The sequence below is a fragment of the Variovorax sp. P4_B11 genome, from assembly GCF_056402355.1.
The window spans coordinates 56228-110996 of sequence record NZ_JBFUHO010000019.1 but is presented as its reverse complement, the minus strand read 5'-3'; the positions used below and the strand labels follow the sequence as shown (position 1 = coordinate 110996).

Below are 54769 nucleotides of genomic sequence, written 5' to 3'. Positions count from 1 at the left end.
CCGGAAGCAGCCAGCCATTGCCGATACCGCGGTCGTCGAAGACGCAGATCTCGACGTCGCGGGCCAGGGCGAGATGCTGCAGGCCGTCGTCGCTCACGATCACCTGGGTCGACGGATGGCGGGCGAGCAGGGCGCGGACCGCCTCGATGCGGCGCCGGGCCACGAACACCGGCACACCGGTCGAGCGGCGGATCAGCGCCGGTTCGTCACCGACCGCCGCCGGATCGCTGTCGTCCAGCACCTCTCGGCAATCCTGCGTGCTGCGGCCATAGCCGCGCGAGACGACGCCGACGCGCTGGCCGCGGGCCGCCAGGTGCCGCACGATCGCCATCACCACCGGCGTCTTGCCGGAGCCGCCGGCGATCACGTTGCCGACGATGACGACCGGCACGCCGGCACCTTCGGTGCGCAGTACGCCCCGGCGATAGAGGGATCTCCGGAGCGCCGCCAGCCCGCCGAACAGCAGCGACAGCGGCCACAAGAAGCGGGCCTGCACGCCGCGTCGCAGCCAGGCGTCCCGCAACTAGCGCCCCGCCTGAGTGGCCGACTGGGTGGCGAAGGTGATCTGCATCAGTCCGGCCCGGCGCGCCGCTTCCATCACCGTGATGACCGATTGATGGGCCGCGCTGGCGTCGGCGCTGATGATCACGACGTTGTCCTTGGCGCCGCCGGCGGCGGCCGTCAGGGCTGCGGTCACGGTCTCGACGTTGCGGTCCGGCAGCACCGTCTTGTTGATCGAATAGCGGCCGTCGGCCGACACGGCGACGATCACTTCTTTCGGATAGTCGCGCTGGGCCTCGACGTCGGCCACCGGCAGCCGCAGTTGCATCTCGGTGAACTTGCTGTAAGTGGTCGACAGCATCAGGAAGATCAGCACGACCAGCAGCACGTCGATGAACGGGATCAGGTTGATCTCGGGCTCCTCGCGCGAGCCGTGGCGGAAGTGCATTCTCATCGGCGCAGCGTGTCCAGGTGGCGGGCGAAGCGCTCGCCGGCCAGTTCGAGGTTGAGCAGATATTCGTCGACCCGGCTGCGGAAGTAGCGCCAGAAGATCAGCGCTGGAATGGCGATGATGAGGCCGAAGGCGGTGTTGTAGAGCGCAATGGAGATGCCGTGCGCAAGTTGCGCCGGATTGCCCGAGCCCACTGCGCCGTTGGCCGGCGATTGCGAGCCGAAGATCTCGATCATCCCGATCACGGTCCCGAGCAGGCCGAGCAGCGGCGCCGCCGACGCGATGGTGGCGAGCGCGGGCAGGTAGCGCTCGAGGCGGTGCGCCACCACGCGGCCGGCCGATTCCATCGACACGCGCAGGTCGTCCTCGGTCGCCATCGGATTGGTGTTGAGGGCGCGGAAGCCGGCGGCCAGCACTTCACCGAGGCCGGAGTTCTGTTCCAGCTTGGTGACCACGTCGGGGCCCGGAATCGACGCCCGCGAGACCGTGATCGCTTCGTCGAGCAGCTTGGGCGGCAGGACCCTGGAGGTCTTGAGACTGGTGAATCGCTCGATGACGAGCGCCATGCCGATCACCGAACAAGCGAGCAATGGCCAGATCGGCCAACCCGCAGCAACTATGATGGAAAACAAGGATTCCTCCGGCCCATGGACTGTCAATGCGCGGCGATTATCCACCCGCGCGGCGCGCTGTTACGAGAAGTATTCGTGTCGGCGCCGTCGCACAGAATATGTGGATAACTTTGTGATTAACACGCAGAGCGACCTGTCCAGAGCCGCGGCGGCTGGGCGTTTCCACAGATCGACTGAAAATTGAGCAGCACTTTTTCCAATGAAATCAATAGCTTGCACGGCAACCTGTGCCTGTGGTAGCGGTACCCCGATTTTTGGGGGGAGCGCAGTCCGCCTTGTGGACGACTCAGGCTTGTGACAGCGGCAAATGATGATTGAACGTGAGCAACCGCCCTCGTCTGGCGTGAGAGTGTGGGCCGTTGGCGCCTTGTGCCGGGCGGTCGCCGATGCGCTGGATGCGCGCTTCAACCCGGTCAGCGTGCGCGGCGAAATCTCGGGCTTCTCGCGGGCCGCCAGTGGCCACTGCTACTTCTCGCTGAAGGACGAATCCGGCCAGCTTCGCTGCGCCATGTTCCGGCGCGCCGCGAGCCTGCTCGATTTCGCGCCGCGCGACGGCGACCAGGTCGAAGTGCGCGGACGGCTCGCGGTCTACGAGCCGCGCGGCGACCTGCAACTGGTGGTCGAGAGCCTGCGCCGTGCCGGGCAGGGCGCCTTGTTCGAGCAGTTCCTGCAGCGCAAGGCCCGGCTCGAGGCCGAAGGGCTGTTCGATCCCGCGCGCAAGCGGGAACTGCCCACCGTGCCGCGGGCCATCGGGCTGGTGACCTCGCTCGGCGCCGCGGCGCTGCACGACGTCGTCACCGCATTGCGGCGCCGGGTGCCGCACATTCCGGTCGTGCTGGCGCCGGCGGCGGTGCAGGGCGCCGGCGCGCCGGCGGAACTGGTGCGCTCGCTGCAGTCCCTCTATGCGCTCGAGCCGAAGGTCGACGTCATCCTGCTGGTGCGCGGCGGCGGCTCGATCGAGGACCTGTGGGCCTTCAATGACGAGACCCTGGCGCGCACCATCGTGCAGAGTCCGGTGCCGGTGGTCAGCGGTGTCGGCCACGAGACCGACTTCACCATTGCGGACTTCTGCGCCGACGTGCGCGCGCCCACCCCGACCGCCGCCGCCGAGCTGGTCGCGGCACCGCGTGAGCTGTGGCTCGGGGCGCTCGGCCTGCTCGAGGATCGGCTGCGCGACGCCATCTCGAGCCGCCTCGACGTCCTGGGCCAGCGCCTCGATGTCGCGACGAGCCGCCTCGGGCGCCCGTCGACGCTGGTGGCGCGCCAGCGCCTGGGCCTCGCCCACCAAGCGCAGCGCCTGCACTACGCGGTGCTCTCCCGGACCGGCCGCTTCGCGCAGGCGCATCAGGCCTTGCAGGCGAGGGCGCCGCTCGGACTGCGCAGTACGCTCGCCCGCCACCACGAACGGCTCGAGCGTGCCGCGCTGCGCCTGCAGTTGCTCGATCCCGCGCTGGTGCTGCAGCGGGGCTATGCCTGGCTGACGGACGCCGATGGCCGAGCGGTCACGCGGGCCGCCGATCTGGCGCCGGGCGACCCGGTCAGGGCGCAACTGGCCGACGGCGCGGTGGACCTGAAAGTGGTGCAATAAGGGCCGCGACAGGGACATCGCGGCGACGTCCGACGTCCGTTGCACGAATCCTTCCTAGAATCTCCGATTCCCTCAACCAACCCGCGAGAAAAAAACATGGAACACGTTCTTCCTCCTCTGCCGTATCCGCTCGACGCCCTGGCGCCCGAGTATTCGAAGGAAACGATGGAATACCACTACGGCAAGCACCACAACGCGTATGTCGTGAACCTGAACAACCTCCAGAAGGGCACCGAGTTCGAGAGCATGACGCTCGAGGACATCGTCAAGAAGTCCAGCGGCGGCATCTACAACAACGCGGCCCAGATCTGGAACCACACCTTCTTCTGGAACTGCATGAAGCCGGCCGGCGGCGGCGAACCCAGCGGCGCCCTGGCCAAGGCGATCGACGCCAAGTGGGGCAGCTACGCGGCCTTCAAGGAAGCCTTCGTGAAGTCGGCGGTCGGCAACTTCGGCTCCGGCTGGACCTGGCTGGTGAAGAAGGCCGACGGCTCGGTGGACATCGTCAATACCGGCGCCGCCGGGACGCCCCTGACCACCGCCGACAAGGCGCTGCTGACGGTCGACGTCTGGGAGCATGCCTACTACATCGACTACCGCAACCTGCGCCCCAAGTATGTCGAGACCTTCCTCGCGAAGCTGGTGAACTGGGACTTCGTCGCCAAGAACTTCGGCTGATTCCCCATTTTCGAGGACCGAAAGGAAGCCGACCCGCGGGTCGGCTTTTTGCTGGCCGGGCGGCCGGCTCAGCGGCGGTTGGCGAACAGCTCGCCGCCGAGCTTGGACCCGGCCTTGATGTTCTTCTTCGCGAACCAGCCCTGGTTCACCTCGAGCACGAAGCGAACCGGTTCCTTGGAGCAGTGCGAATCCTCGGTCATCGGCTGCATGTCGGCCAGGTTCACGATGCGGCCGTCGTCGGCGACGAAGGCGGCGGTCAGCGGCAGCAGGGTGTTCTTCATCCAGAAGCACTGGGTGGCGGACTGTTCGAAGACAAACACCATGCCCTCGGTCGGCGGCATTTCCTGGCGGAACATGAGTCCGATTTCGCGTTGCCGCGGCGTCTGCGCCACCTGGGCGTCGATCTGGTACATGCCGGCTGATATGCGGGTCCGCGGCAATTGGCTTTGCGGTTCCTGGGCATTGGAAATAGCCGTCAATGAAACAGACAGCGCGAGAAGACTGAAAAAACGCATGAACATGGTCGACTTTCGGGGACGGCAACGCAAACAAGAATGCCCGCTGAGGCGGGCATGATCGATTGAGCGCAAAGCTTACCTCCTATTGGCCAGGATTGCCTGACCCAAAAGGACAGGGTCGGTTCGTCCGGGCAAAAAAAAGCGCTCCGTGGAGCGCCTTTTCAATGACCGGACGAATCCGATTACTGCGGCGTGCCGCCTTGCGGGTTCATCTTGCGAACGCTGCCGTCCTTGTTGCGGCGACGGTCGCTGCGGGTCTCGGCGCGTGCCTGGCCGGCCGTTGCTGCACCGCTCGGGGCCAGGCCGCCGCTGCCCTCAGCGGTCTTGGGGGCGTCGCCAGCTTGAGGACGCACTTCCCCTTGCGGCTTCGAGGCGCGGCGCTCGACGGCTCGCTGCTGGGGCTTGGAGTTGGTGATCGGCTGTTGTTCCGACGAGGCGCCGGCCGGATTTTGCGCATAGGCACCAGCTGCGAACAGGCCGGCCATCATGACTGCGAGAACTTTGCTCATTACGGATTCCTCAATGGAAATGGTTTGAAAACGCCTCCCGGCCGGCAGAAGGTCTGCCAACAACGGAGCCGGCACGGCGGTGGTTGGCACATCCTTCGGGCTCCTCCGGTTGCGTCTAAAATTCTAAGGGTATTCAGGCGACTGGAAACCCGCTGTGTTCCGGCCTTCATCTCATCCGGAGTCTTGTCTCATGTCCAACTATCAGCACATCAAAGTCCCGACCGAAGGCCAGAAGATCACGGTCAACGCCGACAATTCGCTCAATGTGCCCGATCAGCCGATCATTCCATTCATCGAAGGCGACGGCACCGGACTGGATATCACGCCGGTGATGCTCAAGGTGGTCGATGCGGCCGTGGCCAAGGCCTACGGCGGCAAGCGGAAGATCCAGTGGATGGAGGTCTACGCCGGCGAGAAATCGACCCGGATCTACGGCCCCGACGTCTGGCTGCCCGAGGAAACCCTGGACGCCGTGCGCGACTACGTGGTGTCGATCAAGGGCCCGCTGACCACCCCGGTGGGCGGGGGCATCCGCTCGCTGAACGTCGCGCTGCGCCAGGAGCTGGACCTGTACGTCTGCCTGCGGCCGATCCAGTATTTCGAAGGCGTTCCGAGCCCGGTCAAGGAGCCCCAGAAAACCAACATGGTGATCTTCCGCGAGAACTCCGAAGACATCTATGCCGGCATCGAATTCGAAGCCGAGAGCGACAAGGCGAAGAAGCTCATCAAGATCCTGCAGGAGGAGTTCGGCGTCAAGAAGATCCGCTTTCCGAATACCTCCGGCATCGGCATCAAGCCGGTGTCGCGCGAGGGCACCGAACGCCTGGTTCGCAAGGCGATCCAGTACGCCATCGACAACGACAAGCCCAGTGTCACGATCGTGCACAAGGGCAACATCATGAAGTTCACCGAAGGCGGTTTCCGCGACTGGGCCTATGGTCTGGCGGCCAAGGAATTCGGTGCGGAACTGGTCGACGGCGGCCCGTGGATGAAGCTCAAGAGCCCGAAAAGCGGCAAAGAAATCACCGTCAAGGATTCGATCGCTGACGCTTTTTTGCAACAGATTCTGCTGCGGCCGGCCGAATACAGCGTGATCGCGACCCTCAACCTGAACGGCGACTACATTTCCGACGCTCTGGCGGCCCAGGTCGGCGGCATCGGCATCGCTCCCGGCGCCAATCTCAGCGACACCGTCGCGATGTTCGAAGCCACCCATGGCACGGCGCCGAAGTACGCGGGCAAGGACTACGTGAATCCGGGTTCCGAGATCCTCTCGGCCGAAATGATGCTGCGCCACATGGGCTGGACCGAAGCCGCCGACCTGGTCATCCGCTCGATGGAGAAGTCGATCGCCAGCAAGAAGGTCACCTACGACTTCGCAAGGCTCATGGAAGGCGCCACCCAGGTCAGCTGCTCGGGCTTCGGGCAGGTGATGATCGACAACATGTAAAAAATGGCCGGAGCGTCCGCTCGGACGCTTCGCTCCCGAGCCCCGGGCCGACAGGCGCCGGGGCTTTTTCATGGCCGTAAAAACCCTCTGGCAGCAGGCCTTTGCGCCGTCGGGGCATGCTGCTTGCATCCGTTGAAACGTGCTCTCCTGGCCGCATTCGCCTTGAATGTCACAAAGCCGCCACCAGTTGTGTCACATCGTCGAGTGCAACCGGCGGCGGCTCTATAAAATGAATTTCATGGCTACCAGAATCCCTTCGACCCCCAAGACGCCGCCGGCCGTGAAGCCGAGGCGGGACGATGGCGATGCGGTCGTGCTCGAGCGGCGACCGCAGAAGACCGCGCCGCCCCAGATGTTCCAGGTCGTGATGCTGAACGACGACTACACGCCGATGGAATTCGTCATCGTCGTGATCCAGGAGTTCTTCAGCAAGGACCGGGAGACCGCGACCCAGATCATGCTCAAGATCCACCTCGATGGCCGGGGTGTCTGCGGGGTGTACTCCCGCGACATGGCGGCCACCAAGGTCAATCAGGTGATGGAAGCGGCGCATCAGGCCGGGCACCCGCTGCAATGCGTCAGCGAACCGGTCGAGTGAACCTGTTGAATTGAGCGCGCTCCAACCCATCTGAGAAATTATTTACAGCAAGGCAAAAGGAAATCACATGATTGCCCAGGAACTGGAAGTCAGCCTGCACATGGCTTTTGTAGAAGCCAGGCAGCAGCGCCACGAGTTCATCACGGTGGAGCACCTGCTGCTCGCTTTGCTGGACAACCCGAGTGCCGCGGAGGTTCTGCGCGCCTGTTCGGCCAATGTCGACGACCTGCGCGCGTCGCTCACCAACTTCATCAAGGACAACACGCCCCAGGTGGCGGGTACCGACGATGTCGACACCCAGCCGACGCTGGGTTTCCAGCGCGTGATCCAGCGCGCCATCATGCATGTGCAGTCCACCGGCAACGGCAAGAAGGAAGTCACCGGCGCCAATGTGCTGGTCGCGATCTTCGGCGAGAAGGATTCGCATGCGGTCTACTACCTGCACCAGCAGGGCGTGACGCGCCTCGACGTGGTGAACTTCATCGCCCACGGCATCAAGAAGAGCGATCCGCCGGAAGCCGCCAAGGGCAGCAGCGACGCTTCGTCGGGTGATGGCGAGGAAGGCGGCGGCGAGAAGAACGAGAAGTCCTCTCCGCTCGAGCAGTTCACGCAGAACCTCAACCAGCTTGCCAAGGAAGGCAAGATCGATCCGCTGATCGGCCGCGAGTACGAGGTCGAGCGCGTGATCCAGATCCTGTGCCGCCGGCGCAAGAACAACCCGCTGCTGGTGGGCGAAGCCGGCGTCGGCAAGACCGCGATCGCCGAAGGCCTGGCCTGGCGCATCACGCAGAACGACGTGCCGGAAATCCTGGCCGAATCGAACGTGTATTCGCTCGACATGGGCGCGCTGCTGGCCGGCACCAAGTACCGCGGCGACTTCGAACAGCGCCTGAAGGGCGTGCTCAAGTCGCTCAAGGACAAGCCGAACGCGATCCTGTTCATCGACGAGATCCACACGCTGATCGGCGCCGGTGCGGCATCGGGCGGCACGCTCGACGCATCCAACCTGCTCAAGCCGGCGCTGTCGAGCGGCCAGCTCAAGTGCATCGGCGCGACGACGTTCACCGAATACCGCGGCATCTTCGAGAAGGATGCGGCCCTGTCGCGTCGCTTCCAGAAGGTCGACGTGGTCGAGCCGACGGTGCAGGAAACCGTCGACATCCTGAAGGGCCTGAAGTCGCGCTTCGAGGAGCACCATGGCGTCAAGTACGGTGTGGCCGCATTGCAGGCTGCCGCCGAACTGAGCGCCAAGTACATCAACGACCGTCACCTGCCCGACAAGGCGATCGACGTGATCGACGAAGCCGGTGCGGCCCAGCGCATACTGCCCGCGAACAAGCGCAAGAAGACCATCAGCAAGACCGAGGTCGAGGAGATCGTCGCCAAGATCGCGCGCATCCCCCCGGCCAACGTCTCGAACGACGACCGCGGCAAACTGCAGACCATCGAGCGCGACCTCAAGAGCGTGGTGTTCGGCCAGGACAAGGCGCTTGAAGTGCTGGCTTCTGCCGTCAAGATGGCACGTTCGGGCCTGGGCCGCGACGACAAGCCGATCGGCTCGTTCCTGTTCAGCGGCCCCACCGGCGTCGGCAAGACCGAAGCGGCGAAGCAGCTGGCCTACATCATGGGCATCGAGCTGATCCGCTTCGACATGTCGGAGTACATGGAGCGCCATGCGGTGAGCCGCCTGATCGGCGCGCCTCCGGGTTATGTCGGTTTCGACCAGGGCGGCCTGCTGACCGAGGCCATCACGAAGAAGCCGCACGCGGTGCTGCTGCTCGATGAGATCGAGAAGGCGCACCCGGACATCTTCAACGTGCTGCTGCAGGTCATGGACCACGGCACCTTGACCGACAACAACGGGCGCAAGGCCGACTTCCGCAACGTGATCATCGTGATGACCACCAATGCGGGCGCCGAGACCATGAACAAGGCGACCATCGGCTTCACCAACCCGCGCCAGGCGGGTGACGAGATGGCCGACATCAAGCGCCTGTTCACGCCGGAGTTCCGCAACCGTCTGGACGCGATCGTGAGCTTCAAGGCGCTCGACGAGCAGATCATCCTGCGCGTGGTCGACAAGTTCCTGCTGCAACTCGAGACCCAGCTGGCCGAGAAGAAGGTCGACGTCACCTTCACCGACGCGCTGCGCAAGCACCTGGCGAAGAAGGGCTTCGATCCGCTGATGGGCGCGCGCCCGATGCAGCGCCTGATCCAGGATACGATCCGTCGTGCCCTGGCCGACGAGCTGCTGTTCGGTCGCTTGCAGGAGGGCGGACGGCTGACCGTCGACCTCGACGACAAGGAAGAAGTGCAGCTGGACATCCAGCCGCTGCCGAAGAAGGAAGGCCGGGCCAAGCCCGAAGCCGAAGAAGCGGCGGCAGGTTGAGCCACTTCCGCCACAGCGGCGGAATCGTCCGATCAGAAGGCCGGTAGCATTGCTGCCGGCCTTTTTCATTTCACCTCGAGATTTCTTCCCCTTGATCGTCCCCGAGCTCAGCCAGGAATGGAAGACCGGCCTCTCCCTGGCGTGGAGCGGCTACATCGCCGTGCTGTCGGTCTGGATCGTGATGCAGAAGCGTGCGCCGGTCTCGACCATGAGCTGGATCCTGTCGCTGGCGCTGCTGCCTTTCGCGGGCTTCCTCATCTATTACTTCCTGGGGCCGCAGCGGCTCAAGAAGCAGCGCCTCAAGCGGCTGCGCAGCCGGGCCAGCGCGCTGGCGCCCGCCGACGTCGTGATGCTGCGGGAGGCGAGGGCGCACGCGCCGCCGGCCTTGCGCCAGATGGCGGCACTCGGGATGGCGGCCTGCGGGCTGCCGGTATCGAGCGCGACGTCGGCCGAACTGCTGTCGGGCGGCGCGCGCACCTTCGATGCGATCTTCGACGCGGTCCGCGCGGCGCGTGACCACGTCCATCTCGAGTACTACATCTTCGAGCCCGACCGGATCGGCACCGCCCTGCGCGACCTGCTCATCGAGCGCGCCCGGGCGGGCGTCAAGGTGCGGCTGCTGCTCGATGCGCTCGGCTCCCAGCGGGTCGGGCGCCAGTTCATGGCGCCGATGCAGGCGGCCGGTGTCCATGTCGCGCTGTTCCACGAGACCCGCATCGGCCGGCGCCTGCGCCCGGTGACCAACTACCGGACCCACCGCAAGATCGTGGTCTGCGACGGCCGGGTGGGCTTCACGGGCGGCGTCAACATCACCGACGCCGAAGACGCCCGGGCCCGGGCCGATGCGTACCACGATGTCCACCTGCGGATCGAGGGCAGCGCGGTGCGCTGGCTGCAAACCACCTTTCTCGAAGACTGGACCTACGCGACCGGCGAGGACCCGCGCCAGATCGACCACGCGCTGCCGCTTCTGCTGCCGGACCTGCCGCTGGGCGAGGCGGCGGGCGAAATCCCGGTGCAGATCGTCACCAGCGGGCCCGACAATCCGCTCGAGGCGATCCACCGGATGCATCTCGCGGCGATCCAATCCTCGGAGCGGCGCGCCTGGCTCACGACGCCCTATTTCGTGCCCGGCGAGCCGGCCCTGATGGCGTTGACCAGTGCCGCGCTGCGCGGCGTCGATGTCCGGCTGCTGGTGCCGCGGCGCAGCGATTCGCTGGTCGTGAGCGCGGCGGCCCGCTCCTACTACGACGAGCTGATCGCTGCCGGCGTCAAGGTCTGGGAGTACAAGGCGCGCATGCTGCACTCCAAGACGCTGGTGGTGGACGATCACTGCGCGATGATCGGCACGGCCAACTTCGACAATCGCAGCTTCAGGCTCAATTTCGAAGTGATGGCCGTGATCTACGGGACGACGCTGGCGGAGCCCCTGGTGGCGCAGTTCGAGACCGACCTCCGAAGCGCTTCGCCGATCCGGGCCAACCGGCGCCAGAAGTTCCTGCGCCGTCTGGCCGACGCCACCGCCCGCCTGTTTTCTCCTCTGCTTTGAACATGCCTCCTCATACCTTTCTCTGGCACGACTACGAAACCTTCGGTGCGGTGCCGCGACGCGACCGGCCCTCGCAGTTCGCTGCGATCCGCACCGACGCCGAACTCAACGAGGTCGGCGAGCCGTTGATGGTCTATTGCCGGCCCGCGCCCGACTACCTGCCGAGCCCGGAGGCCTGCCTGATCACCGGCATCACGCCGCAGCAATGCCTGGAACGCGGCATTGCCGAGCATGAATTCGCGGCCCGGATCGAGCAGGCCTTCTCGCAGCCCGGCACCATCGGCGTCGGCTACAACACGATCCGCTTCGACGACGAAGTGACGCGCTTCCTGTTCTGGCGCAACCTGATCGATCCCTATGCGCGCGAGTGGCAGAACGACTGTGGCCGCTGGGACCTGCTGGACGTCGTGCGGCTGACCTATGCGCTGCGTCCCGACGGCATCGAATGGCCCAGGAAGGCCGATGGCAGCCAGAGCTTCAAGCTCGAGGATCTGGCGCGTGCCAACGGGCTGCTGCATGAAGCGGCGCACGATGCGCTGTCGGACGTTCGCGCCACGATCGCGCTGGCTCGCTTGATCCGCGAGAAGCAGCCCAAGCTGTTCGACTTCGCGTTCGGGCTGCACCGCAAGGACCGGGTCGCGGCCGAACTCGGCCTGCCGGCCACGCGCGAGACCGCGCGGCCCTTCCTGCACGTGTCGGGCATGTTCCCGGCCGAGCGCGGCTGCCTGGCCGTCATGTGGCCGCTGGCCAGCCACCCGACCAACAAGAACGAGCTGCTGGCCTGGGACCTGGCGCATGACCCGAGCGAACTGCGCGATCTCGATGTCGAGACGCTGCGGCTGCGGCTGTTCACGCGCAGCGCCGAGCTGCCCGAGGGCGTGCAGCGGCTGCCGCTCAAGGGCATTCACCTGAACAAGTCGCCGATGGTGGTCGGCAATCTCAAGACGCTGGCGCCGGCGATGGCGGCGCGCTGGGGCATCGACCTCGAGGCCGCTCTGCACCATGCGGCGATCGCCGCGGCCTTGCCCGACATGAGCGCGATCTGGCCGCGGGTCTACGAGCGGCCCCGCGAAGGGACGCCGGATGTCGACGAGGATCTCTACGGCGGCTTCGTCGGCAACGCAGACCGGCGCCGGCTCAACGAACTGCGGAGCCTGTCGCCGGCCGAGCTCGCGCGCTCGCGGACCGGTTTCGACGACCCCCGGCTCGAGGAACTGCTGTTTCGCTACCGTGCCCGCAACTTCGTCGACACGCTCAGCGAGGAAGAGGCCGAACGCTGGGAGGCGCACCGCGTGGCGCGGCTGCTCGAAGGCGAGGGCGGCGCACGCAACGTCGACGCGCTGTTCGCCGAGATCGACACGCTGGCCGAGACGGCGGACGAGCGTGCCGAAGAAATCCTCGGTGCGTTGTACGAGTATGCCGAGGCGATCGCGCCGACCGTGTGAGGCATCGAAGATGACCATTCGGCGACTTGAACCTGCTGACGCCGCAACCTACCGGGCGCTGATGCTGGCCGCCTATGCGCAGCACCCGGATGCGTTCACGTCGAGCGCGGCCGAGCGGGCGGCGCTCCCGTTGTCGTGGTGGGGTGCCCGGCTCGACGGGTCGCCCACGGCAGCGCAAGTGGTGCTCGGCGCCTTCGATGGCGACCGGCTGGTGGGGGCTGCCGGGCTGGAGTTCGAAAGGCGGGAGAAGGCGCGCCACAAGGCGCAGCTGTTCGGCATGTATGTCGCGGCGCCGGCACGCCAGGGCGGTTTCGGACGACAGCTGGTGGAGGCTGCGCTGGCGCTGGCCGCGGCCCGGGACGGCGTCCGGCTGGTCCAACTGACCGTGACCGAAGGCAACCGCGCGGCCCGATCGCTCTACGAGCGCTGCGGTTTCACGGTCTTCGGCGTGGAGCCCTACGCGGTGGCGCTGGGTACCGCCTTTCTCTCGAAGGTCCACATGTGGCGCGCCGTCGCCCCGCTCGACTGAGAATGCAGGCGGCTCAGGCGCGCGGCGGCATCCAGCGGGTCTCTGCGTCGCGCCCGGGCAGGTGCAGCGCGGCGGTCGCGGCCGGTGTCTCGGCCAGCAGGCGCCCCTTGCGGTAGACCTTGAGCCGGGTGGCGCGCAGCCGGATCGCCTCCACCGGGTCGCGTGCCTGCAGCAGCATGAAGCTCGCATCGCAGCCGGCCTCGAGCCCGTAGCCTTCGAGGTGCATCAGCTTGGCGGCGTTGACGGTCACGGCGTCGAAGCAATCGCGGATCCCGGCCTGGCTGGTCATCTGGGCCACGTGCAGGCCCATGTGCGCGACCTCCAGCATGTCGCCCGAGCCCATTCCGTACCACGGGTCCATCACGCAGTCGTGGCCGAAGGCGACGTTGACGCCGGCGGCCATCAGTTCGGGCACGCGGGTCATGCCGCGGCGCTTGGGGTAGCTGTCGTGGCGGCCCTGCAGCGTGATGTTGATGAGCGGATTCGAGATCACTGCAACACCGCTCTCGGCGATCAACGGCAGCAGCTTGCTGACGTAGTAGTTGTCCATCGAGTGCATTGATGTGCAGTGCGAGCCCGTGACCCGGCCCTGCAGCCCGAGGCGCTGGCTCTCGAAGGCCAGGGTCTCGATGTGGCGCGAGAGCGGGTCGTCGGACTCGTCGCAGTGCATGTCGACCAGCTTGCCGCGCTCGGCCGCGATTTCGCAGAGCAGCTTCACGCTGGCCGCCCCATCGGCCATCGTGCGCTCGAAGTGCGGAATGCCGCCGACCACGTCGACGCCCTTGCCGAGCGCGCGCTTCAGGTTGTCGACGCCGCCGGGCGAGCGCAGCACGCCGTCCTGGGGAAAGGCAACCAGCTGCAGATCGAGATAGGGCGCGACGAGGCGCTTGACCTCCAGCAGCGCGTCGACCGCGAGGAGGCTGGCTTCGCTGGTGTCCACATGGCTGCGGATCGCGAGCAGGCCCTTGGCCACGGCCCAGTCGCAGTAGGCCAGCGCGCGCTCGATCAGGGCGTCGGCCGTGAGCAGCGGCTTGAGTTCGCCCCACAGCGCGATGCCTTCGAGCAGCGTCCCGCTCTGGTTGACGCGCGGCAGGCCGTAGCTCAGCGTGGCGTCCATGTGGAAGTGCGGATCGACGAAGGGCGGCGCCACGAGCAGGTCGGCGGCATCGAGCGTTTGGTGGGCGGGCGCGGCCAGGCCGGCCGTCACTTCGGTGATGCGGCCGCCCTCGACCGCGATCGACATGCCGCTGCGGCCGTCGGGCAGCGAGGCGTTCTGGACCAGGAGGTCGAGCATCAGCGTTCTCCTTTTCGGTAGGGTTTCATCAGTGCCTGCGGATAGCTCGCCTTGCGCGCCACCAGCACCAGCGCCAGGATCGACAGCAGGTAGGGCAGCATCAGGTAGAGCTGATAGGGCAGGACGGCATCGCCGGATTGTTGCAGCCGCAATTGCAGCGCGTCGAAGAAGGCGAACAGCAGCGCGCCGAGCAGCGCCTTGCCGGGCCGCCAGGATGCGAACACCACCAGTGCCACGCAGATCCAGCCGCGGCCGTTGATCATGTTGAAGAAGAAGGCGTTGAAGGCGGACAGCGTGAGAAAGGAACCGGCCACGCCCATCAGCGCCGAGCCGGCGACGATCGCGCCGGTGCGCGTGGCGGCGACCGATACGCCCTGGCCCTCGGCCGCCTGAGGGTTCTCGCCGACCATGCGCACCGCCAGGCCGGCGGGCGTCCGGTACAACACCCAGGCGACCAGCGGGACCAGCAGCAGGGCCAGCAGCGTGAGGGGTGTCTGCGACTCGAGCACCGGGACATGCAGCCAGTCCATCGATGCGAAGGGCGTGACGGTCGGCGGCGTGTTGACCTTCGGGAAGCTCACGCGGTAGCCGTAGGAGCTCAGCGCGGTGGCGAGCAGCGTGATGCCCAGCCCCGACACATGCTGGGACAGCGCCAGGCCGACCGTCAGGAACGCGTGCAGCAGGCCGAACACGGCACCCGTGAGCGCGGCGACCCCGACCCCGACCCACAGCGGTGCCCCGGCATAGACCGCGACCCAGCCGGTGAAGGCGCCGGCGACCATGATGCCCTCGATGCCGAGGTTCAGCACGCCGGCGCGCTCGCACAGCAGCACGCCCAAGGTGCCGAAGATCAACGGCGTCGCGATGCGCAGCACCGCGACCCAGAAAGACGCATTCGACAGGATGTCGGCGATGTCGCTCATTTCAGTGCTCCACCACGTGATCGCGTGACCCGCGACGCATGAAACCGGCGCAGTCCGATACCAGGGATACCGCGCAACCGGCTTTGCCGGGCCGCCGGTATCGCCCCACTTGAGGGGCTGAGGTCCGCGGCTCCAAGCCTGCCTGCGCAGGCTTGGACGGAACCGAAGAGCCGCTGCCTCTGGCAGCGACTCGGGGCGCCGCAGGCGCTTCGGGGGTGTTTCATCTCCTCACCCGGTATTGGGTCAGCAAGGTGGCGACCAGCACCGCGATCAGCGAAGCCGCCACGATCACGTCGGCGATGTAGGTCGGAACGCCGATCGCGCGGCTCATGGTGTCGGCTCCGACCAGCACGCCGGCCACGAACACGCCGGCGGCCAGCACGCCGAGCGGATGCAGCCCGGCCAGCATGGCGATCACGATGCCGCTGTAGCCGTAGCCCGGCGACATGTCGAGGGTCACGTAGCTGGTGCGCCCCGCGACCTCGATCGCGCCGGCGAGGCCGGCCAGCGCGCCCGACAGCAGTGCGACCCACACCACGGTGCGCGTGACCGGCACGCCGGCGAAGGCGGCGGCGCGCGCGTTCGCGCCGACGGCGCGGATGTCGAAGCCGATCACGGTGTACTTGAACAGCAGCCACACCAGGACGGCCAAGCCGCCGGCCCACAGCAAGCCGGTGTGGATGCGCGTCTGGGCGACCAGCTTGGCGAGCTCGAGCTCCGACTGCAGCGAGACGCTCTGCGGCCAGCCCATCGCGCTCGGGTCCTTCATGGGGCCGTCGAGCATCGCCGAGACGCCGAGCAGCACGATGAAGTTGATCAGCAGCGTGGTCACGACCTCGTCGACGCCGAGCCTGTTCTTCATCAGCGCCGGGCCCAGCAGCAGCAGCGCGCCGGCCAGCGCCGCGGCCGCCATCGTCAGCGGGAACAGCAGCCAGGTCGGCAGCGCGAAGCCGGCGCCGCCGTGCAGGCCGCCGACCGCCACCGCGGCCAGCGCGCCGGCATAGAGCTGGCCCTCGGCGCCGATGTTGAAGAGCCGGGCCTTGAAGGCGACCGTGGCGGCCAGGCCCGTGAGGATCAGCGGGACGGCCCGGGTCAGGGTTTCGCTCCAGGCGAAGACCGAGCCGAAGCCGCCTTGCAGCAGCAGCGCGTAGGTGCGCCCGACCGGCGCGCCGGCCCAGAGAACGAGCAGGGCGCTGACCAGCAGGGTGAAGGCGACGGCACCGACAGGCGCCAGCACGAGCGCGGCGCGCGATGCGCGATGGCGACGTTCGAGTCTCACGCGGGGACTGCGCTCATGAACCCGCCATCGCCAGGCCGATCGCCTCGCGCGTCCAGGCGGCGGCTGGCCGTGGTTCGCCGAGCTGGCCGCCATGCATCACGGCGACCCGGTCGCCCAGGGTCAGTACCTCGTCGAGATCGTCGGAGATCAGCAGTACCGCCGCACCGGCGTCGCGGGCCGCGATCAACTGCTGCTGCACATAGGCGACGGCGCCGATGTCCAGGCCCCAGCTCGGCTGGTGGGCGATGATCAGCCGGGGCGTCCGCTGCTGCGCGCCGGCCGATGCCGGCGCCATCAACGCGCGGCCGAGGATCAGCTTCTGCATGTTGCCGCCCGAGAGGGTCCGGGCCGGTGAATCGAGACCGGCGCCGCGCACGTCGTAGGCGGTCTCGACGCTGCGTGCATGGGCCCTGGCGGCGCCGCGCCGGACCCAGAGCCAGCGCGAGAAGGCCCGGCTGCGCAAGCGTTCGGACACCGCGTTCTCCCACACGGGCAGATCGCCGACGACCCCGACCGCATGCCGGTCTTCAGGGATGCGCGCCACGCCGCGCTGAACCAGCCGGGCCGGCGAAGGCGGCAGCTCGCGGCCCATCAGGCGGACGGTGCCCGCGACGGCTCGCCGCGTGCCGCTCAGCAACTCGGCCAGCGCCACCTGCCCGTTGCCCGAAACGCCTGCGACCGCGACGATCTCGCCGGCCCTGAGCGTGAGGCTCACGTCCCGCAGGCGGTCGTTCCCGCTGCCCGCGGTGCGCACGTGGTCGAGCACGCAGACCGCATCGCCGACCTGTCGGGCCGGGCGCCGGAGCGTGTTCTCGATCGCATGGCCGACCATCCACAGCGCCAGCTGCGCCTGCGTGGTGTCGCCGGCACGGGCTTCGGCCACGCGCTTGCCGCCGCGCAGCACCACGATGCGATGCGATACGCGCAGCACCTCGGGCAGCTTGTGGCTGATGAAGATGATCGACAGGCCCTGGGCCACCATCTGTCCCAGCGTGTCGAACAGTGCCTCGCTCTCCTGCGGCGTCAGCACCGCCGTCGGCTCGTCGAGGATCAGGATCCGCGCATCGCGGACCAGCGCCTTGAGGATCTCGACCCGCTGGCGCTCGCCGACCGACAGGCTGCCGACCGTCGCCTCCGGCTGCACGGGCAGGCCGAAGCGTTGCGCCACGTCCAGCAGCCTGGCGCGCGCTGCGCCGCGGCGCGAGAAGGGCTGCCAGAGCGGCTCGGTGCCCATCATCACGTTGTCGAGCACGCTGAGGTTGTCGGCCAGCGTGAAGTGCTGGTGCACCATGCCGATGCCGGCGGCCAGCGCGGCCTTCGGATTGCCCGGCGCCAGCGGCTGGCCGAACACCTCGATGCTGCCTTCGTCGGCCACGTAATGGCCGAACAGGATCGACATCAGCGTCGACTTGCCGGCGCCGTTCTCGCCCAGCAGCGCGAGCACCTCGCCGGCCTGCAGGTCGAGCGAGATGGCGTCGTTGGCCACCAGCGTCCCGAAGCGCTTGGTGATGCCGCGAAGCGCGAGAACAGCGGACAAGCGGTCTACTTCCAGCGCGAGAGGAAGGCCAGCAGCACCTTGGCCGAGTTGTCGGCCGCGATGCCCATGAAGGTGCCCATCTCGTTCTCGCCCTCGCCGCCTCCCGCCAGGTCGCTGAGCGAACGGAAGGCGATGAAGGGCACGCCGTTGCTGTAGGCGACCATTCCGACCGCGGCCGTCTCCATGTCGAGCACGTTGGCCTGGAAGGTCTCGAAGGTGTATTTGCGCAAGGCCTTGTTGTCCATGAAGGCMTGCCCCGAGACCCCATTGCCGCCGACCACCAGCTGCGGCTTGCGGCTCAGGCACCTGGCCGCTTTGCAGTCCGCCAGGTCGACGTTGCGGATGCTGCGCGCCACCTCGAGCATCTTCGGGTCGGCTTCGAACCAGAACTTCTTCGAGAGCGACGGATTCGCCGCCGAGCGCACCTCGACCGGCCGCGGATGCATCATGCCGAAGGCCGGCAGCGTGGCGTCCTTCATCCAGGCCGGCACGCTGTACTGGCCCGGCGAGGATTCGCGCGCCATCAGCACTTCGAGGTACTGGCCCCATTGCGCGGGCACTGTGACGTCGCCGATGTGCAATTGCGGATTGACGCCGCCGGCGATGCCGCTGAACACCACGTGCGTGATCTTGAAGCGATCGAGCACCAGTTGCGTGTTCATCGTCGCATTGGTCATGCTGATCCCCGACAGGAACAGCACCACCGGCCGGCCTTCGAGCGTGCCGGTGCCGAACTCGACGCCGTTGACGCTGTGCTTGCGCGGGTCCTGCAGGCGGGCCTGCAGCAGCGTGAGTTCGGGCTGGAAGGCCGAGATCACCGCCATCCGGGGGGTCTCGTCGAGCCTCCCCGAATGCGTGTCGGGTGCGACCGCCGCGCAGCCCGCCAGCGCTGCGCCGAGCGCCAAAACACACAGACTCCGAGACAACGGGCTCTTCATTCGGGAAACACCGCGGAACCGGCTTTGCCGGGCCGCTGGTGTTGCCCCCTGCAAGGGGGTGGGCGGCCACACGAAGTGGGCCAACCTGGGGGTGAGCGTCATTTCCCGGTCGACTTCGGTTGGCTGTCGTCCACCTTGATGGTGGTCTTGCCGGCGAGGATGTCGGCCTGCTTGGCCTTGACCTTGGCGACGATATCGGCCGGCACCTTGGTCTCGAAGGTGCCGAGCGGCGCGAGTTCGGAGCCCTTGTACTTCATCATCGAATAGGGGCCGTAGTCCTCGGCCGCGAACTTGCCTTCCTTCACGAGCTTGATCGCGCGGTCGGCCGAAGGCTCGAAGTTCCACAACGCGGACGCGACCACGGTGTCGGGGTACTTGTCCTGGGTGTTGATCACGTTGCCGATCGCGAGCTTGCCCTTTTCCTTGGCCGCATCGCTGACGCCGAAGCGCTCGGCGTACATCACGTCGGCGCCCTTGTCGATCATCGCGAAGGCGGCTTCCTTGGCCTTCGGCGGATCGAACCAGCTGTTGATGAAGCTGACGCTGAACTCGACCTTCGGATTGGTTTCCCTGGCGCCGGCCATGAAGGCATTCATCAGGCGGTTCACCTCTGGGATCGGGAAGCCTCCGACCATGCCGATCTTGTGGGTCTTGGTCATGCCGCCCGCGACCATGCCCGACAGGTAGGCCGGCTCCTGGATGTAGTTGTCGAAGACCGAGAAATTCGGTGCCTGCGGCTTGAGCGAGGAGCCCATCAGGAAGGCCGTCTTGGGAAAGTCCTTGGCGACCTTGCGCGCCGCCGCCTCGACGCCGAAGACCTCGCCGAGGATCAGCTGGTTGCCGGCCGTGGCGTACTCGCGCATCACGCGTTCGTAGTCGGCATTGGCGACGTTCTCGGTCGCCGTGTACTCGATCTCGCCGCGCGCCTCGGCCGCCTTCAGCGCCTTGTGGATGCGCCCGACCCATTGCTGCTCGAAGGGCACGGTGTATACCGCCGCCACCTTCAGCTTGGCCTGCGCGAACGCCAGCCCCGGCGCCCCCGCCGCAAGCGCGGCTGCAATGGCGACCGAACGGATGATCATTTGACGGCGAACGTTCACTGCACTTCTCCTCGAGTTAAGAAAACAACCGACTGCCCACACGCTCCCCGTTTGTTCGTGAGACACCGCGGAACCGGCTTCGCCGGGCCGGTGGTGTCGCCCCCGGCAGGGGGTGGGCGCCCGGACACGAAGTGCCGGGCAACCTGGGGGCGAGCTACTTGGTCCCGAAGATGCGGTCGCCCGCATCGCCCAGGCCCGGCAGGATGTAGCCGTGGCTGTTGAGCTCGCGGTCGATGGCGGCGGTGTAGATCGGCACGTCGGGATGCGCCTCCTGGAAGGTCTTGACGCCTTCGGGGCAGGTCAGCAGGCAGACGAACTTGATCGACTTCGGGTTCAGTTCCTTGAGCCGCTCGACCGCTGCCACCGCCGAGTTGCCGGTGGCCAGCATCGGGTCGACCACGATCGCATCGCGCTCCTCCATGCCGCCGGGCATCTTGAAGTAGTACTCGACGGCGGTCAGCGTCTTCGGGTCGCGGTACAGGCCGATGTGGCCGACGCGGGCGCCGGGCACCACGCTCAGCATGCCGTCGAGGATGCCGGTGCCGGCGCGCAGGATCGACACCAGCACCAGTTTCTTGCCGTCGATCACCTTGGCGTGCATGGTCTCGAGCGGGGTCTCGATCTCGATGTCCTGCATCGGCATGTCGCGCGTGACCTCGTAGGCCATCAGCATGCTGATCTCGTTGAGAAGGCGCCGGAAGCTGTTGGTGCTGGCTTCCTTGCGGCGCATCAGCGTGAGTTTGTGCTGGACGAGGGGATGGTCGACGAGGTGGACGTTGCTCATGGCGTGGAGGAAGCGCGGATGCGTTCTTGTCGTTGTGAAGAAAGGTGTGAAGTCTAGAAGACCGTGCCGTCGCTCTCGATGCGCAGGGGGGGTGCACCGTCACGCAAACGCTGTGCCATGACGCGGCCCGCAGCCCAGGTGCCGCCCTCGAGCACGCGGGCCAGGGGCATCTCTTCCTCGCTGCGCTCCATCACCTTGCGCACCCGCGCCGCGACCTCGTCGAGCAGCGCGACGGTCAACGCGCGCCACTCGACGATGAACTCGTCGCCGACCTTCCATGAACGCTCGAGCAGCGCGGGGCTGCGCGGCACGATCAGGCCGCTGTCGATCAGCAGGCCGCCGTTGCGGTATTCGGGCAGGGCGGTGAGCGCCTCGACATGGCGCACCTTGACGCCAGCCCATTCGAAGGGCTCGAGCATGGAGTAGGTCAGCCATTGCGACAGCTTGTGGAAAGGCATCCAGCCGTTGGTGAGGCCGGGTCCGCGCACCGCGCTGTGGCGCCAGCAGTCGCCCAGTGCCAGCGCCGGGTCGCCCGAGCCGAGGGCGCCGGGCGCATCGCTGCCGTCGGCCGCGATGCTGTCGATGGCATTGGAGGCGGGCCAGATGCCCGACAGCGATTCGAGCAGCAGCGACAGGATCTCGTGGGCGGTGGTCTCTGCGGTCGGCGGCGCGGCGGGGCCGTGGGGCCCGACCAGCGCATCGAACAATCCGCCGGGCCGGCCGTCGTCGCCGAACACTTCGGGTCGCTCGCTCATGGCTTCTCCGAGCCGGCGCAGCAGCGTGGCGCGGCCGGCCAGCCCGACCAGCGGGTTGACGCTGCTGACCTGGAAGGCGTCGCCGAGCCGGTCGGTGACCAGCGCGCGCAGGCCGGCGGCGTCGGCCTGCAGCGGACGGTCGGGGTCGGACGAGAACAGCCCGGTCGTGAAGGCGTGGAAGCTGGCCACGCCCAGGCCCTCGGAACGCGTGAAGCGCTGGCCGCTGCCGGCTTCGAAGTAGTGCCAGTCGGGGCCGGCGCCGGCGTCGAGCAGCACGCTGACCAGCACCAGGTCGAGGTGCGTACGGGCGCGTTGCGGGGCATCGACGTCGCCGAGCAACTGGTCGAGCGCAGCCACCCGGTTCACGCCGCCGGCCTCGAAATGGCGCCAGCGGCTGTGGTAGGGGATCGGGCCCCAGGCGTAGCGGTCGCGCGTGACTTCGGCCACCGTGCGGGCCGTGTCCTCGAGGGCATCGTCGTCGCCGATCGTGAACCATTCGGATTCGCCGGTGCGGGCCCGGGCCAGCAGCGCCCTGGCACGGCTGCGCACGGCCTGGGTGGTGCGCAGGAAGGCCGCGGCGCCGGCGGGATGGGCCGTGTCGCCGACGAATTCGAGCGCCGGGTCGACATGGCCCTCGGCGTCGGCGCTGCGCACCGCGGGGTTGGCGGTCGGGCGCTCGGGGTCCATCCCGTAGTTGTTGCCGCTCATGAGGCGACCTCCGTGCTCTGCACTGCGGAGCGAGCTTGCTTGGGGCGGCGGCTCATTGGTCAAGCCCCCGGCCCTTGGCCTTCTTGAGTTCCTCGGCGTCCGGCACTGCCCCGGGCGTGAAATAGCCGGCCGCCATCTTGGCGTCCATCTCGACCCGGGCATCGGCCGGGATCAGCGCGTCGGGGATGTTGACCCGGGTGCCGATCTCGATGCCCGAACCCGTGATGGCGTCGAACTTCATGTTGCTCATGGACACCAGGCGGTGGATCTTGCGGATGCCGAGCCAGTGGAAGACGTCGGGCATCAGCTCCTGGAAGCGCATGTCCTGGACGCCGGCCACGCACTCGGTGCGGGCGAAATACTGGTCGGCGGTGTCGCCGCCGACCTGGCGCTTGCGCGCGTTGTAGACCAGGAACTTGGTGACCTCGCCGAGCGCCCGGCCTTCCTTGCGCGAATAGGCGATCAGGCCGACGCCGCCGCGTTGCGCGCCCTGGATGCACTCCTCGATGGCGTGCGTCAGGTAGGGCCGGCAGGTGCAGATGTCGGAGCCGAAGACGTCCGAGCCGTTGCACTCGTCGTGGATCCGCGCGGTGAGCTCGACCTCGGGGTTGGCGAGGTCGCGGGCGTTGCCGAAGATGTAGAGCGTCTGGCCGCCGATCGGCGGCAGGAACACCTCGAGGTCGGAGCGCGTGACCAGCTCGGGGTACATGCCGCCGGTTTCCTCGAACAGGACCCGGCGCAATTCCGTCTCGGAGCAGCCGAAGCGCTGGGCCACCGCGGGCAGGAACCAGACCGGCTCGATCGCCGCCTTGGTGACCATGGCGGCGCCGCCGGCGGTCAGGAACTTGCCGTCGGCCTTCAGGCGGCCGCTCTGCAGGGCCTCGATCACCTCGGGCAGGATCACGTGGGCCTTGGTGATCGCGATGGTCGGGCGAATGTCGTAGCCGGCCGCGAGTTCGGTGGCGAAGGCATCGGCCACCACCGCACCCCAGGGATCGAGCGAGACGATCTTGCCGGGTTCGCTCCACTGCGGGTAGGGGCCGATGACGTCGGTCGGCGAGGTGTTGGTGAGGTCGGCCTTGTGGTGCGGCGAGAGTGCCCCGGCGGCCACGGCCAGTGCGCGGTACACGCTGTAGGAGCCGCTGTGGGTGCCGATGACGTTGCGATGCGCGCGTTTGGTGGTGGTACCGACCACCGGGCCGCGCTCGGCCGCCGTCGCGGCGCCCCATTGGATCGGCAGGGCGCCGAAACCGCCGGCGTGCGAGGTCAGGCGGATATGGCTGCGCTGCGGAGATGTCGGGACCGGGGAGAGCGAAGCCGGCTCGGGCGGCGCGGCGGCGGGGGAGGGCGGGGAAACGGCAGGATCGGAAGAGGAAGACGGAATCGGAACGGTGTCTACGGACATTGCGGGCCCTCAAAAAACACAATGTACCGATGGCTCCCGGAACTGGCAAGCCGGCGCATACGCCTTTTGCCGTAAAGCGCCGCCGCCTGCGGTCCGGCTTCGCCATCACGGCACAATCCGGCGGTTTTCTTTTTTTGGCGGCGCCTGTAACCGGTCGCTGCCGGCGCACGAATGAGCAAGGAAAGCCCGGTGGCGAAAAGCGAAGCGGAGCTGCGGCTGCACGCGCTGTTCGTGCGCGGGCTCGACGGCGACGCCGCCGCCTATCGCAGCTTTCTGGAGCAACTCGCCTCGCACTTGCGCGCGTTCCTGGGCCGGCGCCTGTTCGGCTGGCCCGACGAGGTCGAGGACCTGGTCCAGGAATGCCTTCTTGCCATGCACAACCAGCGCCACACCTACCAGCCCGACCAGCCCCTGACCGCCTGGGTGCATGCGATCGCGCGCTACAAGATGATCGACCTGCTGCGCGCCCGCGCCGGCCGCGAGGCGCTGCACGATCCGCTGGACGACGAACTGGCGGTGTTCGCCGCGTCGGACACCGAGGCCAGCGACGCCCGGCGCGACCTGGCCGGCCTGCTGGCCACGCTGCCGGACCGCCACCGCCTGCCGATCGTTCACACCAAGCTCGAAGGGCTGTCGGTGGCCGAGACGGCGCGACTCACCGGCATGTCGGAATCGGCGGTCAAGGTCGGCGTCCATCGCGGCCTGAAGGCGCTGGCGCAGAAGATCAGGGAGGCGCGATGAAGACCGATCAACTGGTGGCCCTGCTGGCCGCGGACGCCGTGCCGGTGCCGCGGCGCGCGGTGTCGCGCCGGTTGCTGGTGGCGCTGGCGATCGGCCTGCCGCTGTCCTTCGGCTGGATGTTGCTGGCGTACGGTGTGCGGCGCGACCTGATCGAGGCCATGTTCTGGCCGATGTTCTGGGTCCGGCTGCTGTTCGGCACCGGCATCGCGCTGGCCGGCTTCGTGGTCTTGCAGCGGCTGGCGCGTCCCGGCGCGCGGGTGCGGGGCGCCTGGCTGGGGCTCGCGGCGCCGGTGCTCGCGATCTGGGTGCTGGCCTTGCTGGCGCTGCTCTCGGCGCCGGCGGAGGACCGTGCGGCGCTGGTCTGGGGACAAACGTGGCGCACCTGTGCCCTCGACATCGCCGCGGTTTCGCTGCCGATGTTCGCGGGCTTGCTGTGGGCGCTGAGGGGGCTGGCGCCGACCCGGCCGGCGCTGGCGGGCGCGGCGGCCGGCGCGCTGGCCGGTGGTGCCGGCGCGATGGTCTACGCCTTCCATTGCCCCGAGCTGGCGGCGCCCTACATCGCGATCTGGTACGTGGCCGGCATCGCACTGCCGGTGGTGGCCGGTGCCCTGATCGGGCCCCGGCTGCTGCGATGGTGAGCCGTTGGCGGCAGTCTGGCTAGCGTCGAGTCTTCGATCCGAAGATGCCGCCGAGCACGCCGCGCAGGATCTCGCGCCCGACCGTGGTGCCCATGGTCCGCACGGCCGACTTCGCCATCGTCTGGGCGAGGCCGTCGTGCTTGCCGCCGCGCGGGCCGGTCGAGCCGAACAGGATCTCGTTGAGGCTGCCCATCACGCCGCCGGATTCCTGCGGCGCCGCAGCGCCGGGCTTGCCCGCGGCGGCCGGTGCGTCGGGGGCGGTCGCGGCACGGCCCTTGAGCTTCTCGTAGGCCGACTCGCGGTCGACCGATTTCTCGTAGACGCCGGCCACCAGCGAATTCGCGATCAGCGCCTGACGCTGGGCCGGCGTGATCGGCCCGATCTGGCTGCCAGGCGGCAGCACGTAAACCCGCTCGGTGACGCTGGGCCGGCCCTTGTCGTCGAGGAAGCTCACCAGCGCCTCGCCGACCGCGAGCTCGGTGATTGCCGCTTCGATGTCCAGCCCGGGCTTCTGCCGCATCGTCGTCGCGGTCGACTTGACCGCCTTCTGGTCGCGCGGCGTGAAGGCCCGCAACGCGTGTTGCACCCTGTTGCCGAGCTGGGCCAGCACCGAATCCGGGATGTCCAGCGGGTTCTGGGTGACGAAGAACACGCCCACGCCCTTGGAGCGCACCAGCCGCACCACCAGTTCGATGCGTTCGACCAGCGCCTTGGGCGCCTCGTTGAAGAGCAGATGGGCCTCGTCGAAGAAGAACACCAGCTTGGGTTGCTCCGGGTCGCCGATTTCCGGCAGCTGCTCGAACAGCTCGGACAGCATCCACAACAGGAAGGTGGCGTAGAGCCGCGGTGAGTTCATCAGCTTGTCGGCCGCCAGGATGTTGATCACCCCCTTGCCGTCCACGGACTGCATGAAGTCGGCGATGTTGAGCATCGGCTCGCCGAAGAACTTGTCGCCGCCCTGGCTTTCGATCGACAACAGGCCGCGCTGGATCGCGCCGACGCTGGCGGCGCTGATGTTGCCGTACTCGGTCGTGAACTGGCTGGCGTTCTCGCCGACGTGCTGCAGCATCGCGCGCAGGTCCTTGAGATCGAGCAGCAGCAGGCCGTTGTCGTCGGCGATCTTGAACACCAGGTTCAGCACGCCCGACTGCGTTTCGTTCAGGTTGAGCATTCGGCCCAGCAGCAGCGGGCCCATGTCGGACACGGTAGCGCGCACCGGGTGGCCTTGCTCGCCGAACACATCCCACAGCGTGACGGGGCAGGCCAGGGGCGGCGGCAGGTCGAGCCCGCGCTCCTTCAGCGTGGCGCCCATCTTCGCGCCGATGCTGCCCGGCTGGCTGGTGCCGGTGAGGTCGCCCTTGACGTCGGCCATGAACACCGGTACGCCGATCGACGAGAGCTTTTCGGCGATGGTCTGGAGGGTGACGGTCTTGCCGGTGCCGGTGGCGCCGGTGATCAGCCCGTGTCGGTTGGTCAGCCCCGGCAGCAAGCTGCAGTCGATGCTGCCGTGGCGGGCGATGAGGAGAGGGTCGGCCATGGGAGTTTCCGGTCGTTCGAAGGGGCTCAGTCTATCGAAGCCGGCCTCCTATAATCGCGACCCCATGCGAAGCTTCCTCCGGTCCCCCGGGGGGATCTTTTGCTTACCCCTTGCGACAATTCCCACCAGCACCCCGGAGTTCTCCTTTGTCATCGACTGCCCAATCCCCCGTTCCCGCCGCTGGCGACGCCTCCGAACAGTCACCCCTCGAGAATGAATTGGCTGTCCTCCTGGTCGAGTCGCTCAACCTCGAGGTTGCGCCGGCCGACATCGTGCCGACGGCACCGCTGTACGGCGAAGGGCTCGGGCTCGATTCGATCGACATCCTGGAAGTCGCGCTGGAGGTGTCTCGCAAGTACGGCTTCCAGCTGCGCTCCGACGACGAGCGCAACCAGCAGATCTTCGAGTCGCTGCGCAGTCTGGCGGCGCATGTCGCGGCGCACCGCGGCACTTCCTGACCGATGTCGCGTTGGCGCATGGCGCTCCTGCTGCTGGCGGGTGTCGGCTATGCCTGTGTCTCGCATTGGATGATGCTCTACCACGCGGCCGAGCCCTGGGCCGTGGTGGTGCTGCTCGGACCGCTGTGGCTGACCGCGCTGGGTCTCGCAGGCAGCCGCTTCGGCAGCTGGGGGCTGTCGCTGGCCGGACTGGCCGGCGTGGCGGTGTTCGCGCTGGTGCTGCTTGGCGAGGCCGGCGATCCGAATCGACTCTACGTGCTGCAGCATGCCGGCATCAACGCCTTGCTGTGCGGCTGGTTCGGCGGCACGCTGCGCGGCGACCGGCTGTCGCTGATCGGCCAGTTCGCCCAGCGCGTGCATCCGCTGTCGCCCGCCATGCGCGTCTATACCGCCCAGGTCACATGGGTCTGGACACTTTATTTCGCCTTGATGGTGGTGGCCTCGATCGCGGTCTATGCCCGCTTCTCGTTCGCCGCCTGGTCGGTGCTGGCCAACCTGCTGACGCCGCTCATGGTGGCCGGCCTGTTCGTCGGCGAGTACCTGCTGCGCTACCGGCTGCATCCCGAATTCGAGCGCACCCGCCTGATCGATGCGGTGCGCGCCTTCTATGGTGCGTCGGCGGATCACACCGCGCGGCGCTGAATTGACGAATCCCTTGAGCCTCGAATCCTTCCTGCCGCTGCTGGCCCAACGCGATCTCGACCAGCCCCTCGCATGGCGTGCCGGCACGCCGGTGAGCGCGCGCGAGTTCCTCGCCGACGTGGCGCGTTTCGCCCCTGAGCTGCTGCCCGGCGGCCCGGTCGTCAACCTGTGCGTCGACCGCTATGCCTTCGCGGTCGGGCTGGCGGCGGCCCTGCTGCGCGGCGAAGCGAGCCTGCTGCCCCCGGATGCGCGTCCCGACACGCTGGCGCGGCTGCACGAGGCGGGTGATCCGGCCTATGCGGTGATCGACGACCCGAAGCTCGAGACCCCGGGCCTGCCGCGCGTTCTGATCGAGGACCGTCCGCCCGTTGCCGGTGGGCCCGAGCCGGCGCTGCCGGCCATCGCTGCCGGCATGCACGCGGTGAGCCTGCTGACCTCCGGCTCGACCGGTGCGCCGCAGCCGCACGCCAAGACCTGGGGCACCCTGGTCGGCGACGTCAAGGCCGCGGTCGATCGGCTGGCCGCTCTGCTCGATCGGCCCACGCTCGCCGGCCTGACGCTGGTCGCCACGGTGCCGGTGCAGCACAGTTACGGGATCGAATCCTCGGTGCTGCTGGCGCTGCTGGGCGGCGCCGCCTTCGACAGCGGCCGGCCCTTCTTCCCCGCCGACGTGGCCGAGGCGCTGGCCTCGGTGCCGCAGCCGCGGGCGCTCGTGACCACGCCCTTCCATCTCAAGACGCTGTTGCTTTCGGGCATCGCGCTGCCGCCGGTGGACCTGATCCTGTCGGCCACCGCGCCGCTGTCGCCGCAGCTGGCGGCCCAGGCCGAGCAGGCCATGGGGGGCGTGCTGATCGAGATCTACGGCAGCACCGAATCGGGCCAGGTCGCCACCCGCCGGCCGACGCAGGGCGAGGTCTGGGAGACCTTCGGCGAGATCCGCGTGCATGCGGAGCATGACGCGGGCGGCGCCGAGCGCTTTGTCTTCTCGGGTGATTTCATCCCGGAACCGACGCCCATGGCCGACATTCTGGAACTGGTGGACGACCGGCGCTTTCGCCTGCTCGGCCGTGCCAACGACCTGATCCACGTCGCTGGGCGGCGCAGTTCGCTGGGCTACCTGAACCATCACCTCAACAGCATCCCCGGCGTCGAGGACGGCGCCTTCTGGCTGCCCGACGAGGTGGCCGACGGCGTCGTGCGGCCGGTGGCCTTCGTGGTGGCCCCCCAGCTGGATCCCCACGCCATCATCGCGGCGCTTCGCGAACGGGTCGAGGCGGTGTTCGTGCCGCGCCGCGTGGTTCACGTGGCGGCCTTCCCGCGCGAGGGCACGGGCAAGCTGACGGCGCGCGCGTTGCGCGAGTTCGCCTTGGCGCAGCTGGCCGCCGACGGCACGCCGGTGCAGGTCACGCGCGAAGTGCCGACGGACCACCCGGCCTTTGCCGGCCACTTTCCCGGCCAGCCGCTGCTGCCGGGGGCGTTGCTGCTGTCGGAAGTGCTGGAAGCCGTGCGCGGCGTGCCGGCGCTCGCGGCGCGCATCGGCGCCGAGCCGACGCTGGCCGCGGCCAAGTTCCTGGCGCCCGTGCGCCCGGGCAGCAGCCTCGTGATCGACCTGCTGCCGGAGACCGGCGCCTCGCGCGGCCTGAAATTCGAGGTCCGCTGCGGCGACGTGGTGGCGGTCAGTGGACGCTGGGTGCCTGGCGCGAGTCCATGAGGGCCGCTCCCAAGGCGAATACCGCGGTGCGAAGCACGGAGCTTGCCTTATGAGCCGAAGGGCCGACTGGTCGCGCGCGCCGGAGCGCAGCAACCTGCTGGCGCTGCGCATCATCTGTGCGATCGCGATCCTGTGCGGGCGGCCGCTGACGCGACTGATCCTGCACCCGATCTCGCTCTATTTCCTGTTGTTCTCGCCGACCCCGCGGCGCCACATCAAGCGCTACCTGTTCCGGGCCATCGGCCCCAAGGCCGGCTGGGCCGACGGCTATCGTCTGCTGCATGCCTTCGCCTCGACCGTGCTCGACCGGCTCTATTTCCTTCGCGGGCGGATGGACCTGTTCGACATCCGCGTCTACGGCAACACGCCGGTCGAGGTCGAGGTGAAAGCCGGCCGCGGCGCCTTCCTGCTCGGCGCGCACGTCGGCAGCTTCGAGGCGCTGGGGGCCTGCAAACACCGCGCCCCCGATCCGGCCGACCTGCGGCCGGCGATGCTCATGTACCCCGACAACGCGCAGCAGATCAACGCGGTGCTGAATGCCATCAGCCTGCCCGAGCTTCGGCCGCACGTCATCGCCCTCGGCCGGCCGCACTCGATGCTGGCGCTGCGCGACTGGCTCGATGGCGGTGGCCTCGCGGGGCTGCTGGCCGACCGCACGCTGGCCGGGCCCGAAGAAGCGGGCCAGCAGCGTGGCAGCAGCATCGAGGTCTCCTTCCTCGGCCAGCCGGCGCTGTTCAACGACGGGCCTTTCCGGCTGGCCGCCTTGCTGCGACGCAAGGTCTTCTTCATGGCGGGTCTGTACGTGGGCGGCGCCCGCTACGATGTGCTGTTCGAGCCGCTGGCCGACTTCAGCGAGCGCGTGAGCGACCCCGCCGAGCGGGAACGGCGCATCCGCGCTGCGCTCGAAGCCTATGTGGCGCGGCTCGAGGCCCTGTGCCGCGCCTACCCGTACAACTGGTTCAACTTTCATGATTTCTGGCTCGAAGATCCGCATTGAACGCTGGGGCAGGGCGCTGCTCGCGGCCCTGGCGCTGGGTGCATCCCTCCATGCGTCCGCCTGGGCCTTCGACCTGCCTGAACTGATGGGCCTGCTGGCGCAGCAGAAGAGCGGCGAGGCGCGATTCACCGAACAGCGTTTCGTTCGCGGCCTCGAGGGCCCGCTGGACGCCAGCGGCGTGTTGAGCTTCACCGCTCCGGATCGGCTGATGCGCCGCACGCTGTCGCCGCGGCCGGAGACGATGAGCGTCGAAGGCAACACGCTGACCCTGTCGCGCAGCGGCCGCACCCGCACGCTGGCCCTGGACAGCATGCCCGAGCTGCTCGGCATGGTCGAAGCCCTGCGGGGCACCCTCAGCGGCAACACCCAGGGCCTGCAGCGCTATTTCCGCAGCACGCTGTCGGGCTCCGCCGGCGGCTGGACCCTGGACCTGGAGCCGATCGACCCGCGCCTGGCAGCCCAGGTGCGCTCGATGCGCCTCAGCGGCCGCGGCGGCGAGGTGCTGGGGATCGACATGGAGTTCATCGGCGGCGATCGCTCGGTGATGCGCATCACGCCCGAACGCGGCGCCGACGCTGCCGCCTCGACGTCCACCCGCTCCGCCCCGTGACCCGAGGCGCCGCCGCACCCGGTCGCCGCCGCGTTGCGCTGGCCCTCGGCCTCTGGCTGCTGGCGCTGGCCGCCGGCATTGCGCTGATCGCCCGCACGCACTTCAGCGCCGACCTGTCGGCCTTTCTGCCGGCCAGCCCCGACGCGCGCCAGCAGGTGCTGATCGAGCAGCTGCAAAGCGGCATCGCCTCGCGCACGATCTTCATCGGCATCGAGGGCGGCCGCGATGCGGCGCAGCGCGCGGCGGTGTCGCGGGCGGTGGCCGGCGCGATGCGCCGGAGCAGGCTGTTCGACCTGGTCCAGAACGGTGACGCCAGCGATTGGAAGGACACCGGCCCCTGGGTCTTCGAGCACCGCTATCTGTTGTCGCCCGCGCTGACCCCCGAGCGCTTCACCGCCAACGGACTGCGCGACGCGATCGTCGACAGCCTGTCGATGCTCGGCACGCCGGCGGGCAATGCGCTCAAGCCGTTGCTGGAGCGCGATCCGACCGGCGAGACGCAGCGCATTGCCGAAGGCCTGATTCCGGCAAGCTCGCCGCGCAGCGAGGAGGGCGTCTGGGTGTCGCGCAGCACGCCGCGGGCGTTGATCCTGGCCACCAGCCACGCCGCGGGCAGCGACCTCGACGCCATCGCCCAGGCGATTGAAACGGTGCAAGGCGCCTTCGATGCCGCCACTCGCGACATGGCCGCAGCCGGTCCGAAGCTCGAGATGACCGGGGCCCCGGTGTTCTCGGTGCAGAGCCGCGACCAGATCAAGTCCGAGGCCATCCACCTGGCAGTGGTCGGCGGGATCGTGATGGGCGCCTTGCTGCTGCTGGCTTTCGCCTCGCCGCGGGCGCTGGTGATCGCGCTGCTGCCGGTGGCCACCGGCGTGGCCGGCGGCACGGCGGCGGTGAGCCTGGTCTTCGGCGAGGTCCACGGCCTGACGATGGGCTTCGGCAGCACGCTGATCGGCGAGACCGTCGACTACGCGATCTACTACCTGATCCAGGCGCGCGGCGCCGCCGTCGCCGGCACCGGCTGGCAGCGCTGGCGCGACATCCATTGGCCCACGGTGCGCCTCGGCTTGCTGACCTCGGTCTGCGGTTTCGCGGCCCTGGTGTTCTCGGGTTTCCCGGGACTGGCGCAGCTCGGCGTGTTCTCGATCGCGGGCCTGATCGCGGCGGCGCTGGTGGCGCGCCACGTGCTGCCCGTGCTGGCGCCGGATGGCGCCACCGGCATGGGCATGCGGCGCCAGATGGCGCTGCTGGCGGGCTTCCTGGTGCGCGGGCTGCCGCGCCTGCGCTGGCTGCTCTCGGGCCTCGGCGTGGCGGCGCTGGGCCTGGTGCTGTGGCAGGGCGGTTACCTGTGGCGCGCCGACCTGGGCGCGATGAGTCCGGTGCCCAAGGCGATGCAGGCGCTCGACGCCGAGCTGCGCGAGGACATCGGCGCCAGCGACGGCGGCACGCTGATCGTGGTCCGCGGCGCCGACGTCCAGGCCAGCCTGCGCAGCACCGAAGCGGCAGGCCAGCGCCTCGATGCATTGGTCGACAAGGGCGAACTGGCCGGCTTCGAGATCGTCACCCGCGTGCTGCCGAGCGAGGCGGCGCAGACGGCGCGCATCGCGAGCCTGCCCGATGCCGCGACCCTGCGCGGCCGCCTCGTCGAAGCCACCCACGGCCTGCCGCTGCCGGCCTCGCGGCTGGAGCCCTTCATCGCCGATGTCCAGGCGGCCAAGACCCAGCCGACGATCCGGCGCGCCGACCTGCAGGGAACGCCGCTGGACGCGGTGGTCGGCGCGCTGATGTTCGAGCGTGCCGGTGGCGGCTGGTCGACGCTGATCTCGCTGCATCCCGGGGCCGGCTTCGACTCCAAACGGCTGTCCGCAGCGCTCGACGGCCTGTCCGACGTCCAGGTGGTCCATGTCGGCGACGAGCTGTCCGGGCTCTACAAGCGCTATCTGCGCGAGGCTTTCATGCAGGTCATGCTGGGGGCCCTGGCGGTGGTGGTGCTGTTGGCCCTCTGGCTGCGATCGGGACGCCGCCTGCTGGCGGTCTGCTTGCCGCTGGTGGTGGCGGTGGTGCTCACGCTCGGCGGCATGGCGGCCCTGCAGGTGCCGCTCGGCATCCTGCATCTGGTCGGACTGCTGCTGATCGTGGCAGTCGGGTCGAATTACGCGCTGTTCTTCGACCAGCTGCGCGAAACCGGCCGCGCCGACGAGGACACGCTGGCTTCGCTGATGCTGGCCAATCTGACGACCGTGGTGTCCTTCACGTTGATCGCGATTTCCGACATCCCGGCCCTGTCCTCGATCGGCCGCGTGGTGGCGCCCGGCGCGCTGCTGGCACTGCTGCTGTCGGCGGCTTTCGCGCGTGCCCCGGCGCCGGCCCGAGGCGGCCGTCGCTGATGGGAAAATCGGCACCATGACTTCCGTCGTTCCCGCCCTTCGTTCCGGCCCCTGGCCCTGGCCGCCGCTGGTGCGTGCCAGCGTCGGCTGGCACCTGCTGGCCCTCGCAGTCGCCTTGACCGTGCCCGGTGCCATCCCCTGGGCCATCGGCGCCGTGCTGCTGAACCACGTGCTGATCACCGTCGCCGGCCTGACGCCGCGCAGCAGCCTGCTGGGGCCGAACCTGACGCGGCTGCCGCCGGCCGCCGAGGCGCGGCGGGAGGTCGCGATCACGATCGACGACGGCCCCGATCCGGAGGTCACGCCGCAGGTGCTCGACCTGCTCGACGCGCACGGGCAGCGCGCCACCTTCTTCTGCATCGCCGAGCGCGTGGCCGCGCATCCGGCGCTGGCGCGCGAGATCGTGGCCCGCGGCCACAGCATCCAGAACCACACGGCACGGCATCGTCACAATTTCTCGCTGCTCGGGCCGCGCGGCTTCGAGGCGGAGATCGCACGCGCCCAGCAACTGCTGTTCGACGTCACCGGCGAGCGGGCGAGTTGCTTCCGGGCACCGGCCGGGTTGCGCAACCCCTTCCTGGCGCCGGTGCTGCATCGGCTGGGCCTGTGCCTGGTCAGCTGGACGCGGCGCGGTTTCGACACCCGCGAGCGCAGCGCCGCCACCGTGCTGGCGCGGCTCACGCAGGACCTGAGGGCCGGCGACATCCTGCTCCTGCACGACGGCCATGCCGCGCGAACGGACAACGGGCGCGCCGTGGTGCTGGAGGTTCTGCCGCCGCTGCTCGCGCGCCTGCGGACCGACGGCCTGCGCGCCGTGACGCTGCCCGAGGCCCTGGCCGCATGACAGGCGCCGTGTCCACGGACGCCGCATGGCGCCAGATCCACGCGCACGCGACCGCGCCGTACCGCCAGGCCGGCAAGTTCGCCTGGAACTTCGCGCGCGGCAAGCTGGGGCGCGATCCGGTCTTTCGCGGACTGATCGAACGCGGCCTGATCGGTGTGCACCGGCGCCGCGTGGTCGACATCGGCTGCGGACAGGGGCTGTTCGCGAGTCTTCTGGCGACGCTCGAGACGATGCAGTCGCGGCCCGGCGCATGGCCCGCATCCTGGGCCGCGGCGCCGGCTTCCGTCCGCTACACCGGCATCGAGCTGATGCCGAAGGACGTGGCGCGCGCCCAGGCCTCGATCGGACACCTGCAGCCGGCGCCGGAGTTCCTCTGTGCCGACATGTGCAGGGCCGAGCTGCCGCCCAGCGATCTGGTCGTGATCCTCGACGTGCTTCACTACGTCGACCTCGACGCGCAAGAGGGCGTGCTGCGCCGCGTGCGCGAAGCCCTGCAGCCTGGTGGACGCCTGCTGCTGCGCGTCGGCGATGCCGCCAGCCGCCGCGGCTTCGCGATCAGCCAGTGGGTCGACCGCACGGTGACGCGGATTCGGGGCCATCGCGTGTCGCCGACCTGGGGCCGCCCGCTCGACGCCTGGATGGCGCTGCTGGAGCGCCTGGGATTCACGGTCCGCAGCATTCCGATGAGCGCGGGCACGCCCTTTGCCAACGTGCTGCTGGTGGCCGATATCAAGGAAGCCGAATGACCGCACCCCAGACCCTCGACCGCGCCGGCATCGCCCGGCGCATTCCCCACAGCGGCACCATGTGCCTGCTCGATCGGCTCGCCTCCTGGGACGCGCAGGCGATCCATTGCACGACCGCCACGCATGCGCATCCGGACAACCCGCTGCGCACCGCCTCGGGATTGATGTCGCCCAACCTGATCGAATATGCGGCGCAGGCCATGGCGCTGCATGGCGGCTTGCTGGCGCCGGAGGGCAGCGAGCCCTCGGCCGGTTTCCTGGCCAGCGCCCGCAACGTGCGGCTGAGCGTGGCGCGCATCGACGACATCGACGGCGAACTGCACGTGCATGCCCAGCGGCTCACGGGCGATGTGAGCCAGATCCTCTATCAATTCGCGGTCAAGGATGCCGCCGGCCGCGCCCTGGCCGAAGGCCGCGCCGTCGTCGTCCTGAACACCCCGCTCGCCATGGAAAGCAACGCATGAGTCTCATCGGAAAACGCGCCCTGATCACCGGCGCCAGCGGCGCCTTGGGCGCGGCGATTGCCCAGCGCCTGGCGCGCGACGGCGCCAGCGTGCTGCTGCATGCCAACTCGCGGCCCGAGTCGGTCGAACAACTGGCCGCGACCATCGCTGCCGCCGGCGGCAAGGCCGAGTGCGTGGTCTTCGACCTGCGCAGCGACGAGGCCGCGCAGGCGGCCTGCCAGCGCCTGCTCGAGGGCGGGCCGGTGCAGGTTATCGTCAACAACGCCGGCGTGCACGACGACGCGGTGCTGCCGGGCATGCGGCCCGAGCAATGGCACAAGGTGATCGATGTCTCGCTCAACGGCTTCTTCCGCGTGACGCAGCCGCTGCTGCTGCCGATGCTGCGCACGCGCTGGGGCCGGATCCTCAACATGTCTTCCGTGGCCTCGCTCACCGGCAACCGGGGGCAGGTCAACTACGCCGCAGCCAAGGGGGCGCTCAACAGTGCGACCAAGGCGCTGTCGCTGGAAGTGGCGGCGCGCGGCGTGACGGTGAATGCGATCGCACCGGGGATCATCTCGTCGCCGATGGCGGATGGGGTGTTCGACGCGGCGATGATCAACCAGATGGTGCCGGCGAAGCGCGCCGGGACGCCTGACGAGGTTGCTTCGCTGGCTGGGTTCCTGGCGAGCGACGAGGCGGCCTATATCACGGGGCAGGTGATCTCGATCAACGGCGGGATGATTTAGGGCTTGTTTCGTTGCTCTTCGCCCTTTGGAAGGGCGCCCGTCACGCGGTACGGGCCGAACGACCCCACTGCGCCGGCCCTTCGGGCTCCCTTGCGCTGCTCGCCTTTCGCGGGGTCTCGCTCAAACTCGCTCCGCTCAAACAGTCGCGAGCCCTGATCCGCGAAAGGCTGCGCTGCTCAGCGGCGCAGAGGGGATCGCCCGTCCCGCACCGCATGCCGGGCTCAGGGGTGTTCAAAGGCCCGCCGCCGCCGCGCGCAAACTCAAGCCTGAAACGGCGGCGCCCGCCGCAGCTTGCGAATCACCAACCCAGGCAGCCGCAGCACGAACTCCACCATCAGCCGCGTGTGCATCCAGGTCAGCAGCAGGTTGTCGCGCCCGTAGCGAAAGTGCGAGACACCGCCTTCCTCGGCAGTGAGGTACTTCACCGGCGCATCGATGTTGACCGGCTTGACGCCGCGCCAGGCCAGGCGCACGACAGCCTCGGTGTCGAAGTCGAAGCGCCGCATCCACGGTTGCCGTGCCATGACCGCGATCAGGTCCGCCACCGGGTACACGCGGAAGCCGTAGAGCGAGTCGCCGATGCCCGCGAACAGCGTCTCGAGCTGGGTCCAGCCGTTGGAGACGCGTCGCCCACGCACCCGCAGCAGCGGCGCACTGGCATCGAAGACCGGGCGCCCGAGCACCATCGTCTCGGGCCGATCCTGCGAGGCTCGCATGAAGGCCGGGATCAAGTCCGCCGGGTGCTGGCCATCGGAATCCATCGTCAGCGCATGGGTGTAGCCGGCTTGCTGCGCCTCGCGCAGTCCGCGCAGCACCGCCGCACCCTTGCCCTGGTTGTGCGGCAGGAGCCAGACACGCAGGCCGGGGTCGTCCTCGGCCATCCGCTGCAGCCGCTCTCCGGTGCCGTCGGTGCTGCCGTCCACCACCACCCACACCGGATTCCATTGCGCGCGTGCCGCCTTGACCGTGGAGAACAGGCGTTCGCCCGTGTTGTAGCTCGGGATCAGGACAAGGTGGGTGCGCGAGACGTCTGGCATGCGGGCCGCGCTTCGGGGGCGCGCTGTTCCATGGATTGGCGGTAATAGAGTTCGATCTGCTGCAGCAGCGCGTTGCTGTCCTGCGACGGCGCGAAGCGCTGGCCCAGGCTCAGGCGGAACACGATCGGCAGCGGCGGCACGCGCCACAGGGGCCAGCCCTTGCCCAGGTACGGCGTATCGGTGTCGATGAAGACGGTCTGGATCGGTGCCTGGGCCAGCTTGGCGATCAGCGTGACGCCCGGCCTGAAGGTGTTCAGCGGCGGCGTCACGGTGCGCGTGCCCTCGGGGAAGATCACCAGTTGGCCGCCGCTGCGCAGGTCGTCGACCGCCAGGCGCACCATGGTGCGCGCCGAGTCGTTGCGGATGTAGCGCGCCAGCCGGGCGCCCGCGCCGAGGAAGATGTTGCGCATCAGGTCGGCCTTCATGATGCAGGCGCTGCGCGGCAGGCGCGCCACCAGCAGCAGGGCATCGAGCATGGTCGGATGGTTGGCGACGAAGATCAGCCCGCGCTCGTCGCGCAGGGCATCGAGGCAGTCGGCCTCGATGCGCATCATGCCGCTGAACGAGGCGGCGGCCCAGAAGACCCGGTAGGCGCGGGCGATCACGCTGCGGCCGAGTGCGCGGCCGGTGGCTTCCGGCAGCAGCGGATAGAGCAGCATTGCAAGAACGTTCCAGACCAGCGAGATGGCGCCGAGCAGCAGCAGCAGCGCGTACAGCGGCAGCGCGAACGGGATCGAGAGTCCCAGGCGAAGCAGCCGGTTCATGAAAGGCCCGGACCGTCAGGCGCGCAGTGCGCCGGGTGCGACCGCATGGGCCTCGATCTCCACCAGCAGGTCCTGGCGGCAGATGTCGGCTTCGAGGTAGACCGCATGGCTCACCGTGTGCGCTGCCGGGCCCAGCGCCTCTTCGAGGGCCTGCCGCACCCGGGGGGCGTCCGCGGCATGGCGCACGTAGACCACGCAGTCGAGCGCCGCCAGGTCGAAGCTGGCGCTGGTGCGCGCGTTGGCCGCCGCAATCACGGCGGCAAGGTTGCGCAGCGTCTCGTGCACCTGGGGCAGCAGTTCGCCCACATGCACGGTCTCGTGGCCGACGATGCTCGCCGTGCCCGAGATGAAGAGCGCGACATCGCCGCCGCCGATCTCGGCCAGTGCTGCGCGCGAGAAGGTCGGCGCCCGCGGCCCGTAGGCCGGCGGGTAGCGGTAGGCGGAGACCTGGCGCGGGTTCTCGACCGCGAGCGCAGCCGTATGGCCGGCCAGGAAGCGGATGCTCAGCGCGCCCTGGTGGATGCCGAGGGCGCAGGCGGCCGGGGCGCCGTCGAAGACGGACTGCCCGGCGTCGACGAAGGCCTGCTGCCGGCCGGCGTTGAACTGCCGGTAGCGCTCCATGCCGCCGCCATCGCCGTTGATCTGCGGCAGGTAGTTCCAGATCCGAAGCAGATGGCTGCAGCCGGTCTCATCCAGCGCAGCGAACAGATCGCGGTAAGCGCGCTCCGCCAGCGCGGCGACGCCGGTCCGCTCGACGCTCTCGTCGAGGTCGATGGCGCCGAGCGTCCAGTGGCCATCGCTGCGCCAGCGCACCACGCCGGTGGTGCCCGACTCGACGTGCTCGCCGGCATGCCAGACATCGGCCATCGCGGCGGCGCCGGTCAGTACGCGGGCGTTCACGGTCGGCATCCAGGCCAGGCCATGGGGCGTGCCGTAGCCGAGCGCACCGAAAGGGGCGACGGCGCCGGCCGCGAGGGCCAGGCTGTCGGTCAGGCTGAGGCGCTGCACGCGCAAGGGCGGTGCGCCAAGAGGGATTCGTGCGGTCATTGGGCCTCGACGATGTTTTCGCCGGCGAGCGGCCCGAGATCGCGGATGTTGCGCCGCCGCTGCCAGGCATGGCAGGTCGGGCGCGGATGGGTGGCACCCCCGCCGATCACGAGCACGTCGCAAGTCTCCCTCGCGGGCAGGGCGGATTCGGGAATCGTCGGGGGATTGTTCATGCGCGTGGGCTGGGAAATGGGTCGTGCAGGAGGCGCATCAAGCGGGGATTATCCCAAAAAGGCATCGGCGCTCCTGTCGGACGGACCCGGCAGTTGCGCCCGCCGGACAGTAAACTCGCTGCCTGGATTGAAAACACAATATTGCGAGAGATAGAGCCATGGCCGGACATAGCAAATGGGCGAATATTCAGCACCGGAAGGGCCGTCAGGACGAAAAGCGCGGCAAGCTCTGGACCCGCGCCATCCGTGAAATCATGGTCGCCGCGCGCACCGGCGGCGGCGACCTGGGCGCCAATCCGCGGCTGCGGCTGGCGGTCGAGAAAGCCAAGGCGGTCAACCTGCCGATCGACACCATCAAGCGCAACATCGACAAGGCCACCGGCAACCTCGAAGGCGTCAACTACGAGGAGATCCGCTACGAGGGCTACGGCATCGGAGGCGCCGCCATCATCGTCGACACCATGACCGACAACCGCGTGCGCACCGTCGCCGAAGTGCGCCATGCCTTTTCCAAGCATGGCGGCAACATGGGCACCGAAGGCTCGGTGGCCTTCCAGTTCAAGCATTGCGGCCAGTTCGTCTTCGGGCCCGGCACCAGCGAGGACAAGGTCATGGAAGTGGCGCTCGAGGCCGGTGCCGAGGACGTCGTCGCCGACGACGACGGCGCGATCGAGGTGCTGACCGCGGTCGCTGATTTCGAGGCCGTCAAGAACGCCCTCGAGGCCGCGGGCCTCAAGCCCGAGGTGGCCGAGGTCACGATGCGGGCCGAGAACACCATCGAGCTCGCGGGCGAAGAAGCCGCCCGCATGCAGAAGCTGCTCGACGTCCTGGAAGACCTGGACGACGTGCAGGACGTCTATCACAACGCCGCGTTGTCCGAATGACGGCCCGGCGAACGAAAGCCCGCGAATGAAGGTACTGGTGATTGGAGGCGGCGGCCGCGAGCACGCCCTGGCGTGGCGTCTGGCGCAGTCCGACCGCGTCAGCCGGGTCTGCGTGGCGCCGGGCAACGGCGGCACGCGCTCCGACACGCGCTACGAATGCGTGGACCTCACGGCGCCGGCCGAGCTGCGGGCCTGGGCCCAGAAGGAAAAGATCGGCCTGACCGTGGTCGGCCCCGAGGCGCCGCTGGCGGCCGGCGTGGTCGACGAGTTCCGCGCCCACGGCCTGCGCATCTTCGGGCCGACCCAGGCCGCGGCGCAGCTCGAAAGCTCCAAGGCCTTCTCGAAGGCCTTCATGAAGCGGCACGCGATTCCGACCGCCGAATACGAGGCCTTCACCGACGCCGCGGCGGCCCATGCCTACGTCGACGCCAAGGGCGCGCCGATCGTGGTCAAGGCCGACGGGCTGGCGGCCGGCAAGGGCGTGGTGGTCGCCACCACGCCGGCCGAGGCGCACGAGGCGATCGACTTCATGCTGCTCGACAACAAGTTCGGCGTCTCGCACAACGAGGGCGGCGCGCGGGTCGTGATCGAGGAGTTCCTGCAGGGCGAGGAGGCCAGCTTCATCGTGCTGTGCGACGGCAAGAACGTCACGGCGCTCGCCACCAGCCAGGACCACAAGCGCCTGCTGGACGGCGACGAGGGACCCAACACCGGTGGCATGGGCGCTTACTCGCCGGCGCCGGTGGTCACGGCCGAGGTCCATGCGCGGGCGATGCGCGAGATCATCCTGCCGACCATCCGCGGCATGGAGAAGGATGGCATTCCCTACACCGGCTTCCTCTATGCCGGGCTCATGATCGACGCCAAGGGTCATCCCAAGACGCTGGAGTTCAACTGCCGGATGGGCGACCCCGAAACGCAGCCGATCATGCTGCGCCTCAAGTCCGACCTGTTCGAAGTCTTCTGGCACGCGACCGACGGCACGCTCGACCAGGTCGAGCTCGAGTGGGACCGCCGTGTGGCGCTCGGCGTCGTGATGGCCGCCCACGGCTATCCATTGGTGCCGCGCAAGGGCGACCGCATCAGCGGCATTCCGCCCGAGGCGCCCGACGCCGTGGTGTTCCATGCGGGCACCACGCTCGATGGGGGCGAGCTCACCACCAGCGGCGGCCGCGTGCTGTGCGTCACGGTGCTGGCCGACAGCGTCAAGCAGGCGCAGCAGCGCGCCTACGCGGTGGCGGCGCGCATCCAGTTCGACGGCGCCCAGTACCGCAAGGACATCGGGCACCGCGCGGTCCACGCACGCAGCCCCCAGGCCTGATGCCAGGCAGCGCAGACACCGGTGAGGCCCGTCCGGAAGCGGTGGCGGCCTACCTGCGCGGCCTGCAGCAGCGCATCGTCGAAGCGATCGAGGCGGCCGATGGCGGCCGCTGCGTTCGCGACCCCTGGCAGAAGGAAGCCGGCGAGCCGCTGCAGGGCAGCGGCCTGACCTGCATCCTCGAGGGCGGTGCGCTGTTCGAGCGCGCCGGTTGCGGTTTCTCGCAGGTGCGCGGGCCCCGCCTGCCGCCCTCGGCGACCCAGCACCGGCCCGAACTCGCCGGCGCGCCATTCGAGGCGATGGGCGTGTCGCTGGTCTTCCATCCGCGCAATCCCTACGTGCCGATCGTCCACATGAACGTCCGCATGCTGGCCGCGCTGCCGAAGGATTCCGCGCCGGTCTGCTGGTTCGGCGGCGGCATGGACCTGACGCCGTGCTACGGCTTCGAGGAAGACGCGGTGCATTTCCACCGCGGCTGCCGCGATGCGCTGGCGCCTTTCGGCGATGACAAGTACCCGCGCTTCAAGACCTGGTGCGACGACTACTTCACCTTGAAGCATCGCAACGAGCAGCGCGGTGTCGGCGGCATCTTCTTCGACGATTTTTCCGAGGGAGGCTTCGAACAGAGCTTCGCGCTGCTGCGCTCGGTCGGCGATGCCTTCCTGCCGGCCTACCTGCCGATCGTCGAGCGGCGCCGCGACATGCCGTACGGCGAGCGCGAGCGCGCCTTCCAGCTCTACCGGCGCGGCCGCTATGTCGAGTTCAACCTGGTCTGGGACCGCGGCACGCACTTCGGCTTGCAGTCGGGCGGACGCACCGAATCGATCCTGCTGTCGATGCCGCCGCTGGCCAGCTGGGCCTATCGCCAGGAGCCCGAGCCGGGCAGCCCCGAGGCGTCGCTGTACAGCGACTTCATCATCCGGCGCGAATGGCTCTGAGTCCACCGCGCGTCGGTGTCTTCGGCGGGGCCTTCGATCCGCCGCACGACGCGCACGTGGCCCTGGTGCGGGCGGCGCTGGCGCAGCTGGGCCTGGCCGAGCTGCGCATCTTTCCGACCGGGCAGGCGTGGCACAAGGAACGTACGCTGAGCGCTGCCGACGACCGTCTCGCCATGGCGCGACTGGCTTTCGACGCCATCCCCGGCGTGGTGGTCGACGCCCGCGAGATCCTGCGTCCCGGCCCGACCTACACGCTGGACACGCTGCGGGAACTGCAGCAGGACCTGCCCGGCGCTCATCTGGTGCTGATCGTGGGGGCCGACCAGGCCTTGTCGCTGCCGCGCTGGCACGGTTTCGAGGCGATTCTCGCGACCGCTATAATTTCGGTAGCAAATCGCGCAACTGCCACGGGCCCCTCCGGCCCATTCGATCCCGGAATGCTGGCACCCCTGCCGTCCGGCGCGCGATTCGAGCAACTCCAAATCCAGCCGATGGACACCAGCGCGACCGATATCCGGGCGCGCGCTGCGCGTGGCGAGGACCTCCGTGGTCTGGTTCCGACGGCGGTTGCACGCTATATTGACAGACACCACCTCTACCGACCCGCCTGATGACCACTGAAGCCGCCGCAAAAAAAGACATCCAGAAACTCCAGAGGGCCATCGTCGACGGGCTCGAGGACGTCAAGGCGCAGGACATCCAGGTTTTCGACACCGAACATCTCTCGCCCCTGTTCGAACGCGTGATCGTCGCTTCGGGCACCTCCAACCGCCAGACCAAGGCGCTGGCCTCCAGCGTGCGCGATGCGGTGCGCGATGCCGGCTTCCACAAGCCGCGGGTGGAGGGCGAGGCCAACGGCGAGTGGATCATCGTCGACTGCGGTGCGGCCGTGGCGCACATCATGCAGCCTGCCATCCGCCGCTACTATCACCTCGAGGAGATCTGGGGCGACAAGCCGGTGCGCACCAAGCTCGGCGCCGCCAAGCCGGTGGCCGCCGTCCAGGCCAGCGAAGAGAAGGCGCCTGCCGCCAAGAAGGCGCCCACCTCGCTGCGCCGCTCCAGCGCCGCCAAGACCGCGATCCGCTCCGCCGAGCAGGCCGCCAAGCTCGAGAAGCAGAAGCCCGCGGCCAAGAAGACCGCGGCGCGCAAGACCGCCGGGGCCAAGACGCCGGTGAAGACCGTGGTGGTCAACAAGGCGCCGGCCAAGAAGGCGGCCGCGAAGAAGGCCGCTCCCGCAGCGAAGAAGGCCGCACGCAAGACGACCTCGCCGAGGTCATGAAGCTGCTGGTGGTCGCGGTCGGGCAGCGCATGCCCGACTGGGCGCAGACCGCCTGGGACGACTACGCCAAGCGCTTCCCGCCCGAACTCAAGCTCGAACTGCGCGCGGTCAAGACCGAGCCGCGCGGCTCCAAGACGCTCGAGACGCTGTATGCCGCCGAGCGGGAGCGCATCGAGGCGGCGATCGCCAAGGGCATGCGCATCGTCGTCCTCGACGAGCGCGGCACGGCGCTGACCACCAAGGCGCTGGCTGCGCGCCTGCAAGCCTGGCAAGGCGAGGGCGATGACGTCGCGCTGGTGATCGGCGGGCCCGACGGGCTCGATCCCGCGTTCAAGGCCGCTGCGCACGAGCGCATCCGGCTGTCCGACCTGACCCTGCCGCATGCGATGGCGCGCGTGCTGCTCGTCGAGCAGCTGTACCGCGCGTGGTCGGTCAATGCCGGCCATCCGTACCACCGCGAATGAGCGCCGCCCGGCCGCCCGAAGGCGCTCGCACCGCAGCGCGCAGCATGGAGGTTGCCTGATGAGCGCCGCGCCGGGCCGCCCCAAGCAAGCTCGCACCGCAGTGCGCAGCACGAAGGTACTCCAGTGAGCGCCGATTCCCCTTTCATCTACCTCGCATCGCAGAGTCCGCGCCGCGCCCAGCTGCTCGGGCAACTCGGTGTGTCGCATGAACTGCTGCTGGCCATGGCCGACGAGGACACCGAGTCGCTCGAGGCCGTGCAGCACGGCGAATCGCCCACCGCCTACGTGCAGCGCGTCACGGCCTTGAAGCTCGATGCCGCCGTGTTGCGGCGCGAGCGCCGCGGCCTGTTGGCGGCTCCGATCCTGTGTGCCGACACCACCGTGGCGATCGGCCGCACGATCCTCGGCAAGCCGGAGGACGGCGCCGATGCCGAGCGCATGCTGGCGCTGCTGGCGGGCCGCACGCACCGCGTGATGACCGCCATCGCATTGCAGCATGGCGACCGGCGGCTGGCTGCGCTGAACGTCTCGCACGTCCGCTTCGCGGCGATCGGCCCGGCGCAGATCGCTGCCTATGTCGCCGGCGGCGAACCCCTCGGCAAGGCCGGGGCCTATGCCATCCAGGGCCGTGCCGCGGCCTTCATCGAACACATCAGCGGCTCGCATTCGGGCATCATGGGACTCCCGATGTTCGAGACTGCGGCGTTGCTGCGCCTGGCCGGCTTCGAGATCTAGAACAACATGCAAGACATCCTGATCAACTGGTCCCCCCAGGAGACCCGCGTCGCGCTGGTCGAGCACGGCGCCGTGCAGGAACTCCATGTGGAGCGCACGCTGGAGCGCGGGCTGGTCGGCAACGTCTACCTGGGCAAGGTGTCGCGCGTGCTGCCGGGCATGCAGTCGGCCTTCATCGACATCGGCCTCGACCGCACGGCTTTCCTGCACGTGGCCGACATCGTGGCGCCTTTCACACCGGGTTCGCGGCCGAGCACGCAGGCGCCCGAGCGCGACCATCGCAACGGCGGCGCCATGGTGCCCATCGAGAAGCAGGTGTTCGAGGGCCAGTCGCTGCTGGTGCAGGTCATCAAGGACCCGATCGGCACCAAGGGCGCTCGGCTGTCGACCCAGATCAGCATCGCCGGCCGGCTGCTGGTCTTCCTGCCGCAGGACAACCACATCGGCGTCTCGCAGAAGATCCCGCCCGACCTGCGCGACGCGTTGCGCGGCCGCATGCAGGCGCTGATCGAGGCCGCCGCGGCGGCCGACAGCGGCGGCGTGGTGCCGGCCAACACCGGCGGCTTCATCCTGCGCACCAACGGCGAGGATTCGAGCGACGCCGAGTTGGCCGAGGACATCGCCTACTTGCGCAAGACCTGGACCCGCATCCGCGAGCTGTCGGCGCGCATGCCGCCGATGTCGCTGCTGCACCAGGACCTGAGCCTGCTGCAGCGCGTGCTGCGCGACATGACCAGCGAGGACACGCAGACCATCCGCATCGACTCGCGCGAGCAGTTCGATTCGCTGCTCAAGTTCGGCCTCGAGTTCATGCCGCAGGCGGCCGGCAAACTGCAGCTCTACAAGGGCGAGCGGCCGATCTTCGACCTCTACTCGATCGACGAGGAGATCGCCAAGGCGCTGGGCCGCCGGGTCGACCTGAAGTCGGGCGGTTACCTGGTGGTCGACCAGACCGAGGCACTGACCACGGTCGACGTCAACACCGGCGGCTTCGTCGGTGCGCGCAACTTCGACGACACCATCTTCAAGACCAACCTGGAGGCGGCACAGGCGATCGCGCGGCAACTGCGGCTGCGCAACCTGGGCGGGATCATCATCGTCGACTTCATCGACATGGCGCGCGACGACCACCGCGAGCAGGTGTTGGCCGAGTTCCGCAAGCAGCTCGCGCGCGACCGCGTGAAGACCACCGCCGGTGGCTTCTCGCAACTGGGCCTGGTCGAGATGACGCGCAAGCGCACCCGCGAATCATTGGCCCACATGCTGTGCGAGCCCTGCCTGGCCTGCAACGGGCAGGGCATCGTGAAGACCGCGCGCAGCGTGGCCTACGACGTGCTGCGCGAGATCCTGCGCGAGGCGCGGCAGTTCACGCCGCGCGAGTTCCGCATCGTCTCGTCGCCACAGGTGATCGAGTTGTTCCTCGACGAGGAGAGCCAGCACCTGGCGGGCCTGAGCGACTTCATCGGCAAGCCGATCTCGCTGCAGGCCGAGCCCGCGATGGGCCAAGGCCAGTACGACATCGTGTTGTTATAACTCGCCCCCAGGTTGGCTCACTGCGTGTAGCCGCCCACCCCCGACCGGGGGCAACACCAGCGGCCTGGCAAAGCCAGTTCCGCGGTGTTTCACCAGCGGGCGTGGCTGCGCCGGCCGCGGTCAGAGGGTCGCGGCTTGTCCGGGTGGCGCCGTGCGGATGGCGTTGGTCTGCAGCCGCGCGTAGAGGCCGTCGAGCGCCATCAACTGTTCGTGCGTGCCGTGCTCGGCGATGCGGCCGTGCTCCATCACGACGATGCGGTCGGCATGCTGGATGGTCGAGAGGCGGTGGGCCACGATCAGCGTGGTGCGGCCCTGCATGAGGCGCTGCAGCGCCTCCTGCACCTGCCGCTCGGATTCGGTGTCGAGCGCGGACGTGGCCTCGTCGAGCAGAAGGATCGGCGCGTTCTTGTAGAGAGCCCGCGCAATGGCCAGCCGCTGGCGCTGGCCGCCCGACAACTGCGTCGCGTTGTGGCCCAGCACGGTGTCGATGCCCTGCGGCAGGGCCTCCACATGCACCGTGAGATTGGCGGCAGCGATGCATTCGAGCACCCGGTCGCGGTCGATCGCCGCACCCAGCGCCACGTTCGCCGCCAGGCTGTCGTTGAGCATCACCACGTCCTGGCTGACCATGGCGAACTGCGCGCGCAGGCTGGCCAGCTGCCATTCGCCGACCTCGTGGCCGTCCAGCAGCACTTCGCCGGCGCTGGGCAGTACGAAGCGCGGCAGCAGGTTGACCAGCGTCGTTTTTCCTGAGCCTGAAGGGCCGACGAAGGCGACCACCTCGCCGGGCTCGATCGCGAGGCTGACCCCATCGAGCGCGCGCGCCTCGTCGTCACCGCGGTAATTGACGCGCACCTGGCGCAATTCGATGTGGCCGGCCGCGCGTTCGAGCACGAACCGGCCCTGCATTTCCGAGGGGACCTCGTCGATCAGTGCGAGGCCGCGTTCGAGCGCCGCCAATCCGCGTGTGATCGGATTGGCCATGTCGGCGAGGCGCCGGATCGGTGCGATCAGCATCAGCATCGCGGTCACGTACGAGATGAAGCCGCCGACGGTCAGTCCCTTCTCGCCGGCCTGCCAGAGCGCGATCATCACGACGATCGACAGCGCGAAGGCGGCAAAGAGCTGGGTGAGCGGCGTCATCGCGGCCTGGGCGATGGTCGACTTCACGGCCAGGCGATTGAGGCTGTGGCTCAGCCGCTCGAAGCGTTCGCTCTGGCTGGCTTCGGCGCGATGCAGGCGCACCATCCTGTGGGCGAGCACGTTCTCCTCGACCACGTAGGCCAGTTCGTCGGTGGCGTGCTGGCCGAGGCGCGTCAGGTGGTAGAGCCTCTTGGACAGCACCTTCATGATCCAGGCCACGCCCGGCACCATCACGCCGACGATCAGCGTGAGCTTCCAGTTCAGGTAGACCAGGTAGAACAGCAGCGCGACGGTCACGAAGCCGTCGCGCGACAGGCTCAGCAGCGCCTGCACCAGCAGCAGCGCGCCGGTCTGCACCTCGTAGACCACCGTGTTCGCCAAGGTGCTGGCCGACTGGCGCGAGAACAGTCCCAGTTCCGCTTCGAGCAGGCGCTTGAACAACATGCGCCGCAGTCCCTGCATGCCGTCGTTGGCGATGCGCGCCAAGGCGTATTGCGAAATGAATTGCGCCACGCCGCGCACCAGGAACAGCAGGATGATCGCGACCGGCACGATCCACAGCGCCAGCTGTCCGCGCGTGAAACCGCGGTCGAACAGTGGCTTCAGCATGGCCGCCAGGAGAGGTTCGGTGAGCGCGGCGACCGCTGCGGTCACGATGCCCACGGCCCACCAGCGGCGCGAGCCACCGAACCAGGTCATCAGGCGCGCGAGTCGTCGCGTCAAGGGGGGGCGCACCGTATCGGTGGCGGGGGAGGGCTGCATGGCGGCGCATTCTACGGCGCGCATCCTGTAGGACCGGGCCGGTTCATACACGTTTTGTGACGGCAGGGCCATCGCAAGATGTACTATGTGAGGTGTTTTATCCGAGACAAGAAACTTAATCCTCGGAAACCTCTCCGAACTGCATGAAAAAGCCGTTGCAAGACTTTGCCCCAACCCCTTCTTCATCGTTCTTCGGCCGCCGCACCTTGATTGCGGCCCTCGCCGCCTCCCCCATGATTCCCGCGCTGGCCCAGTTCCGGGTCGAGGTGACGGGTGTTGGCGTGACGCAGCTGCCGATTGCGATCGCTCCGTTCCGGGGCGAAGACTCGTCGCCGCAAAAGATCTCGGCGATCGTGCTGGCCGACCTCGAGCGCAGTGGGCAGTTCCGGGGCGTCGACGCCTCGGGCCAGGCACTCGATGAAGGCTCGCGTCCCGACCTCAGCTTCTGGCGCCAGCGCACCGCCGATTCGCTCGCGGTCGGCAGCGTGACACGGCTGGCCGACGGCCGCTTCGATGTCCGCTTCCGCCTCTGGGATGTCGTGCGCGGGCAAGACCTCGGCGGCCAGAGCTACACGGTCCCGCAGGGTGACCTGCGATTGGCCTCGCACCGCATCGCCGACTACATCTACGAGAAGCTCACCGGCGAGAAGGGCATCTTCTCGACCCGCATCGCCTACGTCACCAAGGGCGGCACGCGCTACACGCTGTGGGTGGCCGACGCCGACGGCGAGAACGCGCAAGCGGCGCTTGCCAGTCCGGAGCCGATCATTTCGCCCTCCTGGTCGTCGAACGGCAGCCAGTTGGCCTACGTGTCCTTCGAATCGCGCAAGCCCGTGGTCTACGTGCACAACGTGGCCAGCGGCCAGCGCCGACTGGTGGCGAACTTCCGCGGCTCCAACAGCGCGCCGGCCTGGGCGCCGGACGGCGGCACGCTCGCCGTCACGCTGAGCCGCGATGGCGGCTCGCAGCTCTACACCATCTCTTCCAGTGGCGGCGAGCCGCGCCGGCTGACGCAAAGCAACAGCATCGACACCGAGCCGGTCTACTCGGCCGACGGCGGCACGATCTACTTCGTCAGCGACCGCGGCGGCGCGCCGCAGATCTACAAGATGGGCGCCGGCGGCGGCAACCCGACCCGGGTCACCTTCAGCGGAACCTACAACATCTCTCCGTCGGTCAGCGGCGATGGCCGGTGGCTGGCCTACATCTCTCGCGTGGGCGGCGGGTTCAAACTCCACGTGATGGAACTGGCGACCGGCAATGTGCAGGCGATCACCGACACCACGGCCGACGAGAATCCCAGCTTTGCGCCGAACAGCAAGTTGATCGTCTATGCCACCAAGCTCCAGGGCCGCGAGGCGCTGATGACGACCACGCTGGACGGGAAGATCAAGGCGCGGCTGGCGGGGCAGGCGGGAGACATTCGGGAACCGGACTGGGGTCCGTTTCAAAAGCAATGATTAACTTGAGGAGTTCGAAATGTTGAAACGTACGATTTATTCGTTGGCCATCGTGGCGTTGATCGCCGGTTGCTCGTCGGGCACCAAGCTGAACGAGACGCCGGTGGTGGACCGCGGCGCGGGCCAGGGCTCGGGCGGGGCCGCCAGCGGCGTGGCGCCCGTGACTATCGATCCCAACGCTCAGAACGCGCAGGGCCCGGTCGGTGTCGCACGCATCATCTATTTCGACTTCGACAGCTACACGGTCAAGCCCGAGTTCCAGACGGTGATCGACGGTCACGCACGCTTCCTGAAGGCCAATCCGAACCGTCGCGTGTCGATCGAAGGGCACACCGACGAGCGCGGTGGCCGCGAATACAACCTGGCGCTCGGCCAGAAGCGCTCCGAGGCCGTGCGCCGCGCGCTGGTCCTGGTCGGCGTCAACGACGTGCAGATCGAGGCCGTGAGCTTCGGCAAGGAGAAGCCGGCGGCGCAGGGCAGCAATGAAGAAGCCTGGGCGCAAAACCGCCGCGCCGAGATCACCTACCGTTGATGATGCGCGGCCTATCATTGCGCGGCGCCGCCGTCGCAGCCGCCTTGCTGTGCGCTTCGCTGGGGGCGCAGGCCGCGTTGTTCGAGGACGACGAGGCGCGGCGCGCCATTCTGGATCTGCGTCAGCGGGTCGAGACCATGCGCCAGCAGGCCGAGCAGCGACAGAGCGAGGAGAGCGCGCAGTTGCGGCGCAGCCTGCTCGAGCTGCAGAACCAGATCGAGCAGATGCGCGGCGATCTGGCGCGCATGACCGGCCAGAACGAACAGCTTACGAAGACCGTCACCGATCTCCAGCAGCGGCAGGCCGATGTCGACACCCGCGCCAAGGGCAACGAGCCGTCCAAGGTCGCGGTCGACGGGCGCGAGTTCAATGCCGATCCGAAGGAGAAGGCCGATTTCGACGCTGCGCTCGGCATCTTCCGCGCCGGCCAGTTTGCGCAGGCGCAGACGGCGTTCGCCGAATTCGTCAAGCGCTACCCGCAAAGCGGGTACAACGCCTCGGCGCTGTTCTGGCTCGGCAACGCGCAGTACGCGACCCGCAACTACAACGAGGCCATCGCCAACTTCAGGTCGATGCTGTCCCTGGCGCCCGACCATGCGAAGGCGCCCGAGGCCGTGCTGTCGATTGCGAATTGCCAGATCGAACTCAAGGACACGCGGGCAGCCCGCCGTACGCTCGAGGACCTGACCAAGGCCTATCCGCAATCGGAGGCGGCGCAAGCCGGCCGCGAGCGGCTGTCGCGACTGCGGTAGCCGCGCTTGAGCACCATGACCCCAGTCGTCGCCGCGGACGACGCCGACCTGGCCCGCCGCTTCGGCGGCTTGGAGCGCTTGTACGGCGTGGCGGGCGCAGCGCGCATCCGCGACGCGCACGTGCTGGTGGCAGGCATCGGCGGGGTCGGTTCGTGGGCGGTCGAAGCGCTGGCGCGCAGCGGTGTCGGCCGTCTCACGCTGATCGACCTCGATCACATTGCCGAGTCCAACATCAACCGCCAGATCCACGCGCTCGACTCGACCGTAGGCCAGGCCAAGGTGGAGGCGATGCGCGACCGCATCGCTCACATCAATCCGGCTTGCCGGGTGTTGGCGCTCGATGAGTTCGTCGAGCCGGACAACTGGCAGGCTTTGCTTGGAACCGCCGAAGCCAAGAACGGGCCGGTGAGCGCCGTGCTCGATGCCTGTGACCAGGTGAAGGCCAAGCTTGCGATGGCGGCCTGGGCGCGCGTGGCGGGCGTGGGCTTCGTCACGGTTGGCGCGGCCGGTGGCAAGCGGCTGGCGCACAAGGTCGAGATCGAGGACCTGGCATTGGTCACGCACGATCCCTTGCTCGCGCAGTTGCGCCAGCGGCTGCGCAAGGCGCATGCGGCGCCGCGCGAGGGCCGAAAGATCGGTGTCTCCTGTGTCTTCAGCCGCGAGAGCGTAGCGCCACCGGATGCCTCCTGCGCGATCGAGGGCGACGGCTCGCTGAACTGCCATGGCTACGGCTCGGTGGTCAGCGTGACCGCCACCTTCGGCCAATGCGCCGCCGGATGGCTGCTCGACCGGATTGCCCGAAATGGCACGCTATAATTTCAGGCTTTGCCGGATTCGACGCCGGTAAAGGAAAGACTGGTATCTGGTATCGGGACGTTAGCTCAGTTGGTAGAGCAGCGGACTTTTAATCCGTTGGTCACAAGTTCGAATCTTGTACGTCCTACCACCGAAACCCGCGTCGAGACCCAAAGCCTGCTGTCAATTCGATAGTGGGCTTTTTTTATTTTCAGGCCCAACCCTCTAAGGTCTTGCCCGCTTCGGCGGGCTTTTTCTTGCCTGTCGCCTCGTGGTCACGAACCTGAGGCGCGCCCCCTCAAAAAGCTCAGCCTTGACAGGGCCTCAGCCTTGATCGGCAAAAGGTGACGGGGCGACACTTGACCTGCACCGATGAAAGGAGCCCTCGTATGCCCATGGATTGCCTACGCCGGATTGCAGTGCGCGAACTGCCCTTCGACGTCTACGACATAGGTGAGATCGACAATATCCGCATGTTGCGCGCCGCCGGGCTGGTCATGGCTTTTCTCCCTCCGCCTGACCACCTTCCGCAAGGCGAAGCAAGCCAGAAGCCCGCCCGGGTGCTTGCCATCACGGCGAAGGGCAGAGAGGCTTTGGCCGGCTGGTTGGCGACCGAGGATTACTGACATCTCGTCCAACCAGCCCCGAGCAGGCTTCCTCATGGTCCTGCGTCACCGTCTCGATGTGTCCGATGCCAAGCAGGGTTGGTTGCTCTTTGTTGCAAAAGAAACAACTTCTTAAGCCCCCGACTTACGAGAACGTCACCCTCCATTTGTGAGAAAGGCGTTCAATGTGAACTCGTCACAATCACCGGGGGAGAGTGATGTCAAGGGCAGCCGCGACGCGAGCAGCGAGCTCAGTGAGTCGGGATTCAGCGCCATCGCCGTGCCGGACGCGGCGCGGTGGCGCGCCCAGGCGACGGTCCCGGCGTCTCGACGCAATGACTGCCTGCCGACTCGAAGAGGTGCCGGTCCCGGCGACTCGGCGCATTCCGGTGCGGTGACTGGGAGCGCAGTACCGCAGGAGCCCGGCAATGACGAAGTACTGCGATTCGTGCCACACGCCCAACAAGGACCGCGCCAGATACTGCCATGGTTGCGCCGGCAAGTTCTCGGGCCTGCGTTTCGATGCTGCAGCCTTCGTCTCTACCTTGCCCGACACGCACCCGGACTTGGCCGTGTCCCTGCCGGAAAAGGCGGTGCACGGGCTTCCACGCGCACCGCTCCACAAGGCCGAACCGAAGCCTGCCGCGTGGCTCGCGCTGCCTCCGGGGGTCGACATTTCGCTGGTGTTGCTGTTGTTCTGCCTTCTGCTGTTGTCCGGGACCTTCGTGTACTGGTATTCGAGTCGCTCGGTCCGCGAGCCGCCAGTCCCGGGTTCGCAGCAACTGCTGTCTCAGACGGCGCCCGAGGCCCAGGATGTGCCGGCGAATTCGGGGCCGCCAATCCCGAATTCGTCGGATTCGTCGGCCGTGTTACTGCAGGCCGCGCCCGCACCCGAGCCCCAGGAGGCGCCGGAGAACGCGGTCTCTGCGACGACGAGCGAACCCGCGTCTCCGCCCGATCCGGAACAGCACGCTGTCGCTCGCTCGGATCCAACGGGAAAGCCTGCGACGCAAGAAGTGACAGGGGTTGAAGCGTTGGCCAGCCCGGAACGGGCTGTACCCAAGCAGGCGTCAGGTGTTCGGCGGCGCGATCAGGTCGCTGCGTCGACGCCGAGGAGGCGCGAGCCGAGGCGAGAGATGGTGAACAAGACCGAGATCGATCCCCGAGTGCTTCTCCCATCGGCGGCCGTTGAGGCTGCGCCGGTGGGAACGAGGCCCGCTGAGACCTCGCAGGGGGTTCGCTCRGCCATAGAGCCCCGAGCCGCAGGCAATCTGCCGTGTGATCGTTACAACCCCTTCGGCGAGGCGCTTTGCTTGAGCGCGCCGCAGTCGCCGGGCCAGTTGACGCAGCAATCAGCGGCCACCGGCGCATCGCACGCTGGCACCAGCGGGGCGGTTTCGGCTGTGTTTCGTGCCCCGGCCGTGGTGAGCGGCGGTGGGACTGGAAGCTTGGCCGATGGTGGCGGAGCCGGCGGCGGCTCGGGCGGGGGTGGAGCAGGTGCTGGCGGTGGTGGCGGTGGTGCCGGCGGCGGAGCAGGAGCAGGGGCAGGAGCAGGGGCAGGGGCAGGAGCAGGAGCAGGAGCAGGAGCAGGAGCAGGAGCAGGAGCAGGAGCAGGAGCAGGAGCAGGAGCCGGGGCTGGAGCCGGAGCCGGAGCCGGAGCCGGAGCCGGAGCCGGGGCTGGGGCTGGGGCCGGGGCTGGGGCCGGTGGTGGTGGAGCCGGAACCGGTGCCGGTGGTGGTGGAGCCGGAGCCGGTGCCGGAGCCGGAGCCGGTGGTGGAGCCGGTGGGAGTGGCGGTACAGGTGGCGGCTCCGGTGCTGGAGCGGGTGGCGGTGGCTCTGCCGGTGGTGGTGGCGGTGGACCCGGCGGCGGTGCAGCCGGGCGTTAGAAAGGCCGACCGGGGGGCATCACGATGCCGACCTCTGTGCTGCGCCGAACCCATCCGAAATCTCGAATCACCGCATGACAGTGGGGCGTGACGTCCGTGACCGTCGAGCGCGATGCGCATGAGATGGGAAAAATTCACATTTGTTGCAAATTGATATACATTGACATCCCTGCCCGAAGCACAGAGTCGGGCCCAGCCGCACGCCAAGCCTTTCAGGAGCCACCCAATGGACTCGGACTTTCACCTTCGCAAAGTACAGACACTGAGCCCCAAGGCCGCAAAAATTGCATTGCGCATCATGGATGCGGACCCGGGCATTCCGGTCGAATGGATCCTGACGCTGCGACCGGCGCTGGTTGAACGAAGCAGTGACTCGGCGTCGTTCGGAACCACGGACTGGATGACGATCGCAGCGATCGAGCGTCCCGTCGTCCGCAGATTCACTGAGCGCTTCGAAAGCCGCGAGCAGCGCCACGCTCGGCTTTGGGTGACGAGCCTTCGCCAGGAGTCCCGCAGAGCCCCTGGCTCGGCGTTCGAGGATGCGTACGGGTCACCGTGAGTGGGCCCAGGGGCCGGACTCCCCTCAACCGTCGGAGTAG

At 68.3% G+C, this 54769-nt stretch carries 57 protein-coding genes and 1 tRNA gene (2 of these 58 cut by a window edge); 37 read left to right on the top strand and 21 right to left on the bottom strand.

From position 1 onward, the window contains the following. The 3 genes in view from lpxK to AC1DYD_RS18545 are tightly spaced (at most 2 nt apart) and all read right to left on the bottom strand, a layout consistent with a single transcriptional unit that may run on beyond the window. Positions 1-523, bottom strand: partial view of a tetraacyldisaccharide 4'-kinase gene (lpxK, locus tag AC1DYD_RS18555; protein ID WP_478174209.1) — the 5' portion only. 452 nt of this gene lie to the left of the window's left edge; only the first 523 of its 975 coding nucleotides appear in the window; its start codon is at positions 521-523; its stop codon lies off the left edge, out of view. Next, positions 524-949 (bottom strand): ExbD/TolR family protein, encoded by a 426-nt coding sequence (locus AC1DYD_RS18550; RefSeq protein ID WP_478174224.1) that lies wholly within the window; start codon positions 947-949, stop codon positions 524-526. It lies immediately after the preceding gene. Between the two features lie 2 nt (positions 950-951). After that, on the bottom strand, positions 952-1584 hold the full coding sequence (locus tag AC1DYD_RS18545) for a MotA/TolQ/ExbB proton channel family protein (protein WP_478174208.1): 633 nt from the start codon (positions 1582-1584) through the stop codon (positions 952-954). On the opposite strand from AC1DYD_RS18545, the gene AC1DYD_RS18540 reads away from it, so the two are divergent. The 3 genes from AC1DYD_RS18540 (at position 1517) to AC1DYD_RS18530 (ending at position 3850) form a co-directional block, all read left to right on the top strand. Next, positions 1517-1768 carry a hypothetical protein gene (locus tag AC1DYD_RS18540; protein WP_478174226.1) on the top strand — a complete coding sequence of 84 codons (252 nt, stop codon included), beginning with the start codon at positions 1517-1519 and terminating at the stop codon, positions 1766-1768. The two genes, AC1DYD_RS18545 and AC1DYD_RS18540, sit on opposite strands and share 68 nt — an antisense overlap. Before the next feature lie 126 nt (positions 1769-1894). After that, entirely contained in the window at positions 1895-3172 is a 1278-nt protein-coding gene (xseA, locus tag AC1DYD_RS18535) for an exodeoxyribonuclease VII large subunit (RefSeq protein WP_478174223.1), read from the top strand. Between the two features lie 96 nt (positions 3173-3268). Continuing rightward, on the top strand, positions 3269-3850 hold the full coding sequence (locus AC1DYD_RS18530) for a superoxide dismutase (protein WP_478174207.1): 582 nt from the start codon (positions 3269-3271) through the stop codon (positions 3848-3850). Between the two features lie 68 nt (positions 3851-3918). Here AC1DYD_RS18530 and AC1DYD_RS18525 read toward each other — a convergent pair whose 3' ends face one another. Both AC1DYD_RS18525 and AC1DYD_RS18520 read right to left on the bottom strand, forming a co-directional pair. Continuing rightward, positions 3919-4371 carry a DUF192 domain-containing protein gene (locus AC1DYD_RS18525; protein WP_478174206.1) on the bottom strand — a complete coding sequence of 151 codons (453 nt, stop codon included), beginning with the start codon at positions 4369-4371 and terminating at the stop codon, positions 3919-3921. 179 nt (positions 4372-4550) lie between these two features. Further along, positions 4551-4877 carry a cell envelope biogenesis protein TolA gene (locus AC1DYD_RS18520; protein WP_478174205.1) on the bottom strand — a complete coding sequence of 109 codons (327 nt, stop codon included), beginning with the start codon at positions 4875-4877 and terminating at the stop codon, positions 4551-4553. A gap of 190 nt (positions 4878-5067) precedes the next feature. Between AC1DYD_RS18520 and icd the strand changes: the two genes are divergently transcribed. The 6 genes from icd (at position 5068) to AC1DYD_RS18490 (ending at position 12837) form a co-directional block, all read left to right on the top strand. Then, positions 5068-6327 (top strand): NADP-dependent isocitrate dehydrogenase, encoded by a 1260-nt coding sequence (gene icd / locus AC1DYD_RS18515; RefSeq protein ID WP_478174204.1) that lies wholly within the window; start codon positions 5068-5070, stop codon positions 6325-6327. Between the two features lie 238 nt (positions 6328-6565). Continuing rightward, positions 6566-6925, top strand: coding sequence for an ATP-dependent Clp protease adapter ClpS (gene clpS / locus AC1DYD_RS18510; RefSeq protein WP_478174203.1), 360 nt, complete (start codon positions 6566-6568; stop codon positions 6923-6925). A gap of 67 nt (positions 6926-6992) precedes the next feature. Beyond that, entirely contained in the window at positions 6993-9314 is a 2322-nt protein-coding gene (gene clpA, locus AC1DYD_RS18505; RefSeq protein ID WP_478174202.1) for an ATP-dependent Clp protease ATP-binding subunit ClpA, read from the top strand. Between the two features lie 91 nt (positions 9315-9405). Then, positions 9406-10863, top strand: a complete 1458-nt coding sequence (gene cls / locus AC1DYD_RS18500; RefSeq protein ID WP_478174201.1) for a cardiolipin synthase — start codon at positions 9406-9408, stop codon at positions 10861-10863. Positions 10864-10865: 2 nt separating this feature from the next. Then, positions 10866-12308 carry an exodeoxyribonuclease I gene (gene sbcB / locus AC1DYD_RS18495; RefSeq protein ID WP_478174200.1) on the top strand — a complete coding sequence of 481 codons (1443 nt, stop codon included), beginning with the start codon at positions 10866-10868 and terminating at the stop codon, positions 12306-12308. A 10-nt stretch (positions 12309-12318) separates the two neighbouring features. Then, positions 12319-12837: an N-acetyltransferase family protein gene (locus tag AC1DYD_RS18490; RefSeq protein ID WP_478174199.1), complete on the top strand. Its 519-nt coding sequence runs from the start codon at positions 12319-12321 to the stop codon at positions 12835-12837. A 13-nt stretch (positions 12838-12850) separates the two neighbouring features. On the opposite strand, the gene AC1DYD_RS18485 is transcribed toward AC1DYD_RS18490, so the two are convergent. From AC1DYD_RS18485 to AC1DYD_RS18445, 9 genes are all read right to left on the bottom strand, one after another. Next, positions 12851-14131, bottom strand: a complete 1281-nt coding sequence (locus AC1DYD_RS18485) for an amidohydrolase family protein (RefSeq protein WP_478174198.1) — start codon at positions 14129-14131, stop codon at positions 12851-12853. Further along, on the bottom strand, positions 14131-15054 hold the full coding sequence (locus AC1DYD_RS18480; protein ID WP_478174197.1) for an ABC transporter permease: 924 nt from the start codon (positions 15052-15054) through the stop codon (positions 14131-14133). Before AC1DYD_RS18480 ends, AC1DYD_RS18485 begins: the two co-directional genes overlap by 1 nt. 220 nt (positions 15055-15274) lie before the next feature. Next, positions 15275-16333, bottom strand: coding sequence for an ABC transporter permease (locus AC1DYD_RS18475; RefSeq protein ID WP_478174196.1), 1059 nt, complete (start codon positions 16331-16333; stop codon positions 15275-15277). Positions 16334-16346: 13 nt separating this feature from the next. Continuing rightward, positions 16347-17870 carry an ABC transporter ATP-binding protein gene (locus AC1DYD_RS18470; RefSeq protein WP_478174195.1) on the bottom strand — a complete coding sequence of 508 codons (1524 nt, stop codon included), beginning with the start codon at positions 17868-17870 and terminating at the stop codon, positions 16347-16349. A 5-nt stretch (positions 17871-17875) separates the two neighbouring features. Next, entirely contained in the window at positions 17876-18808 is a 933-nt protein-coding gene (locus AC1DYD_RS18465) for a 5'-methylthioadenosine/S-adenosylhomocysteine nucleosidase (RefSeq protein ID WP_478174194.1), read from the bottom strand. A gap of 98 nt (positions 18809-18906) precedes the next feature. Continuing rightward, the gene (locus AC1DYD_RS18460; RefSeq protein ID WP_478174222.1) at positions 18907-19890 is read right to left on the bottom strand and encodes a BMP family protein; all 984 of its coding nucleotides are present in this window, start codon (positions 19888-19890) and stop codon (positions 18907-18909) included. A gap of 172 nt (positions 19891-20062) precedes the next feature. Further along, positions 20063-20692, bottom strand: coding sequence for a uracil phosphoribosyltransferase (upp, locus tag AC1DYD_RS18455; RefSeq protein WP_478174193.1), 630 nt, complete (start codon positions 20690-20692; stop codon positions 20063-20065). Positions 20693-20745: 53 nt separating this feature from the next. After that, entirely contained in the window at positions 20746-22134 is a 1389-nt protein-coding gene (locus AC1DYD_RS18450; RefSeq protein WP_478174221.1) for a DUF1688 family protein, read from the bottom strand. 73 nt (positions 22135-22207) lie between these two features. Further along, positions 22208-23560, bottom strand: coding sequence for a GTP cyclohydrolase II (locus tag AC1DYD_RS18445; protein ID WP_478174192.1), 1353 nt, complete (start codon positions 23558-23560; stop codon positions 22208-22210). 171 nt (positions 23561-23731) lie between these two features. Between AC1DYD_RS18445 and AC1DYD_RS18440 the strand changes: the two genes are divergently transcribed. Beyond that, complete coding sequence (locus tag AC1DYD_RS18440) at positions 23732-24301, top strand: sigma-70 family RNA polymerase sigma factor (RefSeq protein WP_478174191.1); 570 nt, start codon at positions 23732-23734, stop codon at positions 24299-24301. After that, a complete protein-coding gene (locus AC1DYD_RS18435) occupies positions 24298-24939 on the top strand; it encodes an NrsF family protein (protein ID WP_478174190.1) in 642 nt (213 codons plus the stop codon). Before AC1DYD_RS18440 ends, AC1DYD_RS18435 begins: the two co-directional genes overlap by 4 nt. Positions 24940-24958: 19 nt before the next feature. Here the strand turns inward: AC1DYD_RS18435 and AC1DYD_RS18430 are convergent, their stop codons facing one another. Beyond that, the gene (locus AC1DYD_RS18430) at positions 24959-26476 is read right to left on the bottom strand and encodes a helicase HerA-like domain-containing protein (protein ID WP_478174189.1); all 1518 of its coding nucleotides are present in this window, start codon (positions 26474-26476) and stop codon (positions 24959-24961) included. A gap of 146 nt (positions 26477-26622) precedes the next feature. On the opposite strand from AC1DYD_RS18430, the gene AC1DYD_RS18425 reads away from it, so the two are divergent. Genes AC1DYD_RS18425 through fabG form a run of 10 tightly spaced genes read left to right on the top strand, consistent with a single transcriptional unit; the run spans position 26623 to position 36063 of the window. Next, positions 26623-26934 (top strand): phosphopantetheine-binding protein, encoded by a 312-nt coding sequence (locus tag AC1DYD_RS18425; RefSeq protein WP_286504364.1) that lies wholly within the window; start codon positions 26623-26625, stop codon positions 26932-26934. An 18-nt stretch (positions 26935-26952) separates the two neighbouring features. Continuing rightward, a complete protein-coding gene (locus tag AC1DYD_RS18420; RefSeq protein ID WP_478174188.1) occupies positions 26953-27576 on the top strand; it encodes a COG4648 family protein in 624 nt (207 codons plus the stop codon). Between the two features lie 13 nt (positions 27577-27589). Next, positions 27590-29287 (top strand): AMP-binding protein, encoded by a 1698-nt coding sequence (locus AC1DYD_RS18415; RefSeq protein ID WP_478174187.1) that lies wholly within the window; start codon positions 27590-27592, stop codon positions 29285-29287. 49 nt (positions 29288-29336) lie between these two features. Next, complete coding sequence (locus AC1DYD_RS18410; protein WP_478174186.1) at positions 29337-30284, top strand: acyl-CoA synthetase; 948 nt, start codon at positions 29337-29339, stop codon at positions 30282-30284. Beyond that, positions 30256-30894: a LolA-related protein gene (locus AC1DYD_RS18405; RefSeq protein ID WP_478174185.1), complete on the top strand. Its 639-nt coding sequence runs from the start codon at positions 30256-30258 to the stop codon at positions 30892-30894. The genes AC1DYD_RS18410 and AC1DYD_RS18405 overlap by 29 nt, the downstream gene beginning before the upstream one ends. Continuing rightward, on the top strand, positions 30891-33281 hold the full coding sequence (locus AC1DYD_RS18400; protein ID WP_478174184.1) for an MMPL family transporter: 2391 nt from the start codon (positions 30891-30893) through the stop codon (positions 33279-33281). The genes AC1DYD_RS18405 and AC1DYD_RS18400 overlap by 4 nt, the downstream gene beginning before the upstream one ends. A 16-nt stretch (positions 33282-33297) precedes the next feature. After that, a complete protein-coding gene (locus AC1DYD_RS18395; protein ID WP_478174183.1) occupies positions 33298-34125 on the top strand; it encodes a polysaccharide deacetylase family protein in 828 nt (275 codons plus the stop codon). Then, positions 34122-34871, top strand: a complete 750-nt coding sequence (locus tag AC1DYD_RS18390; protein WP_478174182.1) for a class I SAM-dependent methyltransferase — start codon at positions 34122-34124, stop codon at positions 34869-34871. Before AC1DYD_RS18395 ends, AC1DYD_RS18390 begins: the two co-directional genes overlap by 4 nt. Then, the gene (locus AC1DYD_RS18385; protein ID WP_478174181.1) at positions 34868-35335 is read left to right on the top strand and encodes a hotdog family protein; all 468 of its coding nucleotides are present in this window, start codon (positions 34868-34870) and stop codon (positions 35333-35335) included. Before AC1DYD_RS18390 ends, AC1DYD_RS18385 begins: the two co-directional genes overlap by 4 nt. Then, complete coding sequence (gene fabG, locus AC1DYD_RS18380; protein ID WP_478174180.1) at positions 35332-36063, top strand: 3-oxoacyl-ACP reductase FabG; 732 nt, start codon at positions 35332-35334, stop codon at positions 36061-36063. Before AC1DYD_RS18385 ends, fabG begins: the two co-directional genes overlap by 4 nt. A gap of 260 nt (positions 36064-36323) precedes the next feature. Here the strand turns inward: fabG and AC1DYD_RS18375 are convergent, their stop codons facing one another. The 4 genes from AC1DYD_RS18375 to AC1DYD_RS18360 are packed head-to-tail and all read right to left on the bottom strand — an operon-like array spanning position 36324 to position 39084. Beyond that, positions 36324-37100, bottom strand: a complete 777-nt coding sequence (locus tag AC1DYD_RS18375) for a glycosyltransferase family 2 protein (protein ID WP_478174179.1) — start codon at positions 37098-37100, stop codon at positions 36324-36326. Further along, entirely contained in the window at positions 37067-37864 is a 798-nt protein-coding gene (locus AC1DYD_RS18370) for a lysophospholipid acyltransferase family protein (RefSeq protein WP_478174178.1), read from the bottom strand. Before AC1DYD_RS18370 ends, AC1DYD_RS18375 begins: the two co-directional genes overlap by 34 nt. A gap of 15 nt (positions 37865-37879) precedes the next feature. Further along, the gene (locus AC1DYD_RS18365) at positions 37880-38911 is read right to left on the bottom strand and encodes a chorismate transformation FkbO/Hyg5 family protein (protein ID WP_478174177.1); all 1032 of its coding nucleotides are present in this window, start codon (positions 38909-38911) and stop codon (positions 37880-37882) included. Continuing rightward, positions 38908-39084: a hypothetical protein gene (locus AC1DYD_RS18360; RefSeq protein WP_478174176.1), complete on the bottom strand. Its 177-nt coding sequence runs from the start codon at positions 39082-39084 to the stop codon at positions 38908-38910. The genes AC1DYD_RS18365 and AC1DYD_RS18360 overlap by 4 nt, the downstream gene beginning before the upstream one ends. A 158-nt stretch (positions 39085-39242) precedes the next feature. On the opposite strand from AC1DYD_RS18360, the gene AC1DYD_RS18355 reads away from it, so the two are divergent. From AC1DYD_RS18355 to rng, 8 genes are all read left to right on the top strand, one after another. Beyond that, positions 39243-39968, top strand: a complete 726-nt coding sequence (locus tag AC1DYD_RS18355; RefSeq protein WP_478174175.1) for a YebC/PmpR family DNA-binding transcriptional regulator — start codon at positions 39243-39245, stop codon at positions 39966-39968. Between the two features lie 25 nt (positions 39969-39993). Next, positions 39994-41289 (top strand): phosphoribosylamine--glycine ligase, encoded by a 1296-nt coding sequence (gene purD, locus AC1DYD_RS18350; RefSeq protein ID WP_478174174.1) that lies wholly within the window; start codon positions 39994-39996, stop codon positions 41287-41289. Then, positions 41289-42224, top strand: coding sequence for an oxygen-dependent coproporphyrinogen oxidase (gene hemF, locus AC1DYD_RS18345; protein ID WP_478174173.1), 936 nt, complete (start codon positions 41289-41291; stop codon positions 42222-42224). Before purD ends, hemF begins: the two co-directional genes overlap by 1 nt. Further along, positions 42215-42835 (top strand): nicotinate (nicotinamide) nucleotide adenylyltransferase, encoded by a 621-nt coding sequence (nadD, locus tag AC1DYD_RS18340; protein WP_478174172.1) that lies wholly within the window; start codon positions 42215-42217, stop codon positions 42833-42835. The genes hemF and nadD overlap by 10 nt, the downstream gene beginning before the upstream one ends. Continuing rightward, positions 42835-43503, top strand: a complete 669-nt coding sequence (gene rsfS, locus AC1DYD_RS18335; RefSeq protein WP_478174171.1) for a ribosome silencing factor — start codon at positions 42835-42837, stop codon at positions 43501-43503. Before nadD ends, rsfS begins: the two co-directional genes overlap by 1 nt. Continuing rightward, the gene (rlmH, locus tag AC1DYD_RS18330) at positions 43500-43967 is read left to right on the top strand and encodes a 23S rRNA (pseudouridine(1915)-N(3))-methyltransferase RlmH (protein WP_093107651.1); all 468 of its coding nucleotides are present in this window, start codon (positions 43500-43502) and stop codon (positions 43965-43967) included. Before rsfS ends, rlmH begins: the two co-directional genes overlap by 4 nt. A 123-nt stretch (positions 43968-44090) precedes the next feature. Beyond that, entirely contained in the window at positions 44091-44702 is a 612-nt protein-coding gene (locus tag AC1DYD_RS18325; RefSeq protein ID WP_478174170.1) for a Maf family protein, read from the top strand. Between the two features lie 6 nt (positions 44703-44708). Beyond that, a complete protein-coding gene (gene rng / locus AC1DYD_RS18320; RefSeq protein ID WP_478174169.1) occupies positions 44709-46235 on the top strand; it encodes a ribonuclease G in 1527 nt (508 codons plus the stop codon). A gap of 120 nt (positions 46236-46355) precedes the next feature. Here rng and msbA read toward each other — a convergent pair whose 3' ends face one another. Next, positions 46356-48140, bottom strand: a complete 1785-nt coding sequence (gene msbA / locus AC1DYD_RS18315) for a lipid A export permease/ATP-binding protein MsbA (RefSeq protein ID WP_478174168.1) — start codon at positions 48138-48140, stop codon at positions 46356-46358. A 233-nt stretch (positions 48141-48373) separates the two neighbouring features. Here msbA and tolB point away from each other — a divergent pair, with 233 nt between their 5' ends. The 8 genes from tolB to AC1DYD_RS18275 all read left to right on the top strand — a co-directional run bounded on the left by tolB (position 48374) and on the right by AC1DYD_RS18275 (position 54729). Continuing rightward, positions 48374-49600 carry a Tol-Pal system beta propeller repeat protein TolB gene (gene tolB / locus AC1DYD_RS18310; RefSeq protein ID WP_478174220.1) on the top strand — a complete coding sequence of 409 codons (1227 nt, stop codon included), beginning with the start codon at positions 48374-48376 and terminating at the stop codon, positions 49598-49600. 19 nt (positions 49601-49619) lie between these two features. Beyond that, positions 49620-50132, top strand: coding sequence for a peptidoglycan-associated lipoprotein Pal (gene pal, locus AC1DYD_RS18305; RefSeq protein ID WP_478174167.1), 513 nt, complete (start codon positions 49620-49622; stop codon positions 50130-50132). Beyond that, complete coding sequence (ybgF, locus tag AC1DYD_RS18300) at positions 50132-50884, top strand: tol-pal system protein YbgF (RefSeq protein ID WP_478174166.1); 753 nt, start codon at positions 50132-50134, stop codon at positions 50882-50884. The genes pal and ybgF overlap by 1 nt, the downstream gene beginning before the upstream one ends. A 15-nt stretch (positions 50885-50899) precedes the next feature. Beyond that, positions 50900-51700, top strand: a complete 801-nt coding sequence (locus tag AC1DYD_RS18295; protein WP_478174165.1) for a tRNA threonylcarbamoyladenosine dehydratase — start codon at positions 50900-50902, stop codon at positions 51698-51700. 54 nt (positions 51701-51754) lie between these two features. After that, positions 51755-51830 (top strand) — tRNA-Lys (locus AC1DYD_RS18290). Between the two features lie 238 nt (positions 51831-52068). After that, the gene (locus tag AC1DYD_RS18285; protein WP_478174164.1) at positions 52069-52305 is read left to right on the top strand and encodes a hypothetical protein; all 237 of its coding nucleotides are present in this window, start codon (positions 52069-52071) and stop codon (positions 52303-52305) included. Between the two features lie 1434 nt (positions 52306-53739). Further along, positions 53740-54261, top strand: coding sequence for a hypothetical protein (locus tag AC1DYD_RS18280; RefSeq protein ID WP_478174163.1), 522 nt, complete (start codon positions 53740-53742; stop codon positions 54259-54261). Between the two features lie 135 nt (positions 54262-54396). After that, on the top strand, positions 54397-54729 hold the full coding sequence (locus AC1DYD_RS18275; protein ID WP_478174162.1) for a hypothetical protein: 333 nt from the start codon (positions 54397-54399) through the stop codon (positions 54727-54729). Between the two features lie 24 nt (positions 54730-54753). Here AC1DYD_RS18275 and AC1DYD_RS18270 read toward each other — a convergent pair whose 3' ends face one another. Continuing rightward, a protein-coding gene (locus tag AC1DYD_RS18270; RefSeq protein ID WP_478174161.1) for a hypothetical protein crosses the window boundary here: on the bottom strand, positions 54754-54769 show its end. Its footprint extends 233 nt past the window's final position; only the last 16 of its 249 coding nucleotides appear in the window; the start codon falls outside the window, past its right edge; it ends in the stop codon at positions 54754-54756.

Bases quoted from the DNA above. Each gene is read 5' to 3' on its own strand.
- xseA (WP_478174223.1), top strand. From the start codon at position 1,895: ATGATTGAACGTGAGCAACCGCCCTCGTCTGGCGTGAGAGTGTGGGCC.
- rlmH (WP_093107651.1), top strand. From the start codon at position 43,500: ATGAAGCTGCTGGTGGTCGCGGTCGGGCAGCGCATGCCCGACTGGGCG.
- sbcB (WP_478174200.1), top strand. From the start codon at position 10,866: ATGCCTCCTCATACCTTTCTCTGGCACGACTACGAAACCTTCGGTGCG.
- AC1DYD_RS18420 (WP_478174188.1), top strand. From the start codon at position 26,953: ATGGCGCTCCTGCTGCTGGCGGGTGTCGGCTATGCCTGTGTCTCGCAT.
- pal (WP_478174167.1), top strand. From the start codon at position 49,620: ATGTTGAAACGTACGATTTATTCGTTGGCCATCGTGGCGTTGATCGCC.
- AC1DYD_RS18405 (WP_478174185.1), top strand. From the start codon at position 30,256: ATGATTTCTGGCTCGAAGATCCGCATTGAACGCTGGGGCAGGGCGCTG.
- AC1DYD_RS18275 (WP_478174162.1), top strand. From the start codon at position 54,397: ATGGACTCGGACTTTCACCTTCGCAAAGTACAGACACTGAGCCCCAAG.
- AC1DYD_RS18355 (WP_478174175.1), top strand. From the start codon at position 39,243: ATGGCCGGACATAGCAAATGGGCGAATATTCAGCACCGGAAGGGCCGT.
- AC1DYD_RS18435 (WP_478174190.1), top strand. From the start codon at position 24,298: ATGAAGACCGATCAACTGGTGGCCCTGCTGGCCGCGGACGCCGTGCCG.
- AC1DYD_RS18490 (WP_478174199.1), top strand. From the start codon at position 12,319: ATGACCATTCGGCGACTTGAACCTGCTGACGCCGCAACCTACCGGGCG.
- clpA (WP_478174202.1), top strand. From the start codon at position 6,993: ATGATTGCCCAGGAACTGGAAGTCAGCCTGCACATGGCTTTTGTAGAA.
- AC1DYD_RS18460 (WP_478174222.1), bottom strand. From the start codon at position 19,890: ATGATCATCCGTTCGGTCGCCATTGCAGCCGCGCTTGCGGCGGGGGCG.
- fabG (WP_478174180.1), top strand. From the start codon at position 35,332: ATGAGTCTCATCGGAAAACGCGCCCTGATCACCGGCGCCAGCGGCGCC.
- AC1DYD_RS18365 (WP_478174177.1), bottom strand. From the start codon at position 38,911: ATGACCGCACGAATCCCTCTTGGCGCACCGCCCTTGCGCGTGCAGCGC.
- AC1DYD_RS18440 (WP_478174191.1), top strand. From the start codon at position 23,732: ATGAGCAAGGAAAGCCCGGTGGCGAAAAGCGAAGCGGAGCTGCGGCTG.
- AC1DYD_RS18430 (WP_478174189.1), bottom strand. From the start codon at position 26,476: ATGGCCGACCCTCTCCTCATCGCCCGCCACGGCAGCATCGACTGCAGC.
- AC1DYD_RS18285 (WP_478174164.1), top strand. From the start codon at position 52,069: ATGCCCATGGATTGCCTACGCCGGATTGCAGTGCGCGAACTGCCCTTC.
- AC1DYD_RS18370 (WP_478174178.1), bottom strand. From the start codon at position 37,864: ATGAACCGGCTGCTTCGCCTGGGACTCTCGATCCCGTTCGCGCTGCCG.
- AC1DYD_RS18520 (WP_478174205.1), bottom strand. From the start codon at position 4,877: ATGAGCAAAGTTCTCGCAGTCATGATGGCCGGCCTGTTCGCAGCTGGT.
- AC1DYD_RS18540 (WP_478174226.1), top strand. From the start codon at position 1,517: ATGCCGATCACCGAACAAGCGAGCAATGGCCAGATCGGCCAACCCGCA.
- AC1DYD_RS18295 (WP_478174165.1), top strand. From the start codon at position 50,900: ATGACCCCAGTCGTCGCCGCGGACGACGCCGACCTGGCCCGCCGCTTC.
- AC1DYD_RS18485 (WP_478174198.1), bottom strand. From the start codon at position 14,131: ATGCTCGACCTCCTGGTCCAGAACGCCTCGCTGCCCGACGGCCGCAGC.
- AC1DYD_RS18375 (WP_478174179.1), bottom strand. From the start codon at position 37,100: ATGCCAGACGTCTCGCGCACCCACCTTGTCCTGATCCCGAGCTACAAC.
- hemF (WP_478174173.1), top strand. From the start codon at position 41,289: ATGCCAGGCAGCGCAGACACCGGTGAGGCCCGTCCGGAAGCGGTGGCG.
- purD (WP_478174174.1), top strand. From the start codon at position 39,994: ATGAAGGTACTGGTGATTGGAGGCGGCGGCCGCGAGCACGCCCTGGCG.
- nadD (WP_478174172.1), top strand. From the start codon at position 42,215: ATGGCTCTGAGTCCACCGCGCGTCGGTGTCTTCGGCGGGGCCTTCGAT.
- AC1DYD_RS18550 (WP_478174224.1), bottom strand. From the start codon at position 949: ATGCACTTCCGCCACGGCTCGCGCGAGGAGCCCGAGATCAACCTGATC.
- AC1DYD_RS18410 (WP_478174186.1), top strand. From the start codon at position 29,337: ATGAGCCGAAGGGCCGACTGGTCGCGCGCGCCGGAGCGCAGCAACCTG.
- icd (WP_478174204.1), top strand. From the start codon at position 5,068: ATGTCCAACTATCAGCACATCAAAGTCCCGACCGAAGGCCAGAAGATC.
- AC1DYD_RS18445 (WP_478174192.1), bottom strand. From the start codon at position 23,560: ATGTCCGTAGACACCGTTCCGATTCCGTCTTCCTCTTCCGATCCTGCC.
- ybgF (WP_478174166.1), top strand. From the start codon at position 50,132: ATGATGCGCGGCCTATCATTGCGCGGCGCCGCCGTCGCAGCCGCCTTG.
- clpS (WP_478174203.1), top strand. From the start codon at position 6,566: ATGGCTACCAGAATCCCTTCGACCCCCAAGACGCCGCCGGCCGTGAAG.
- AC1DYD_RS18525 (WP_478174206.1), bottom strand. From the start codon at position 4,371: ATGTTCATGCGTTTTTTCAGTCTTCTCGCGCTGTCTGTTTCATTGACG.
- AC1DYD_RS18360 (WP_478174176.1), bottom strand. From the start codon at position 39,084: ATGAACAATCCCCCGACGATTCCCGAATCCGCCCTGCCCGCGAGGGAG.
- tolB (WP_478174220.1), top strand. From the start codon at position 48,374: ATGATTCCCGCGCTGGCCCAGTTCCGGGTCGAGGTGACGGGTGTTGGC.
- AC1DYD_RS18450 (WP_478174221.1), bottom strand. From the start codon at position 22,134: ATGGACCCCGAGCGCCCGACCGCCAACCCCGCGGTGCGCAGCGCCGAC.
- AC1DYD_RS18480 (WP_478174197.1), bottom strand. From the start codon at position 15,054: ATGAGCGACATCGCCGACATCCTGTCGAATGCGTCTTTCTGGGTCGCG.
- AC1DYD_RS18395 (WP_478174183.1), top strand. From the start codon at position 33,298: ATGACTTCCGTCGTTCCCGCCCTTCGTTCCGGCCCCTGGCCCTGGCCG.
- rng (WP_478174169.1), top strand. From the start codon at position 44,709: ATGCAAGACATCCTGATCAACTGGTCCCCCCAGGAGACCCGCGTCGCG.
- AC1DYD_RS18280 (WP_478174163.1), top strand. From the start codon at position 53,740: ATGGTGGCGGAGCCGGCGGCGGCTCGGGCGGGGGTGGAGCAGGTGCTG.
- AC1DYD_RS18385 (WP_478174181.1), top strand. From the start codon at position 34,868: ATGACCGCACCCCAGACCCTCGACCGCGCCGGCATCGCCCGGCGCATT.
- AC1DYD_RS18390 (WP_478174182.1), top strand. From the start codon at position 34,122: ATGACAGGCGCCGTGTCCACGGACGCCGCATGGCGCCAGATCCACGCG.
- AC1DYD_RS18530 (WP_478174207.1), top strand. From the start codon at position 3,269: ATGGAACACGTTCTTCCTCCTCTGCCGTATCCGCTCGACGCCCTGGCG.
- msbA (WP_478174168.1), bottom strand. From the start codon at position 48,140: ATGCAGCCCTCCCCCGCCACCGATACGGTGCGCCCCCCCTTGACGCGA.
- upp (WP_478174193.1), bottom strand. From the start codon at position 20,692: ATGAGCAACGTCCACCTCGTCGACCATCCCCTCGTCCAGCACAAACTC.
- rsfS (WP_478174171.1), top strand. From the start codon at position 42,835: ATGACCACTGAAGCCGCCGCAAAAAAAGACATCCAGAAACTCCAGAGG.